General features: G+C 72.3%; 56 protein-coding genes (2 of these 56 running past the window's edge). 37 read left to right on the top strand and 19 right to left on the bottom strand.

What is annotated here, in order from left to right; genetic code table 11:
• The 5 genes from RY076_RS20940 to RY076_RS20920 all read right to left on the bottom strand — a co-directional run.
• Nucleotides 1–343, bottom strand: partial view of a sugar ABC transporter ATP-binding protein gene (locus tag RY076_RS20940; RefSeq protein WP_323101405.1) — the beginning only. It extends 1,244 nt beyond the left edge of the window; 343 of the gene's 1,587 nt are visible here — the first part of the coding sequence; it begins with the start codon at nt 341–343; the stop codon falls past the left edge of the window.
• 45 nt (nt 344–388) lie between these two features.
• Nucleotides 389–1,546, bottom strand: coding sequence for an NAD(P)/FAD-dependent oxidoreductase (locus RY076_RS20935; RefSeq protein WP_323101403.1), 1,158 nt, complete (start codon nt 1,544–1,546; stop codon nt 389–391).
• Nucleotides 1,543–1,737 (bottom strand): ferredoxin, encoded by a 195-nt coding sequence (locus RY076_RS20930; RefSeq protein WP_323101402.1) that lies wholly within the window; start codon nt 1,735–1,737, stop codon nt 1,543–1,545. Before RY076_RS20930 ends, RY076_RS20935 begins: the two co-directional genes overlap by 4 nt.
• Nucleotides 1,734–2,915, bottom strand: a complete 1,182-nt coding sequence (locus tag RY076_RS20925; protein ID WP_323101400.1) for a cytochrome P450 — start codon at nt 2,913–2,915, stop codon at nt 1,734–1,736. Before RY076_RS20925 ends, RY076_RS20930 begins: the two co-directional genes overlap by 4 nt.
• 199 nt (nt 2,916–3,114) lie before the next feature.
• A complete protein-coding gene (locus RY076_RS20920; protein ID WP_323101399.1) occupies nt 3,115–3,696 on the bottom strand; it encodes a TetR/AcrR family transcriptional regulator in 582 nt (193 codons plus the stop codon).
• Between the two features lie 119 nt (nt 3,697–3,815).
• On the opposite strand from RY076_RS20920, the gene RY076_RS20915 reads away from it, so the two are divergent.
• The 7 genes from RY076_RS20915 (at nt 3,816) to RY076_RS20885 (ending at nt 11,001) form a co-directional block, all read left to right on the top strand.
• Nucleotides 3,816–4,820 carry a phosphotriesterase family protein gene (locus RY076_RS20915; RefSeq protein WP_323101397.1) on the top strand — a complete coding sequence of 335 codons (1,005 nt, stop codon included), beginning with the start codon at nt 3,816–3,818 and terminating at the stop codon, nt 4,818–4,820.
• A gap of 1 nt (nt 4,821) precedes the next feature.
• Nucleotides 4,822–5,796 (top strand): phosphotriesterase family protein, encoded by a 975-nt coding sequence (locus RY076_RS20910; protein WP_323101395.1) that lies wholly within the window; start codon nt 4,822–4,824, stop codon nt 5,794–5,796.
• Between the two features lie 13 nt (nt 5,797–5,809).
• A complete protein-coding gene (locus tag RY076_RS20905) occupies nt 5,810–6,934 on the top strand; it encodes an FAD-dependent oxidoreductase (RefSeq protein WP_323101393.1) in 1,125 nt (374 codons plus the stop codon).
• A gap of 3 nt (nt 6,935–6,937) precedes the next feature.
• Nucleotides 6,938–7,846 carry an alpha/beta hydrolase gene (locus RY076_RS20900; protein ID WP_323101391.1) on the top strand — a complete coding sequence of 303 codons (909 nt, stop codon included), beginning with the start codon at nt 6,938–6,940 and terminating at the stop codon, nt 7,844–7,846.
• Nucleotides 7,843–8,787 (top strand): MBL fold metallo-hydrolase, encoded by a 945-nt coding sequence (locus tag RY076_RS20895; RefSeq protein ID WP_323101389.1) that lies wholly within the window; start codon nt 7,843–7,845, stop codon nt 8,785–8,787. The genes RY076_RS20900 and RY076_RS20895 overlap by 4 nt, the downstream gene beginning before the upstream one ends.
• A 20-nt stretch (nt 8,788–8,807) precedes the next feature.
• Nucleotides 8,808–10,532: a CocE/NonD family hydrolase gene (locus tag RY076_RS20890; RefSeq protein ID WP_323101388.1), complete on the top strand. Its 1,725-nt coding sequence runs from the start codon at nt 8,808–8,810 to the stop codon at nt 10,530–10,532.
• A 121-nt stretch (nt 10,533–10,653) separates the two neighbouring features.
• The gene (locus tag RY076_RS20885) at nt 10,654–11,001 is read left to right on the top strand and encodes a nuclear transport factor 2 family protein (protein ID WP_323101387.1); all 348 of its coding nucleotides are present in this window, start codon (nt 10,654–10,656) and stop codon (nt 10,999–11,001) included.
• A gap of 25 nt (nt 11,002–11,026) precedes the next feature.
• On the opposite strand, the gene RY076_RS20880 is transcribed toward RY076_RS20885, so the two are convergent.
• A complete protein-coding gene (locus RY076_RS20880) occupies nt 11,027–11,914 on the bottom strand; it encodes a LysR family transcriptional regulator (RefSeq protein ID WP_323101386.1) in 888 nt (295 codons plus the stop codon).
• A 71-nt stretch (nt 11,915–11,985) separates the two neighbouring features.
• Between RY076_RS20880 and RY076_RS20875 the strand changes: the two genes are divergently transcribed.
• From RY076_RS20875 to RY076_RS20770, 22 genes are all read left to right on the top strand, one after another.
• Complete coding sequence (locus RY076_RS20875; protein ID WP_323101384.1) at nt 11,986–13,170, top strand: thiolase family protein; 1,185 nt, start codon at nt 11,986–11,988, stop codon at nt 13,168–13,170.
• Complete coding sequence (locus RY076_RS20870) at nt 13,170–13,865, top strand: 3-oxoacid CoA-transferase subunit A (RefSeq protein WP_323101382.1); 696 nt, start codon at nt 13,170–13,172, stop codon at nt 13,863–13,865. Before RY076_RS20875 ends, RY076_RS20870 begins: the two co-directional genes overlap by 1 nt.
• Nucleotides 13,865–14,533, top strand: a complete 669-nt coding sequence (locus RY076_RS20865) for a 3-oxoacid CoA-transferase subunit B (RefSeq protein WP_323101381.1) — start codon at nt 13,865–13,867, stop codon at nt 14,531–14,533. Before RY076_RS20870 ends, RY076_RS20865 begins: the two co-directional genes overlap by 1 nt.
• A gap of 102 nt (nt 14,534–14,635) precedes the next feature.
• The gene (locus RY076_RS20860) at nt 14,636–15,310 is read left to right on the top strand and encodes an HD domain-containing protein (RefSeq protein WP_323101380.1); all 675 of its coding nucleotides are present in this window, start codon (nt 14,636–14,638) and stop codon (nt 15,308–15,310) included.
• 3 nt (nt 15,311–15,313) lie between these two features.
• Complete coding sequence (locus RY076_RS20855; protein WP_323101379.1) at nt 15,314–16,084, top strand: IclR family transcriptional regulator; 771 nt, start codon at nt 15,314–15,316, stop codon at nt 16,082–16,084.
• A gap of 65 nt (nt 16,085–16,149) precedes the next feature.
• Entirely contained in the window at nt 16,150–17,409 is a 1,260-nt protein-coding gene (locus RY076_RS20850) for a cytochrome P450 (protein ID WP_323101377.1), read from the top strand.
• Nucleotide 17,410: 1 nt separating this feature from the next.
• On the top strand, nt 17,411–18,538 hold the full coding sequence (locus RY076_RS20845; protein WP_323101375.1) for a PEP/pyruvate-binding domain-containing protein: 1,128 nt from the start codon (nt 17,411–17,413) through the stop codon (nt 18,536–18,538).
• Between the two features lie 69 nt (nt 18,539–18,607).
• Entirely contained in the window at nt 18,608–20,452 is a 1,845-nt protein-coding gene (locus RY076_RS20840; protein ID WP_323101374.1) for a PEP-utilizing enzyme, read from the top strand.
• Nucleotides 20,453–20,458: 6 nt separating this feature from the next.
• On the top strand, nt 20,459–21,277 hold the full coding sequence (locus RY076_RS20835) for an SDR family NAD(P)-dependent oxidoreductase (protein WP_323101372.1): 819 nt from the start codon (nt 20,459–20,461) through the stop codon (nt 21,275–21,277).
• 43 nt (nt 21,278–21,320) lie between these two features.
• A complete protein-coding gene (locus tag RY076_RS20830) occupies nt 21,321–21,641 on the top strand; it encodes a 2Fe-2S iron-sulfur cluster-binding protein (protein WP_323101370.1) in 321 nt (106 codons plus the stop codon).
• Nucleotide 21,642: 1 nt separating this feature from the next.
• The gene (locus RY076_RS20825; RefSeq protein ID WP_323101368.1) at nt 21,643–22,899 is read left to right on the top strand and encodes an NAD(P)/FAD-dependent oxidoreductase; all 1,257 of its coding nucleotides are present in this window, start codon (nt 21,643–21,645) and stop codon (nt 22,897–22,899) included.
• Nucleotides 22,896–23,564 (top strand): HD domain-containing protein, encoded by a 669-nt coding sequence (locus RY076_RS20820; RefSeq protein WP_323101367.1) that lies wholly within the window; start codon nt 22,896–22,898, stop codon nt 23,562–23,564. The genes RY076_RS20825 and RY076_RS20820 overlap by 4 nt, the downstream gene beginning before the upstream one ends.
• The gene (locus tag RY076_RS20815) at nt 23,561–25,048 is read left to right on the top strand and encodes an aldehyde dehydrogenase family protein (protein WP_323101365.1); all 1,488 of its coding nucleotides are present in this window, start codon (nt 23,561–23,563) and stop codon (nt 25,046–25,048) included. Before RY076_RS20820 ends, RY076_RS20815 begins: the two co-directional genes overlap by 4 nt.
• The gene (locus RY076_RS20810; RefSeq protein WP_323101363.1) at nt 25,045–26,256 is read left to right on the top strand and encodes a 4-hydroxybenzoate 3-monooxygenase; all 1,212 of its coding nucleotides are present in this window, start codon (nt 25,045–25,047) and stop codon (nt 26,254–26,256) included. The genes RY076_RS20815 and RY076_RS20810 overlap by 4 nt, the downstream gene beginning before the upstream one ends.
• Before the next feature lie 95 nt (nt 26,257–26,351).
• On the top strand, nt 26,352–27,614 hold the full coding sequence (locus RY076_RS20805; protein ID WP_323101360.1) for an amidohydrolase: 1,263 nt from the start codon (nt 26,352–26,354) through the stop codon (nt 27,612–27,614).
• Between the two features lie 8 nt (nt 27,615–27,622).
• Complete coding sequence (locus RY076_RS20800; protein WP_323101359.1) at nt 27,623–28,279, top strand: trimeric intracellular cation channel family protein; 657 nt, start codon at nt 27,623–27,625, stop codon at nt 28,277–28,279.
• Nucleotides 28,280–28,391: 112 nt separating this feature from the next.
• Complete coding sequence (pcaH, locus tag RY076_RS20795; protein WP_413785811.1) at nt 28,392–29,183, top strand: protocatechuate 3,4-dioxygenase subunit beta; 792 nt, start codon at nt 28,392–28,394, stop codon at nt 29,181–29,183.
• Complete coding sequence (gene pcaG, locus RY076_RS20790) at nt 29,176–29,778, top strand: protocatechuate 3,4-dioxygenase subunit alpha (protein WP_323101355.1); 603 nt, start codon at nt 29,176–29,178, stop codon at nt 29,776–29,778. Before pcaH ends, pcaG begins: the two co-directional genes overlap by 8 nt.
• Entirely contained in the window at nt 29,775–31,190 is a 1,416-nt protein-coding gene (locus tag RY076_RS20785; protein ID WP_323101353.1) for a lyase family protein, read from the top strand. Before pcaG ends, RY076_RS20785 begins: the two co-directional genes overlap by 4 nt.
• On the top strand, nt 31,187–31,987 hold the full coding sequence (locus tag RY076_RS20780; protein ID WP_323101351.1) for an alpha/beta fold hydrolase: 801 nt from the start codon (nt 31,187–31,189) through the stop codon (nt 31,985–31,987). Before RY076_RS20785 ends, RY076_RS20780 begins: the two co-directional genes overlap by 4 nt.
• Nucleotides 31,984–32,394, top strand: a complete 411-nt coding sequence (gene pcaC, locus RY076_RS20775) for a 4-carboxymuconolactone decarboxylase (protein ID WP_323101349.1) — start codon at nt 31,984–31,986, stop codon at nt 32,392–32,394. Before RY076_RS20780 ends, pcaC begins: the two co-directional genes overlap by 4 nt.
• Complete coding sequence (locus RY076_RS20770) at nt 32,387–33,211, top strand: IclR family transcriptional regulator domain-containing protein (protein WP_323101348.1); 825 nt, start codon at nt 32,387–32,389, stop codon at nt 33,209–33,211. Before pcaC ends, RY076_RS20770 begins: the two co-directional genes overlap by 8 nt.
• Here RY076_RS20770 and aroQ read toward each other — a convergent pair.
• On the bottom strand, nt 33,201–33,671 hold the full coding sequence (aroQ, locus tag RY076_RS20765) for a type II 3-dehydroquinate dehydratase (RefSeq protein ID WP_323101347.1): 471 nt from the start codon (nt 33,669–33,671) through the stop codon (nt 33,201–33,203). The genes RY076_RS20770 and aroQ overlap by 11 nt on opposite strands.
• Before the next feature lie 75 nt (nt 33,672–33,746).
• A complete protein-coding gene (locus RY076_RS20760) occupies nt 33,747–34,784 on the bottom strand; it encodes a LacI family DNA-binding transcriptional regulator (RefSeq protein ID WP_323101345.1) in 1,038 nt (345 codons plus the stop codon).
• A 165-nt stretch (nt 34,785–34,949) separates the two neighbouring features.
• Between RY076_RS20760 and RY076_RS20755 the strand changes: the two genes are divergently transcribed.
• From RY076_RS20755 to RY076_RS20745, 3 genes are read left to right on the top strand one after another with little or no spacing between them, the layout of a single operon-like run.
• Nucleotides 34,950–36,383, top strand: coding sequence for an MFS transporter (locus tag RY076_RS20755; protein WP_323101344.1), 1,434 nt, complete (start codon nt 34,950–34,952; stop codon nt 36,381–36,383).
• 54 nt (nt 36,384–36,437) lie between these two features.
• The gene (locus RY076_RS20750) at nt 36,438–37,358 is read left to right on the top strand and encodes a shikimate dehydrogenase (RefSeq protein WP_323101343.1); all 921 of its coding nucleotides are present in this window, start codon (nt 36,438–36,440) and stop codon (nt 37,356–37,358) included.
• 9 nt (nt 37,359–37,367) lie between these two features.
• Nucleotides 37,368–39,239 carry a sugar phosphate isomerase/epimerase and 4-hydroxyphenylpyruvate domain-containing protein gene (locus RY076_RS20745; RefSeq protein WP_323101342.1) on the top strand — a complete coding sequence of 624 codons (1,872 nt, stop codon included), beginning with the start codon at nt 37,368–37,370 and terminating at the stop codon, nt 39,237–39,239.
• Between the two features lie 49 nt (nt 39,240–39,288).
• On the opposite strand, the gene RY076_RS20740 is transcribed toward RY076_RS20745, so the two are convergent.
• Nucleotides 39,289–40,659: an FAD-dependent oxidoreductase gene (locus tag RY076_RS20740; protein ID WP_323101340.1), complete on the bottom strand. Its 1,371-nt coding sequence runs from the start codon at nt 40,657–40,659 to the stop codon at nt 39,289–39,291.
• 41 nt (nt 40,660–40,700) lie between these two features.
• Complete coding sequence (locus tag RY076_RS20735; RefSeq protein ID WP_323101338.1) at nt 40,701–41,270, bottom strand: NADPH-dependent FMN reductase; 570 nt, start codon at nt 41,268–41,270, stop codon at nt 40,701–40,703.
• Between the two features lie 323 nt (nt 41,271–41,593).
• On the opposite strand from RY076_RS20735, the gene RY076_RS20730 reads away from it, so the two are divergent.
• The 5 genes from RY076_RS20730 to RY076_RS20710 all read left to right on the top strand — a co-directional run bounded on the left by RY076_RS20730 (nt 41,594) and on the right by RY076_RS20710 (nt 46,032).
• Nucleotides 41,594–42,397: an alpha/beta hydrolase gene (locus tag RY076_RS20730; protein WP_323101336.1), complete on the top strand. Its 804-nt coding sequence runs from the start codon at nt 41,594–41,596 to the stop codon at nt 42,395–42,397.
• A gap of 196 nt (nt 42,398–42,593) precedes the next feature.
• Nucleotides 42,594–44,105 carry an alkaline phosphatase gene (locus tag RY076_RS20725; protein WP_323101334.1) on the top strand — a complete coding sequence of 504 codons (1,512 nt, stop codon included), beginning with the start codon at nt 42,594–42,596 and terminating at the stop codon, nt 44,103–44,105.
• A gap of 84 nt (nt 44,106–44,189) precedes the next feature.
• The gene (locus RY076_RS20720; RefSeq protein WP_323101333.1) at nt 44,190–44,786 is read left to right on the top strand and encodes a hypothetical protein; all 597 of its coding nucleotides are present in this window, start codon (nt 44,190–44,192) and stop codon (nt 44,784–44,786) included.
• 193 nt (nt 44,787–44,979) lie between these two features.
• Nucleotides 44,980–45,450, top strand: a complete 471-nt coding sequence (locus RY076_RS20715) for a hypothetical protein (protein ID WP_323101331.1) — start codon at nt 44,980–44,982, stop codon at nt 45,448–45,450.
• Between the two features lie 51 nt (nt 45,451–45,501).
• Nucleotides 45,502–46,032 carry a GNAT family N-acetyltransferase gene (locus RY076_RS20710; RefSeq protein WP_323101329.1) on the top strand — a complete coding sequence of 177 codons (531 nt, stop codon included), beginning with the start codon at nt 45,502–45,504 and terminating at the stop codon, nt 46,030–46,032.
• Nucleotides 46,033–46,036: 4 nt separating this feature from the next.
• Here the strand turns inward: RY076_RS20710 and RY076_RS20705 are convergent, their stop codons facing one another.
• The 9 genes from RY076_RS20705 to RY076_RS20665 form a co-directional block, all read right to left on the bottom strand.
• The gene (locus tag RY076_RS20705) at nt 46,037–46,240 is read right to left on the bottom strand and encodes a hypothetical protein (RefSeq protein ID WP_323101328.1); all 204 of its coding nucleotides are present in this window, start codon (nt 46,238–46,240) and stop codon (nt 46,037–46,039) included.
• Nucleotides 46,241–46,339: 99 nt separating this feature from the next.
• Complete coding sequence (locus RY076_RS20700) at nt 46,340–47,182, bottom strand: HpcH/HpaI aldolase/citrate lyase family protein (protein ID WP_323101326.1); 843 nt, start codon at nt 47,180–47,182, stop codon at nt 46,340–46,342.
• Nucleotides 47,179–48,438, bottom strand: a complete 1,260-nt coding sequence (locus RY076_RS20695) for a CaiB/BaiF CoA transferase family protein (RefSeq protein WP_323101324.1) — start codon at nt 48,436–48,438, stop codon at nt 47,179–47,181. The genes RY076_RS20700 and RY076_RS20695 overlap by 4 nt, the downstream gene beginning before the upstream one ends.
• Complete coding sequence (locus RY076_RS20690) at nt 48,435–50,432, bottom strand: SUMF1/EgtB/PvdO family nonheme iron enzyme (RefSeq protein ID WP_323101323.1); 1,998 nt, start codon at nt 50,430–50,432, stop codon at nt 48,435–48,437. Before RY076_RS20690 ends, RY076_RS20695 begins: the two co-directional genes overlap by 4 nt.
• A complete protein-coding gene (locus RY076_RS20685; protein ID WP_323101322.1) occupies nt 50,425–51,375 on the bottom strand; it encodes a ribokinase in 951 nt (316 codons plus the stop codon). Before RY076_RS20685 ends, RY076_RS20690 begins: the two co-directional genes overlap by 8 nt.
• Nucleotides 51,372–52,715 carry an ADP-ribosylglycohydrolase family protein gene (locus RY076_RS20680; protein ID WP_323101321.1) on the bottom strand — a complete coding sequence of 448 codons (1,344 nt, stop codon included), beginning with the start codon at nt 52,713–52,715 and terminating at the stop codon, nt 51,372–51,374. The genes RY076_RS20685 and RY076_RS20680 overlap by 4 nt, the downstream gene beginning before the upstream one ends.
• Nucleotides 52,712–53,863 carry an ADP-ribosylglycohydrolase family protein gene (locus RY076_RS20675; RefSeq protein WP_323101320.1) on the bottom strand — a complete coding sequence of 384 codons (1,152 nt, stop codon included), beginning with the start codon at nt 53,861–53,863 and terminating at the stop codon, nt 52,712–52,714. Before RY076_RS20675 ends, RY076_RS20680 begins: the two co-directional genes overlap by 4 nt.
• Before the next feature lie 98 nt (nt 53,864–53,961).
• Nucleotides 53,962–55,269: an ABC transporter substrate-binding protein gene (locus tag RY076_RS20670; protein ID WP_323101318.1), complete on the bottom strand. Its 1,308-nt coding sequence runs from the start codon at nt 55,267–55,269 to the stop codon at nt 53,962–53,964.
• Between the two features lie 92 nt (nt 55,270–55,361).
• Nucleotides 55,362–55,798: the 3' portion of a carbohydrate ABC transporter permease gene (locus RY076_RS20665; RefSeq protein ID WP_323101316.1), read on the bottom strand. The gene runs 400 nt beyond the window's last position; the window shows 437 of its 837 coding nt (coding positions 401–837); its start codon lies beyond the right edge, outside the window — the gene reads right to left on this strand; it ends in the stop codon at nt 55,362–55,364.

Here is a 55,798-nt window from a genome sequence, read left to right as displayed (position 1 = left end):
GGTCGGGCACGAGCCCGAGGTCCTGGTGCACGAACGCCAGACCCTGGCGGTGCAGCCGGCCGGCGTTGACCGGCGGCCCGAGGTGCACGCCGTCGACGAGGATCTCGCCGCCGGGGTCCGCGCGGTGGACGCCGCTGACGAGCTTGATGAGCGTCGACTTGCCGGAGCCGTTCTGCCCGACCAGGGCATGGATCTCGCCGGGGTGCAGCGTCAGGTGGGCGTCGTCGAGGACGGTCACGCCGGAGAAAGTCTTCGACAGCCCACGCACCTGCAGGCGTGGCGCCGCGGCGTGCTGGTCGGGGGCCTGCGGCTCCGGGCCAGTGGCAACGTCAGTGGTGCTCATGGCAGCGTCTCCGGGTCGTGGGTGTGTCGGGGAGTGGGGGTGGCCTCAGCCGGTGACGGCGGGCTCGCACAGGCGGCGCAGCCGAGGGATCGGGATGCGGTAGTTGAGGGCGACGGCAGCGCTCCCGATCGACGCGTCAGCGGCGTTCCAGCGCAGCAGCTTTCGGTCCTCGCCAGGCTCACCGTCGAGGAGCTCCGGGTCGCCGGGCAGCGGCAGGTGTCCGACCGCCTTGAGCGAGAGCCCGAACTGCTCGGTCCAGAAGTAGGGTCGGTGGTCGCCGGGCACCGGGTCGACGCCGAGCAGCGCCGCGGCAGCCGTGCGAGCCTGGTCGATGGCCGAGCTCCACAGCGGCACCCGACGAACGCCGCGCGGCGTGGGTACCGAGGCCACGTCGCCCGCGGCGACGACCTCCGGGCGGACGCGGCCACATGCGTCGGTGACGAGCACGCCGTTCTCGAGAAGCCCACTGCCGTCGAGCCATTCGACGTTGGGGCGGTCACCGACGGCCGTGATGACGAGCCCTGCCTCGACGACCGGGCCCTCGGCGAGGGCGACGCGCGTGCCGGACGCGTCGCGCAGCAGGCGCGCCCCGGCGCTCTCGACGACGCGCAGGCCGCGGTGGGTCGCCGCGGAGACGAACAGGTCGGACAGGTGGGGGCCGAGCTGGGCCAGCAGCGGCGGGCCCTGCGAGACCAGGGTGACCTCGCACCCGTTGTCGAGGCACGACGAGGCGATCTCCATGCCGAGCGGGCCTCCGCCCACGACGACGACGGACGGGCGGTCGGCCACCCGCGACCGCAGCCGCCAGGCGTCGTCGACAGTGCGCAGCGTCAGCTCAGAAGACGCGTCCTGCTCCCCACCACCGAGCCGGCGGGCCCGACAGCCGCTCGCGATGACGACGCCCTCGTAGGGCAGGCGGTCGCCGTCGTCGAGCAGCACGGTGCGCGTCTCGATGTCGAGTCCCACGGCGGCGACGCCGCGCAGCTCGGTGCCGCCGTGGGACGCGGGTGGCAGCTCGTGCGCCGTGAGGCCGTCGGGGTCACGCAGGAGCGCCTTCGACAGCGCCGGCCGGCTGTACGCGGCATGCGGCTCGTCGCCGACGATGGTGAGCTCACCGTCGAAGCCGTTCTGGCGCAGGGCATCCGCGGCCGTCACGCCGGCGATCCCCCCACCGACGACGACGATCCGCCGCATCGCGCTCATGCCAGTCTCAGGGCCGCCACGGGGCACACCCGCACCGCCGCGCTCGCCGCTGCGGCCTCGGGCGTGCCAGCGTCCACCTCGTCTCGGTCGAGCACGAGCTCGCCCTCGTCATCGAGGTGGAGCAGGCTCGGGGCCTCCTCCTCGCACAGTCCGTGACCCTCGCAGCGCGGCCGGTCGAGCTCGATCCTCATGCCGGCACCACCTCGAGGACGGGGAGTGCGTCGATGCTCCGGGTGATGTTGCTCGGGACGCGCCGAGCCTCGCCGACGACGAGCCGCTCGACGCGTGCGGCGAGCGAGCCGATGATCGCGTGCGCCTCGAGCCGGGCGAGTCCCTGGCCCGCGCAACCGTGCGGGCCGTAGCCGAAGGAGAGGTGGTCGACGGGGTTGCGCGTCACGTCGAAGGTGTCGGGCGCGTCGTAGTGGCGTGGGTCCCGGTTGCCGGCGCCGAAGAGGACGGCGACCTGGGCACCGGCCGGCACGAGGGCCCCGTCGATCTCGACGTCCTTCGTCACGCGACGGCCCCACGCGTGGACCGGCGCCCAGTAACGGAGCACCTCGTTGAAGGCCGACCCGACGAGGGCGCGGTCCTCACGGACGAGGGCGAGCTGGTCGGGGTGCTGCGCAAGGAGCGCGACGATGTTGCCGATCGCGGCGACCGTCGTGTCGACGCCGGCCCCGAGGTACTGGTGGATGATGTGGCCGGCCGTGTTCGGGGGGATCTCGCCCCGCGCCTCGGCCTCGAAGATGCCCCGCCCGACCGATCCGGGCGCGAGGTCGTCGGCCGTCACCTGCGAGCACCAGCCGTAGAGCTCGCCGGCCACCGGGAAGTTCTCGGCGGTGCGCTGGTTCAGCGGGCCGATGACCTCCATCGCCGCCTGGCCCCAGCGGAGCATCGTGGCGCGGATCTCGTCGGTGAAGCCGATGAGGTCCGCGACGACCTGGATGGGGAAGACCCGCCCGAGCGCGTCGATCGCCTCGAACGAGCCGCTCTCGACGAGCTCGGCGACGAGGGCGTCGGCCTTCTCCTCGATCTGGCCCTTGAGGTCGCGCAGGGAGCGAGGCGTCAGGTTGGCGCTGAGCGTCGCCCGCAGCTGGGTGTGGACCGGCGGGTCCGAGGCGAGCGAGGTGCCCTGGAGGGCCTCGTTGACCATCGGGTTGAAGCCGATCGAGGCCGAGGAGAAGGTCTCGGTGTCGGCGAGGGCGTCACGGATGACGTCGTAGCGCGTCAGGGCGTAGACGTCGTTGGCGGGCAGGTGCACCACCCCGGCGGTCTCGCGGAGCGTCGCATAGGTCGGGTACGGGTCGAGCAGGACCTCGTCGGAGAAGAGGTCCAGATCGCCCACGGCAGCGGGGGCTTTGGTTGACATGCTGCAAAGTGAATGTGCTGGACGTAAGTGTTGTCAACGGTTTGACCAGAAAATCTCGGCGGACGCCGCCCGAGGTCTGGGCAATTCCGGACAAGCGGCCAGGCCGACAGGGCGCCCAGGCGAAGACACCCGGGCGCGGCGACGACGTGAAGATGCGGGCAGCGTCAGAACGCTTGCCGCACAGTGACGCCCGCGCGAGTCAGTCGGTGAGCAGGTGCATCCAGGAGTCGGTGAGCTCTTCGAGGTACACCTCGCGCGGTGCGCGCCAGCCGGTGGCGAAGTAGCGCCGCGAGAGGTACTCGAGCTGGCCGAAGGCGAGCACGCAGCGCACCCGCCGGACGTCGGGGGTGAAGCGTCCGGCCCGCTCGAGACCCCGGATCATCTCGCCGACCGCGTGCTCGAACCAGCTCTCGGTGCGCTCGTTGACGGCCGGCTCGTGGGTCGCCTGGAACGAGGCCGTGAGGTAGGGCTTGATCTCGTCCCACTGCGAGAACTTGAGGTCGATCCAGGCATGGACGAGCTCACGCGAACCGGACTCCACGACCTCGGACAGTGACGGGTCGTCGGCCGAGGTGAGGATGTGGTCGACCTTCTCGAGCAGCGCCGCCATGACCTCGGCCTTGCCGGCGAAGTGCAGGTAGAACGTCGTCCGCGTGGAGCCGGCCGCCTGCGCGATGTGGTCGACCGTCGTCGCGGCGTAGCCCTTCTCGCCGAAGAGCTCGAGCGCCTTCTCGAGGAACAGGTCGTAGGTCATCTGCTTCTGGGCGGCGCGGAGCGACATGGCACGCAGCATAACCGCGTACACCCAAACATCGTAGCGATCACTCTATTGACGCTCTGTAAAGTCAACGGTTAACGTGACACGCCATGCGGCGCCGCTGCCGCAGCGAAAGGACTCCGATGACTGCGAGCAGCCCCTCCACCACCGACGCCCCGCGCCCCACCGTCAACACGGTCCTCGGCCCGGTCCCCGCCGACGACCTCGGCGTCGTGTCGGTGCAGGAGAGCCTCCTGTCGGTGCTTCCGGGCGCCCAGTACGCCTACGACGTCACGATCGACCGGGCCGAGGTCTTCGAGGGGCTCGAACGCCGGCTCTCCGACTTCCGCGACGCCGGCGGTGGCACCGTCGTCGACGCCACGGGCATGTTCCACGGCCGCGACCTGCGCCTCCTCGAGGCCCTGTCCCGCGCCACCGGGGTGCACGTCGTGGCCTCGACCGGGCAGGGACCCGAGGAGCTGCTCGGCGGCTACTTCCTCACGCCGCAGACGAACCCGCCGACCCCCTGGCCCGCCGAGCGCTTCGCCGACCTCTTCACCCGCGAGGTGACCGAGGGCATGGTCGTTCCGCGGGTCGAGCGACGGGCAGCCGCCGGACTCGTCGCCACCGCGGCCACCCGCACCGGCATGACGGCCACCGACGAGAGCCTGTTCCGCGGCGCCGCGCGCGCCGGCCTGGCCACGGGCGTCCCCGTGTCGATCCGCTTCGGGGCCGACGCCGTGGCCGACCTGCGGGTCCTGCTCGACGAGGGCCTCGCCGCCGACCGCGTCGTCGTCGGCGGCCTCGACCGCACCGACGCCGTGGACGCCGGAGCCCATCTCGCGGTGGCCGAGCGCGGCGCCTACGTCGCCATCGACCACGTCGGCTCCGAAGGCGGCGACCACGTCACCGACAAGGAGCGCGTCGCCCTCGTCACCGAGCTCGTCGATGCCGGCCACACCGATCGGATCCTGCTGTCCTGCAGCGCAACCGGCGCCGCCTTCGGGCACGACGGCATCGACACTCCCTACAGTCACGTGCTCACCTCGTTCGTCCCCGCCCTGAAGGCCGAGGGGGTGAGCGAGGACGACGTCCAGCGCATCCTCGTCGCCAACCCGCGGGCCCTGCTCACCGTCAAGGAGCACTGACATGTCCCGGGTCAACACCGTCCTCGGCCCCGTCCCTGCAGCGGAGCTCGGATTCGTCGCGGTCCACGAGCACATCGGCTACGGCATGCCCGGCTCCGAGCTCGACACCCAGTGGTGGAAGACGCCCGAGCAGCGCTACGAGGAGACCGTCCCCAAGCTGCGAGCCTTCCACGAGAACACCCAGCCGTGGGGCGGCGCGACCTTCGTCGACGCCACCGGCATCTGCAACGGACGCGACGTCAGCTACTACCAGTCGCTCTCGGAGAAGACCGGCGTGCACATCGTCGCCTCCACCGGGTTCGTCGGCGGCGACACCGCGCTCGCCTTCTTCGAGCGGGCCTCCGTCGGGTACCTCACCGAGCAGTTCGTCCACGAGATCACGGTCGGCATCGGCTCGACCGGTGCCTGCGCCGGCATCATCAAGGTCGGCGTCAGCCGCGGCTTCCGCATGAAGCCCCTCGACCTGCGCATCTACCGGGCCGCCGCCCGGGCCGCCCTCGCCACGGGCGTGCCGATCTTCACCCACCTGGCCGTCGACGTCGAGCCTGCGCTCGACGTCTTCTGCGAGGAGGGCCTGCCCCTGGACCGGGTGCTCTTCGGCCACGCCGACGACGGCGTCAGCCAGGGCAAGGTCCGCGACACGTGGATCGCCGACCAGGGCGGCCGCATCGGCTTCGACACCTTCGGCTACGACCTCGAGCTGCCCGACCCACCCTTCTGGGGCCGCCCCCGCCGCGAGCGCCTCGACCACTTCCTGCGCTACGTCAAGGGTGGCCGCGTCGACAGCGTGCTCGCCTCCGCCGACGCCAACTGCAGCCCGCTCGGCTGGCCCGGCGTCAAGGGCCACACCGTCAACTACCTCTTCGAGGTGCTCCTTCCCGCCCTGCGCGACGAGGGCGTCGACGAGGCCACCATCACCCGCATCTTCGTCGACCTGCCGGCCGACTTCCTGTCCCTCACGACCGACCAGAGCTGACCCGAGGACCACCATGAAGACTTCAGAGCTGAAGAACCTCCGCGTCGCCGTCGTCGGCGCGGGCTACGCAGGCGCGGCCGCCGCCCGGGCCCTCGCCAACGCCGGGGCGGACGTCACCGTCTACGAGCAGGCCTCGCAGATCCGCGAGGTCGGGGCGGGCATCGGCCTGCGCCCCTCCTCGATGGCCCAGTTCGAGCGGTGGGGCATCGGCGCCGCCATCAAGGCCGTGAGCTCCCCGAGCGACGGCTTCGAGATCCTCACCGCCGACGACCACCGCATCGCCCGCGAGGAGTGGCCCGAGAAGGCCGCCTACGGCGAGACCACCCACCTCATCCACCGCGGCGACTTCATCGACGCCCTCGTCGGCTCCCTCCCAGCAGGCATGGTCCGGCTCGGGCACAAGCTCGAGACCGTCACCGACCACGGCGGCTCGGCGACGCTCGGCTTCGCGAACGGCGAGACCGCCACCGCCGACCTCGTCATCGGCGCCGACGGCATCAGGTCGGTCGTCCGCGAGCGGCTCTTCACCGACGCACAGCCGGTCTTCGCCGGCGAGCACGCCTACCGCGCCGTCATCGACATCGACCAGGCGTTCGGGATGGCCGACGACGGCGACCTGCGCATGTTCATCGGTCGCGGCACCAAGGTCTACCTGCTGCCGCTGCTCCACCGCCGCCAGGTCTCCTTCGACGTCACGGCCCTCAACGCGGACGGCACGTGGGCACCCGCCGTCACCAAGGACGACATCGTCGGGACGGTCCAAGGCTTCGACGAGCGGATCGTCCGGATGACAGAGGGCCTCGACATGGACACCGTCAACGTCCGCGCGGTGTACGACATCGAGCCCGTCGAGCGCTGGCACTCTGACTCGGTCGTGCTCATCGGCGACGCCGCCCACGCCATGTGCCACCACCAGGGGCAGGGCGCCAACTCGGCGATCCTCGATGCCGGCGCGCTGGCCGACGTGCTCGTCGCCGCCGGCTCGGTGCCCGAGGCGCTCGCCACGTTCCAGGCCACCCGCAAGCCGGTCACCGACGAGCTGCAGCGCATCTCGCGCCACGGCTGGACCGAGGACGAGCTCGACGACGTCTTCCCCGGCCAGAAGCCCGGTCAGGTCGCCGCGACCGTCCGGAGCTGACCCATGGCCCTGCACCCCGAGATCGCGAAGGTCCTCGCCACGCTCCCTCCACCGCCCGACGGGCCCCTCGATCCCGCGGCGCTCCGCGCGGCCGAGGAGTCGCAGGCACCGCCACTCGCCGACCGCCTGCCGCTGCATGCCGTCGACGACACCACCGTGCCGACGCCGGCGGGTGACGTACCCGTGCGCGTCTACACGGCGAGCGCCCAGCCGCGCCCCGGCGTCGTCGTGTACCTCCACGGCGGTGCCTTCTTCCTCGGCAGCCTCGACACGCACGACCACCTCGCGCGCTCGCTGGCGGCCGAGACCGGGCGCCCCGTCGTCTCCGTCGGCTACCGGCGCGCGCCCGAGGCGCGCTTTCCTGCGGGCCTCGACGACGCGTACGCCGTCGTGCGCTGGGCGCACCGCCCGACCGAGCCGCTGGCGCTCGTCGGCGACAGCTCCGGTGGCACGTTCGTCGCCGCGGTCGCCGCGATGGCCCACGACGACGGCTTCGACGGCATCACCCACCAGGTGCTCTGGTACCCCTCGCTCGACCTCGACTTCGACGTCGACCGCTACCCGTCGCTGCGCGAGAACGCCGTCGGCTACGGGCTCGAGACGGCGGGCCTGGCGCCGTTCAACGCCTTCTACGTCGAGTCCGGTGCCGACCCCGCCGACCCGCTCGTGTCGCCGATCAAGCGCGAGGACCTCAGCGGGCTGCCGCCCGCGCTCGTCGTCACCGGCGAGCACGACCCCCTGCGTGACGAGGGCGAGCTCTACGGGCAGCGGCTGCGCGAGGCCGGCGTCGCCGCGACCGTGAGCCGGTACGCCGAAGCAGGTCACGGCTTCGTCCAGCACTTCTCATGGCTGCCGGAGTACCACCGCGTCTTCACCGAGACCGCGGCCTTCATCGACGGCGGTGAGCGATGACCGTCGCCGTCCACCCGCTCGCCTCCCCGTGGGGCCGCTTCCACCTCTACAGCTTCTTCATCGACGCTCCCGAGCCGGCGATCGTCGACACCGGCATCGCGTCCTCCCCCGCCGACGGCATGGCTCCGGCGCTCGAGGCCATCGGCCGCCGCATCGAGGACGTGCGGTGGATCCTGTTGACCCACGGGCACATCGACCACGTCGGGGGCGCCCACGCGCTGTGGGAGCTGACAGGGCGCCGGGCGAAGGTCGTCATCCACGAGGCCGACGCGCCGATGCTGCGCTCGCGCGCCGCGCACGTCGACGAGTACGCCGCCGGGCGGGGTCGGTACCTCCACGGCGCGAACGGAGCCGCCACGGTCGCCGCCGCGGGGCGTGCCGCGATCTCGGGTGAGATGGAGCCGGCCGTGCTCGTGCGCGGCGGCGAGACGCTGTCGCTCGGCGGCGACGTCACGGTGTCGGTCCACCACGTGCCCGGGCACACCCCCGGTTCGGTCGCCTACGTGCTCGACGGGCAGGACGACGTCTTCGTCGGGGACGCCGTGCAGGTGCACGGCGCCGCGAACGGCTTCCCCGGCTTCGTCGACCCCGACGCCTACCGTGCGAGCCTCGTCCGCCTGCGCGACGAGGTCCGTTCGAACCACCTCTACCTCGGGCACCCCTACCGGACGACGGACGGCACGCCCTACGGCGTCGAGCTCGACGCCGACCAGGCGCGAGCCGCGCTCGACGAGAGCCTCGCCGTCGAGGCCCGGGTCGCCAGGGCCGCACACGACTGCCTCTGCGCCGGCCTGCGCGAGTCCGACTCTCCCTACTCGCCCTTCGCCCCCGTGGCCGATGCGCTCGGCTACTCCGGCGACCCCACCCTCGAGCCGTCGCCGTTCTTCACCTCGATGCACGGCTACCGCACCCACCACACCCGCCTCGACCAGACGTCGTGAACGAACGGAGCCCCTCGACCATGGCTGACGTCCAGACCATCACCGCCGGCGTGCAGAAGATCGTGGTCCGCAAGGACCTCGCCGTCCCGATGCGCGACGGCGTCACCCTGGCCGCCGACGCCTACCACGGCGTCGACGACCGGCCCCGTCCGGCGCTCGTGGCCCTGAGCCCCTACGGCAAGGAGCTGCAGGCGCTCGCGCTGACGACGCCGCCGCAGCGTCGGCCCTCCCCCATGTGGGACGGCTGCATCGAGGCCGGTGACATCGCCCGCGTCGTCGCCGAGGACTACGTCCACGTCATCGGCGACCTGCGCGGCTCCGGCGCGTCCGAGGGCGAGCACGTCGGCAACTACAACGCCGGCGGGGTCTCGCTCGGGCAGGACGCGTACGACGTCATCGAGTGGGTCGCGGCGCAGCCCTGGTGCGACGGCAACGTCGGCATGATCGGCATCTCCTACTTCGGCTCGATGCAGGTCTTCGCCGCGGCCGAGCGGCCCCCGAGCCTCAAGGCGATCTTCGTCAGCGGCGGCCACTTCGACTTCTACGAGACGACCTACCACGGCGGCGTCATGTGGTTCATGCCGCGCGCCGCACGCGAGGGGCGCGGCGGTGACTCCGGCTGGGCGTTCACCGACCGGGTGAGGTCGCGGATGCTCGAGACGTACTCACCGGAGGAGATCGAGGCCCGGGTCGCCAAGCGGCTCGAGGACCCCGACATCGCGGCCTGGCCCAACCTCGTGCACCTGCTGCACTACCCGACGAACCACGAGGCGTGGTTCGACATCGTGATGAACGAGCTCGACGGCGACTGGTACGAGGAGCGCAACCCGGTCAACCTCGCGCGGAACATCGACATCCCCGTGTACCTGCAGATCGACCAGGGCCGCGGCTGGACCGTCGACGGGCACATCGAGCTGTTCGAGCAGCTGAAGGGCCCGAAGCGCCTCGACATCGGCTCCTACCCGCCCATGCAGTCGCGCCCGTGGGTCGAGGAGCACGACACGATGTTCCGCTGGTACGAGTACTGGCTCAAGGGCGTCGACAACGGGATCATGGACGAGCCCGCCGTCAGCGTCTTCGTCGAGGGCACGCGGGAGGTGCTCACTGGTGACCAGTGGCCGCCGAGGGACGTCTCCTACCGCCCGCTGTACCTGCGTCCGCGCCGCACGCTCTCCTTCTCCCCCGAGCTCATGGGCGTCGAGCACGCAGCACCCGACGGCTTCTACCAGGCGCCGCTCACGGTCACCGACACGGTCGAGATGCTCGACTGGAGCACGCCGCCGTTCGAGGAGCCCACCGAGATGGTCGGCGCCGGCGCGGCGCACCTCTTCGTCGAGATCGACCAGCCCGACACCAATCTCATCCTGAGGCTCTGGGACGAGTCACCCACCGGCAGAAGGCAGCTCGTCACCACCGGCTTCCTCAAGGCGTCGCACCGCGAGCTCGACGAGCGCACCACCGAGGGCAACCCGTACCACCCGCACACGCGCTCGGTGCCGGTCGAGCCCGGGGTCGTCGAGGAGTACGTCGTGCGGCTCTACCCGTTCGCGGCGACGTTTCTACCGGGGCACCGGCTCGTCGTGCAGCTCTCGAACGACGAGCCCCTCGCCGACGAGCACAACGCGCTGCTGCCGCCCGACGCGTTCCACCTGCCGGTGGGCCGCCCCGTCACCCACAAGGTCTACCGCGACGCCGCACACCCGTCCCGTCTCGTCCTCCCCTTCACCACCCGGGGCGGCCACTGAGGCAGCCGGTCCCGTGCCGGGCCGCGGAGCCCTGTCGGCGGGTCCGCGCGCACGCGTACCGTCGAGAGATGGCCGCATCCCGCGACCGGCACTGCACCATCGACCGAACCGGAGGCGTCGCATGAGGGATGACCAGGTGGCCCGCAACCTCAAGGGCATGGACGATCTCGACTTCACGGGTTGGAACACCGCGGACTGGCACGGCGTGTTCGCCCATCACCACACCGACGACGTCCTCGTCGACTGGAAGGGAACGCCGCCGACCCACGGCATCGAGGAGCACATCGACGCCATGAAGGCCTACGTGGAGTCCGCCGGCGGCACGCCGCCGCAGATCACGGCGCACCCCATCGGTTTCGGGTCCGGCGAGTGGACCTGTGTCATCGGGGAGTTCGAGGGCGGCGGCCGGATGGTGACCGTCGCGAAGTGGAAGGACGGCGCCATCGCCGAGGAGTACATCTGGGCCTGAGCACCGGAGGGCGCTCGCCCACCACCTAGCCCACCACCTCGCGCACGACGTCGAGCGTGCGGGTCAGGTGCGGCTCGTGCCGGTCCGCCCGGTGGGCGACGACGAGCTCTACGCTCGTGGCGGGGCGCCCGAGCGGGCGGTAGACGATCCCCTCGAGGGCGAGCGCCTGCACCGGCTCGGGCACGACGGCCACCCCCAGGCCGCCGGCCACCAGGGTGACCAGCGTCGAGGTCTCGCCCACCTCGTGGCGGACCGTCGGCTCGAACCCGGCGTCCCGACAGAGGCGGAGCACGACGTCGTACATGGCCGAGCGGCGGTCGGCCGAGTGGACGATGAGGTCCTGCCCGCGCAGGTGGGCCACGTCGACGCGGGCGCGTCGGGCCAGCGGGTGCGCGGCCGGCAGGGCGAGGACCAGCCGGTCGCTGCGCAACTGGGTGACCGCGAGCGCCGGGTCGGCCACCGGTGGCCGGAGGAAGCCGAGGTCGATGGTGCCCTCACGCAGTGCCTGGACCTGCTCGGAGGCGAGCATCTCGCCGCGGAACGAGAAGTCGACGCCGGGCAGCTCCTCCGCCAGCCGGGCGGACAGCTCGGGCAGCAGGCTGTAGGTCACGGAGCCGACGCAGCCGACGACGAGCCGGCCGAGGCTCCCGGCCGCGACGCGTCGGGCCTCGGCGGCGGCCTCTTCGACGGCGCCGAGGATGGCCCGGGCGCGGACGAGGTAGGCCGCCCCGGCCGGCGTCAGGTCGACGCGTCGGGTGGTCCGGACGAACAGCTGCGCGCCGACCTCGGCCTCGAGCCGGCGGATCTGCTGCGAGAGGGGCGGTTGGGCCATGTGCAGCCGCTCGGCGGCCCGGCCGAAGTGCCGCTCCTCGGCGACGGCGACGAAGTAGTCGAGGTGGCGGAGAAGATCCATACATCAAAGATACTCAGTCATGTCTGATCTTGATACTTCACCATATCGAAGCAGCCTCGTAGGCTCGCACCGTGACCTCGTTCGTCTATGCAGCCCTCCGCACTCCCTTCGGCAAGTTCAACGGCAGCCTCGCCGCGACGCGCCCCGACGACCTTGCCGCCCATGCGATCTCGTCGCTCCTCGCCCGCACGCCCGGGCTCGACCCGGCCCGGGTCGACGACGTCGTGTGGGGCAACGCCAACGGCGCCGGGGAGGAGAACCGCAACGTCGGTCGCATGGCGGCGCTGCTGGCCGGGATGCCGGTCGGCGTGCCGGGCACGACCGTCAACCGGCTGTGCGGGTCGAGCCTCGACGCCGTCCACATCGGCTCCCGGGCCATCGAGACGGGTGACGCCGACATCGTGCTCACCGGCGGCGTCGAGTCGATGACGCGCGCCCCGTGGGTCATGCCCAAGCCGTCGCGGCCCTTCCCCGCCGGCGACATGACCGCGGTCTCGACCGCCCTCGGCTGGCGCCTCGTCAACCCCCGGATGAACCCGGCGTGGACCGTCTCCCTCGGGGAGGCCAACGAGCAGCTCCAGGAGAAGTTCGGCATCTCGCGCGAGCGGCAGGACGAGTTCGCCGCCCGCTCGCACACCCTCGCGTACCAGGCGTGGGAGGACGGTTTCTACGACGACCTCGTCGTGCCCCTCGAGGGGTCCGAGCTGACCCGCGACGAGAGCATCCGCCCCGGCAGCACGGTGGACACGCTCGCGACCCTCAAGCCCTCCTTCCGCACGGACGGCACCATCACCGCCGGCAACGCCTCCCCGCTGAGCGACGGAGCGTCCGCCGTCCTGCTCGGCTCCGAGGCCGCGGCGGACGCCATCGGCACGAGCCCGCTGGCCCGCATCGCCGGCCGCGCCGGCTACGCCCTGACGCCGCAGGAGTTCGGCTACGCGCCGGTCGAGGCCGCGAACCGTGCGCTCGAGCGAGCCGGCATCGGCTGGGACGCCGTCGGGGCGGTCGAGCTCAACGAGGCCTTCGCGGTGCAGTCGCTGGCCTGCCTCGACGCGTGGAAGGTCGACCCCGACATCGTCAACACCCGCGGTGGCGCCATCGCCATCGGCCACCCGCTCGGCGCGTCCGGGGGCCGCATCGTCGGAACCCTCGCCAAGGTCCTCCGCGAGCGGGGCGAGCGCTGGGGCGTCGCGGCGATCTGCATCGGCGTCGGCCAGGGCCTGGCCGTCGTGCTCGAGAATGTCGAGGCGAGCTGATGGGCCGGACCAGCATCGTCGAGTCCGCCGACGCCGCGGTCGAGGGCATCGAGGACGGCTCGACGGTGCTCGTCGGCGGTTTCGGGCTCGCCGGCATGCCCTTCGACCTCATCGACGCCCTCATCCGCCAGGGCGCGACCGACCTGACCGTCGTGGCCAACAACGCGGGCAACGGCGAGGTGGGCCTCGCGGCCCTGCTCAAGGCCGGCCGCGTGCGCAAGGTCGTGTGCTCCTTCCCGCGCCAGGTCGACTCCTACGTCTTCGACGACCTCTACCGCACCGGGCGCGTCGAGCTCGAGGTCGTCCCCCAGGGCAACCTCGCCGAGCGGATGCGGGCGGCGGGCGCGGGCATCGGCGGCTTCTACTCCCCCACGGCGGTGGGCACCCCGCTCGCCGAGGGCAAGGAGTCACGGGTCATCGACGGACGCGAGTACCTGCTCGAGCTGCCCATCCGCGGCGACTACGCCCTCGTCTCGGCACATCGGGCCGACCGGATGGGAAACCTCGTCTACCGCAAGACCGCCCGCAACTTCGGGCCCGTCATGGCCACCGCCGCCGACACGACGATCGTCCAGGTCTCCGAGATCGTCGAGACCGGCGCGCTCGACCCGGAGGCCGTCGTCACGCCGTCGATCTTCGTCGACCGCGTCGTCCGGGTCGAGGCCCGCCACTACACCGTCCAGGGAGCCCGCTGATGCCGACCACCACAGAGCACCTCGACCGCGGACCGCTGTCGATGGACGAGCTGGCCGCGGTCATGGCCGCCGACATCCCGGACGGGTCGTTCGTCAACCTCGGCATCGGGCAGCCGACGAAGATCGCCGACCACCTCACCGCCGAGCAGGGCGTCGTCCTGCACACCGAGAACGGGATGCTCAACATGGGTCCGGCGGCGTCGGGCGACGACGTCGACGCCGACCTCACCAACGCCGGCAAGGTGCCGGTGACCGAGCTGCCCGGCGCCTCCTACTTCCACCACGCCGACTCCTTCGCGATGATGCGCGGCGGCCACCTCGACGTGTGCGTGCTCGGCGCGTTCCAGGTGTCCTTCGACGGCGACCTCGCCAACTGGGACACCGGCGAACCGGGGTCGATCCCCGCCGTCGGCGGCGCGATGGACCTGGCGATCGGCGCGAAGCAGGTCTTCGTCATGATGCGGCTCTTCGGCAAGGACGGCACCCCCAAGCTCGTCCCGCGCTGCACCTACCCGCTCACCGGCGTCGGCTGCGTCAGCCGGGTCTACACCGACCACGGCGTCTTCCGCGTCGGCCCCGACGGCGTCGACCTCGTCGCCACGTACGGCACGAGCGCCGACGAGCTGCGCGAACGGCTCGGGCTCCCGTCCGCCGTCGGCACCGCCTGACCACCGCGAGCGGCCCGGGCGACCCCGACCGACACCGGCCCACTTCCACTGGGTGGAACCGGCCCCTTGTCCGCGCGGCCCGGGCCGCGGTGCAATGGCGGCGTGCTGCCCAAGCTCGAGCCCCGTGCCAACCACTACGGCCAGGACGTCGCCCGGTCCGTCCCCGACCCCACCGGCGCCGCCCTCGACCCCCACCATGCCGACATCTGGCACCGCGCAGCCCCGTACCTCGCGGTGCGCGACAACGACGTGCACACCCTCTACGCGCACGGGCTCGCGCGTGCCCTCCTCGGGCACCACCCGGAGGCGGACCCGGAAGTCGTCCTGCCCGCGATCCTGCTGCACGACACCGGGTGGTCGCAGGTGCCGGAGCCGGAGGTCCTCGCCGCGATCGCCCCCGGGGCAGGCAACCCCGAGACGGTCCTGCGCCACGAGAAGGAGGGCGCCCGCATCGCCATGGCCATCCTCGCCGACGTGGGCCACGACGCCTCCCGCGCGGCCCGGGTCGTCGAGATCGTCGACGGCCACGACAGCCGCCGGGAGGCCCTCTCGGTCGAGGACGCCATCGTCAAGGACGCCGACAAGCTCTGGCGCCTGACGCCGCACGGCGTCGACACCGTCATGGACTGGTTCGGCCTGACCCGTGCGCAGGCCCACCGCCTCATCGACGCGCGGGTCCACGACCACCTGTTCACCGACGCCGCACGCACCATGGCGCGCGCCCTGTCGGCCGTCGCGGGCGCCGACACGCTCCCCCAGCGCATCGCCCTCGGCTGAAGAATGGCCGGTCGGGGCGAGGACTCCTCCGCGCCGGGGCGCACCGTCACGAGCAAGGCGCTGGCCCTCCTGGCCGCCTTCGAGAGCGCGCCCGGTCCGCTGTCGCTGACGCAGCTGGCCGAGCGGGCCGAGCTGCCGCTCCCGACGGCCCACCGGCTCGTCGCCGAGCTCGTCGACTGGGGCGCCCTCGAGCGCGACGAGCACGGCAGGTACGCCGTGGGGCTGCGCCTGTGGGAGATCGCCCAGAACGCCCAGCGCGAGCTGCGCGACGCGGCGCGACCCTACCTGCAGGACCTCTTCTCACTGACGCAGGAGACGGCCCACCTCGCGGTGCGCGAGGGCCACGAGGCCCTCTACATCGACCGGATCTACAGCTCCAAGCGCGTCCCCCGCGCCTCGCGCGTTGGGGGGAGGCTGCCCCTGCACGCGACGGCGGTCGGGAAGGTGCTCCTCGCGTTCGAGGAGCCGTGGGTCCGTGACGCCTACGTCGCCCGCGACCTGGAGGCCCCCACCCGGCGCACCCACATCAACCCCACGCGCCTGCTGGCCGAGCTCGACGCCATCCGCGACCAGGGCTATGCCACGACGTACGAGGAGGTGCGTCCGGGGTCGTGCTCGATCGCCGTCCCGGTCCAGGCCGGCGACGGGCGCGTCGCGGCCTCGATCGGCCTCGTCATGCTGTCGACCCAGGCCGACCGCATGGTGCGATACCTGCCCACCCTGCGGGGCGTGGCGGCACGCATCGAGCCGGCCGTCTCCCGCTGGAGAGCGTGAAGTCACTTCCGTCCAGTGGAAGTCGGCCGTTGTATGGAACCTCGTGGCACGGTCACGATGAGGGCATGTCGAAGACGACGCAGACCTCCACGGCGCAGGCCGGCTGTCCGGTCCACCACGGCTACGAGCCCTTCAAGCTCGACGACCCGTTCCCGGCGTACGCCGAGCTCCGTCAGGAGGAGCCGGTCATGTACGACGAGCGGATCGGCTACTGGGTGGTGACCCGCTACGACGACGTCAAGGCCGTCTTCGACGACTGGGAGACCTTCAGCAGCGAGAACGCGCAGGCACCCGTCCGCGAGCGCGGTCCCGAGGCCGCGCAGATCATGAAGGACGGCGGGTTCACGGCGTACTCCGGCCTGTCGGCCCGGGTGCCCCCGGAGCACACCCGCATCCGCAAGGTGGTCGCGAAGGCGTTCACGCCGCGTCGCTACAAGGCCCTCGAGCCGACGATCCGCGCCAACGTCGACGCCCAGGTGGAGGCCTTCCTCGCCCGCCCGGGGCGTCGGGCCGACCTCGTCCGCGACCTCGCGTACACCGTGCCGACGGTCACCATCCTCACCCTCATCGGCGCGGACGTGTCGCAGGTCGACACCTACAAGCGGTGGTCCGACTCGCGCGCCGCGATGACGTGGGGCGACCTGTCCGACGACGAGCAAGTGCCGCACGCGCACAACCTCGTCGAGTACTGGCAGGAGTGCCTGCGGCTCGTCGCCGAGGCGCACGCGACGCAGCCCGACAGCCTCGTCGGCGACCTCGTGCGGGCGCAGCGGGACGGCGACCCGATCAGCGACCACGAGATCGCCTCGATCTGCTACAGCCTGCTCTTCGCCGGGCACGAGACGACGACGACGCTCATCGCCAACACCCTGCGCGTGCTGCTCGCCCACGCCGACCAGTGGCAGCAGGTGGTGGCCGACCCGACCCGCATCGCCGCGGCCGTCGACGAGGTGCTGCGCTACAGCCCCTCGATCGTCGCGTGGCGCCGGCGCGCCACGCGGGCGGCCACGATCGGCGGCGTCGACGTCCCCGAGGGCGCGAACGTCCTGCTCGTCATGGGGTCGGCCAACCGCGACGGGTCCCGGTTCGACGACGCCGAGTCGTTCGACATCTCCCGCCCGAACGCGCGCGAGCACCTCGCGTTCGGGTTCGGCATCCACTACTGCCTGGGCAACATGCTCGCCAAGCTCCAGGCCAAGATCGCCGTCGAGGAGGTCGCGCGCCTGGCGCCCGGCCTGCGCCCGGTGCAGGACGAGCCGGTGCACTTCGGCGACAACCTGTCCTTCCGCGTCCCCCTCGCCGTCCCCGTCACCTGGGAGGCCTGACATGACCACCACCACGCCCGACGCGTACGTCCAGTTCTTCGACGGCGGCGCCGAGCCCCGCCACGAGCTGCTCGGCGGGAAGTGCGCCTCGCTCGTCACCATGACGGCCGCCGGCATGCCCGTGCCACCCGGGTTCGCCGTGACGACGCTCGCCTACGACCGGTTCGTCGAGGTGGCCGGCATCGCCGCCGAGATCCACTCCAAGCTCGCGACGCTCTCGCCCGACGACGTCTCCGCGGTCGACTCCGTGTCGGCCTCGATCCGCGACGCGATCTGCTCGCGGCCGGTCCCGCCCGAGGTCAACACCCAGGTCGTCGCAGCCTACGAGCAGCTGCAGTCCCGGTTCGAGTCCGAGGTGCCGGTCGCCGTGCGCTCGTCCGCGACGGCCGAGGACCTGCCGGGAGCGAGCTTCGCCGGCCAGCAGGACACCTACCTGTGGCTCACCGGCATCGACACGGTGCTGCAGCACATCCGCGCCTGCTGGGCCTCGCTCTACACGAGCCGGGCCATCCTCTACCGCCTCAAGAACGACATCACCGACGAGGGCCTGTCGATGGCGGTGGCCGTGCAGAAGATGGTCAACTCCGCGGTGTCCGGCGTCGCCATGACGATGAACCCGACCAACGGCGACCGGTCGAAGGTGACCATCGACTCGTCCTACGGCGTCGGCGAGATGGTCGTCTCCGGTCAGGTGACCCCCGACAACATCGTCGTCGACAAGGTCGTCCTCTCCACGGTGAGCCAGACCGTCGGTGACAAGCACGCAGAGCTCGTCCCCGACTTCGCGCTGGGCCGGCTCGTGGAGCGCGACGTCGAGGCCGAACGTCGGGCCCGGCTCAGCCTCACCCCGGAGCAGGTGACGGCCGTCGCCACCATGGCGAAGGCCGCCGAGAAGCACTACGGCTGCCCTCAGGACGTCGAGTGGGCCTTCGACCGCGACCTGCCAGAGGGCTCCGACCTCCTTCTCCTGCAGGCCCGCCCGGAGACGGTGCACTCCGCGCCGCGCACCTCCACGGCAGGTTCCGACGCGCAGCAGGCCAGTACTCCTGCCGCCCCGACTGCCCCGACGACAGGGTTCAGCCTCTCCGGCCTCACCTCCCGGCTCACCGGCGGCCAGTCCGGCCACTGACGCCCACCGGGCCGACGCCGTACGTCCGCCCAAGCCCTGCTTCTCCCACTCGCGACAAGGAAGTCCGACATGACCACCGACCTCACGGCCGCCCCCGCCCCCACGATGAAGTCCTTCCCGAAGCCCTCCGAGCTGGCCGTGCCTCCCGGCGCCGAGGGCTGGGAGGACCTCTACCCGTACTTCCTGTCGTTCCGGAACCTCAGCGGCGACGAGGACGAGAAGTTCTGGTTCTGCGACAGCCAGCACTGGCCGACGGTGTTCAAGCCGTTCGAGACGATCGGTGGTGAGTTCGCGGTCAAGTGCCTCGGGCAGTACAACACCCGGCACCTGCTCATCCCGCCGGCCAACGGCATCGAGTTCAAGATCCACCTCGGTTACCTCTACATGAGCCCCGTGCCCGTGCCCGAGGCAGAGGTTGCTGCCCGTGTGCCCGAGTTCGAGCGACGTGCGGGCCACTACTTCCAGAACTGGGACAGCATGCTCGACGGCTGGCACACCAAGGTGCGCGCCACCATCGCCGAGATGGAGGCTCTCTCGTTCGAGTCGCTGCCCGACGCCGTCCCCTTCGACGACATCGTCGGCGGCGTGGCCAAGGACGGGTCGGAGAAGCTCATGGAGAGCTACGACCGCCTCATCCAGCTGTGCTACCAGAACTGGCAGTACCACTTCGAGTTCCTCAACCTGGGCTACCTCGCGTACCTCGACTTCTTCGGCTTCTGCAAGCAGCTCTTCCCCGGCATCCCCGACCAGTCGATCGCCAAGATGGTGCAGGGCGTCGACATGGAGCTGTTCCGCCCCGACGACGAGCTCAAGAAGCTCGCGCTGCTCGCCGTCGAGAAGGGCCTGCAGCCGGCGTTCTCCGACACCGACGACGTCCAGGGCACCCTCGGCCGGATCGCGGCGATCGACGGCGGCGCCGAGTGGCTCACCGCGTGGACCGACGCGCAGGACCCGTGGTTCAACTTCACCGTCGGCAACGGCTTCTACGGCCACGACAAGTACTGGATCGAGCACCTCGAGATCCCCCTCGGCTACGTCAAGGACTACATCCGTCGGGTCGAGGAGGGACACCAGATCCTGCGCCCGGTCGACGAGCTCGTCGCCGAGCGCGACCGCGTGGTGAGGGAGTACCGAGACCTCGTGCCGGCCGAGCTGGTCGCCGACTTCGACGCGAAGGTGGGCCTGGCCGCGACCGCCTACCCGTACGTCGAGAACCACAACTTCTACATCGAGCACTGGACGATGGGCGTCTTCTGGCGCAAGGTCCGCCAGCTCGGGCGCGTCTTCGCCGACGCCGGCTTCTGGGCCGACCAGAGCGACCTGCTGTACCTGACCCGCGGCGAGGTGCGCGACGCGATCTTCGACCTCGTCACCGGCTGGGCCGTCGGCGCCGAGCCGACCGGACCGCACTACTGGCCCCAGGAGATCGAGCGCCGACGCGGCATCATCGACGCCCTGTCGACCCAGCGTCCGCAGCCGGCCCTCAACACGCCGCCCGCCGAGATCACCGAGCCGTTCACGATGATGCTCTACGGCATCACGACCGAGCAGGTGCAGCAGTGGCTCGGCGACGACGACTCCGCCGAGTCGGGCACGATCACCGGCATGGCCGCCTCCCCGGGCGTCGCCGAGGGCCCGGCGCGCGTGATCACCCACGCCGACCAGCTCGGCGAGGTGCAGGAGGGCGAGATCCTCGTCGCCACGATCACCGCGCCCTCGTGGGGTCCGATCTTCGGCAAGATCAAGGCGACCGTCACCGACATCGGCGGCATGATGAGCCACGCAGCCATCGTCTGCCGGGAGTACGCCCTCCCCGCCGTCACCGGCACCGGCAACGGGTCGACGACGATCCGCACCGGCCAGCGCATCCGGGTCGACGGCAACACCGGCCGCGTCGAGCTGCTCGAGGACTGAGCCGTCGTGACCGACCCCACCCCCACCACCTCCGGCGCCAGCTCAGGCACCAGCTCAGGCACCAGCTCAGGGCGCACCGACGCCTCCGACCGCACCGTGCTCGTCACGGGCGCGGCCGGAGGGCTCGGCCGCAGCTTCGCCCTCGGGTTCGCCGAGCGCGGCTACCGCGTCGCCGTCGCCGACATCAACGCCGACGGCGTGGCCGAGACCGCGCGCCTCATCGAGGAGGCGGGCGGAAAGGCCTGGCACGGAACGGTCGACGTGACGTCGGCGGCCTCGACCGAGGAGCTGGCGCGGGAGGTCGCGGCGTTCGGCAGCGGCCGCATCGACGTCGTCGTCAACAACGCCGCCGTCTACGCGACCCTCAACCGGTCGCTCCTCGAGGACATCGACCCCGACGAGTGGGACACCGTCATGGCGGTCAACCTCAAGGGCCCCTGGCTCGTCGTGCGGGCCTGCAGCCCCTACCTGGCCGAGGGCGGCAGCGTCGTCAACCTCGCGTCGGCCACCGTCTACAGCGGGTCGGAACAGTGGCTGCACTACGTCGCCTCCAAGGGCGGGGTCATCGCCATGACCCGCGTCATGGCCAAGGAGCTGGGCCGGCGCGGCATCACCGTCAACGCCATCGCGCCGGGCTTCACCCTCACCGAGGCGAGCCTCGGGCTCATGGCCAACGCCGAGCAGTACGGCGTCGACCGCGGTGCCCTGCGACGCTCGAGCCAGCCCGGGGACATCGTCGGCGCCGCGCTCTTCCTCGCCGGCCCGGACAGCGCGTACATGAGCGGCCAGACCCTCGTCGTCGACGGCGGCCGCCAGTTCATCTGAGCAGCCACACCGACACCAGCGACCCGACCACAGGAGCAGACCCATGGCACAGATCACCTACACCGACACCACCGGCGACGCGCGCACGGTCACGGCCACCGTCGGGGACTCCGTCATGGAGACCGCGGTGCGCAACGGCGTGCCCGGCATCGTGGCGGAGTGCGGCGGGTCGCTGTCCTGCGCCACCTGCCACGTCTTCGTCGAGGACTCCGACTTCGCCGGCCTGCCTCCGATGGAGGACATGGAGGACGAGATGCTCTACGGCGCTGCGGTCGACCGCGGCCCGACCTCGCGGCTCTCGTGCCAGATCAAGGTCGTCGACGACATGGACCTGCACGTCACGACCCCCGAGACGCAGGTCTGACATGTCCGGCCTGCTCATCATCGGCTCGTCCCAGGCAGGGGTGCAGCTCGCGGTGTCGCTGCGGGCCCTCGGCCACGAGGGCCCGATCACCCTGCTCGGCGAGGAGAACCACCGTCCCTACCAGCGACCTGCCCTGTCCAAGGAGTTCCTCCAGGACGTCATCACCAAGGAGTCGCTGATCTTCCGCACCCAGGAGTACTGGGACGAGCACCGCATCACGGTGGTCAAGAACGAGCGGGTCGTGCGCATCGACAAGGCGGCCGACGGCTCCGGGGTGGCGCACGCGATCTCCGGGGCGCAGTTCCCGTTCGACCGGCTCGCGCTCACCGTCGGCGCCCGCGCCCGACGCCTGTCGCTGCCCGGGGCGGACCTGCCGGGGGTGCTCTACCTCCGCAACGCCGACGACGCCCTCGAGCTGAAGGCTCGCGTCCCAGCGGTCCAGGACGTCGTCGTCATCGGCGGCGGCTTCATCGGCATCGAGGCCGCCGCGAGCCTGCGCAAGCTCGGCAAGACCGTCACGCTCGTCGAGGCCGGGCCCCGCCTCGTCGGCCGCGCCGTCGGCGACGAGACGGCAGAGTTCCTCCGGGCCCACCATGCGGCGGCCGGCATCGACGTCATCCTCGACGCCACGGTGGACCGCATCACGCCGCGGGCTGAGCGAGGCGACCGCGTCGGCGGCGTCGAGGTCGACGGCCGGAGCATTCCCGCCGACCTCGTGCTCGTCGGCGTCGGGGTCGTGCCGAACACCGAGCTCGCCGAGAGCATCGGCCTGACGTGCGACAACGGCATCGTCGTCGACAGGTACGCCGTCGCGTCCGACGGCGTGACCCTCGCGCTCGGCGACGTCGCCAACCAGCCGAACCCCGTCGCCGGAGCGCCGGAGGGCGACCGGGTGCGGTTCGAGAGCGTCAACAACGCCGTCGAGCAGGCCAAGGTCGCGGCCTACTCGATCACCGGGCGCCAGGAGGAGTACGCCGGCATCCCGTGGTTCTGGTCGAACCAGGGCGACCTCAAGCTGCAGATCGCCGGTCTCAGCTCGGGACACGACCGCACCGTCGTGCGCCGCGACGACGCCCGGGGAAAGTTCTCCGTCCTCTACTACCGCGGCGGGCGCATCATCGCCGCCGACTGCGTCAACACCCCACTGGACTTCATGGCGGTGAAATCCGCTCTCGCACAAGGCGCCTCGATCCCGCCCGATGAGGCCGCCGACCCTGACACCCCGCTCAAGTCGATCACGAGGAACGACCCGCGATGACTCACCCCCTGCCCCAGACACCCGTGGCCGCCGCCGGCCCCGTGGACACCTCACCCATCACCCTGACGCCCGCCGGCGGCGTCGACCTCGACCCGGTGTGGAGGAGCGTCGTCCCCGAGACCCGCACCCGCGGCAACGACATCCACCTGCCGATCTCGCTCGCGTACGCCGAACGCCTGTGCCGCGCCTACCCGCAGGCCGACGCGCGCCTCGTGCGCGTCGCGATCCTGCTGCACGACACCGGCTGGGGACGGGTCGACGAGAGCCGGATCATCTCCGAGGGCTTCGGCGGCGACTGGCGCAAGGCCGCGATCCGCTTCGAGCACGAGAAGCAGGGCTGCGTCATCGCCCGCGAGGTGCTGCCGCCGTTGGGCTATGACGAGCAGTTCGTCGACGACGTCTGCGCCATCATCGACGGCCACGACACCCGGCACGAGGCGTACAGCCTGGAGGACGCGATGATGCGCGACGCTGACCGGCTGTGGCGCTTCGACCCGGCCGGGATCGCTCTGGCATCAGGCTGGTTCGGCATGGACCCGGCGACGTACACCGACCGGCTGCGCGCCGAGATCATTCCCGAGCTGCTCACCGAGGCCGGCATCGACATGGCGACTGCGGCCCTCGACCGGGCCACGGCCCTGCTCAAGACGGACGTGCTGCGATGACCCTGCGCCGAGCCGACCTCGACCTGCCCTGGACCCACGTCGACGACCACTACGTCGACGGTCGGTGGACGCCGTCGACCGGTGACGCCCGCACCCAGGTCGTCGACCCGGCCACCGAGGAGGTCTGGGGCTCGGTCCCCGACGCGACGCCGGACGACGTCGAGGCCGCGATGACGGCCGCCGACCGCGCCTTCGACAGCGGCCCGTGGCCGAGGCTCACCGCCACGGAACGCGCCGAGCACCTGCGGCGCATCGCCGACGAGATCGAGAAGCGCGCCGAGCCCCTCGCGCTGACGATCTCACGGGAGAACGGGACGCCGCTGTCCGAGAGCCGTGGCGCGGCGGGCAACGCGGCCGGCATCTTCCGCTGGTTCGCCGGCATCGCCGACCACCTCGACGCCGAGGACGTCCGACCGTTCCCGGCCCTTGCAGGCTCCGAGTCGGTCGTGCGCCGCGACCCCGTCGGGGTGTGCGTGCTCATCGCCCCGTGGAACTTCCCGATCAACCTCGTCGCCATCAAGCTCGCGCCCGCGTTGCTGGCGGGCTGCACCGTCGTCGTCAAGCCGGCCTCGCCCACGCCGCTGTCGATCCGCTTCGTCGTCGAGGCGGTCGAGGCGGCCGGGGTGCCGGCCGGGGTGGTCAACCTCCTCACCGGGTCGGGTGCCGTCGGCGACGCCCTCGTGCGCCACCCCCGGACGGCCAAGGTCGCCTTCACCGGGTCGACGCCGGTCGGTCGCAGGATCGCGGCCGCTTGCGGCGAGCTGCTGCGGCCGGTGACGCTCGAGCTCGGGGGCAAGTCGTCGGCGGTCGTCCTGCCCGACGCCGACCTCGAGGCCATGTCGGCCGTGCTCATCCGCTCGTGCATGCGCAACACCGGCCAGACCTGCTACATCAGCACCCGCATCCTCGCCCCCTCCGAGCGCTACGACGAGGTCGTCGACATGGTGACGCGCACGATCAGCGAGGGCCTGCAGGGCGACCCCCTCGACGACGACACGGTCTTCGGCCCGGTGGCCACCAAGGCCCAGTACGACAGCGTGCTCGGCCACCTCGAGTCGGCGCGCCAGGAGGGCGCTCGCGCCACGACCGGCGGACGGGCCCGCGACGGGCACGGCTACTTCGTCGAGCCGACGGTCCTCGCCGACGTCACCCCTGACATGCGGGTCGCCCGCGAGGAGATCTTCGGCCCGGTCATCACGGTGCTGCGCTACGAGACGGTCGAGGAGGCCGTGGCCCTCGCCAACGACACCGGCTTCGGGCTCGGCGGGCTCGTCTTCTCCAGCGACCCGGTTGCTGCCCAGGCGGTGGCGGAGATGATGGACACCGGCTCGGTCGGCATCAACTTCTTCGCCTCGAACCACAGCGCACCGTTCGGTGGTCGCCACGACTCCGGGCTCGGCGTCGAGTACGGCCTCGAGGGGCTCGCCGCTTACGTCACGTTCAAGTCGATCCACCGCCGCACGCCGACCGAGGAGAACCGATGAGCGCGTCGACGACGAGGACCACCGTCGGCATCGTGGGCGCGGGCCCGGCCGGGCTCATGCTCTCGCACCTGCTGCACCGGGCCGGCATCGAGTCGGTCGCCGTCGACAACCGCACCAGGGAGGAGATCGAGCAGACGGTGCGCGCCGGCATCCTCGAGGCCGACAGCGTGCGCCTGCTCGTCGACACCGGCGTCTCGGACCGCGTGCTGCGAGAGGGCCACGCGCACGACGGCATCGAGCTGCGCTTCGGCGGCGTCGGACACCGCTTCGACTTCAAGGGCCTCGTCGGCGAGTCCGCCTGGCTCTACCCCCAGACCGACGTGTTCATCGACCTCGCGACGTCCCGGGAGCGCGACGGGGCCGACGTCCGGTTCGGCGTCACCGACACCCGCGTCGAGGACGTCCTCGGAAGCCGGCCACGGATCCACTTCACCGACTCCTCCGGCGTGGAGCAGGTCGTGGAGTGCGACTACCTCGTCGGGGCCGACGGGTCGCGCAGCATGTGCCGCCACGAGATCCCGGAGGCCCAGCGCCGGCAGTTCTCGAAGGAGTACCCTTTCGCGTGGTTCGGCATCCTCTGCGAGGCCCCGCACAGCGCACCAGAGCTCGTCTACGCCCACTCCGACCGCGGCTTCGCCCTCATCAGCCAGCGCTCGGAGACGTTGCAGCGCATGTACTTCCAGTGCGACCCCGACGAGGACGTCGACGCCTGGAGCGACGACCGCATCTGGGAGGAGCTGCAGGCCCGGGTGAGCGGTCCCGACGGCTTCACCCTCAAGGAGGGCCCGATCACCGACCGGACGGTGCTGCGCTTCCGCAGCTTCGTGTGCGAGCCGATGCGCCACGGCAACATGCTGCTCGCCGGCGACGCCGCGCACACGGTCCCGCCCACCGGCGCCAAGGGCCTCAACCTCGCCCTCGCCGACGTCGCGGTGCTCGCCGAGGTGCTCGAGCAGGCGGTGAAGACCGGCGACAAGGACGTGCTCGACTCCTACAGCCCGCGGGCTCAGGCGAGGGTCTGGAAGGCCCAGCACTTCTCCTACTGGATGACGAGCATGCTGCACACCGTCCCGGGGGCCAGCGACTTCGACCGACGCCGACAGCTCGGCGAGCTGTCCATGGTGACCGGGTCGGAGGCCGGGTCCCGCTACCTCGCCGAGGCGTATACCGGCTGGCCCACCGCTCCGCGCCCCCTGGGCTCGGTCTAGCACCGTCGTTCGGCCGGATGCCTCACCCTGCCGGCGCCCAGACCGAAGGCCTACGGTGGGCGGAGGCGTCGCGAGAGCAGCAGGAGAGGAAAACGATGTCCGAGTCCGCCGTTGCCGCAGTGCTGTCCGACCTCGAGACCTGCCGGCCCTGGCAGGAGGACTTCTACCGTCACCTGCACCAGCACCCGGAGCTGTCCCACCAGGAGCGGCAGACCGCGGCGGCCGTCGCCGAGCGACTGCGCGGCAGCGGCTACGAGGTGACCGAGGGCGTCGGTGGCACCGGCGTCGTCGGTCTGCTGCGCAACGGCGACGGCCCGTCGGTGCTGCTGCGCGCCGACATGGACGCGCTCCCGGTCGAGGAAGCGACCGGGCTGCCGTACGCCAGCACGGCCACGGCGTCGGCCACCGACGCCGCCGAGCCGGTCCCGGTGATGCACGCGTGCGGGCACGACGTCCACGTCACCTGCCTCCTCGGCGCGGCGGACCTGCTCTCCCGGCACCGCGAGGTTTGGAGCGGCACCCTGGTGGCGCTGTTCCAGCCGGCGGAAGAGCTGGGCGACGGCGCACGCCGGATGGTCGACGACGGCCTCGCTGGTGTCATGGGATCCGTCGACGTTGCCCTGGCCCAACACGTCCTGCCTGGGGTGGCCGGCACCGTGGGCACCCGGGCGGGGGCAGTCCTGTCCGCGGCCGACAGCATGCGCGTCACGGTCCACGGGCGCGGCGCGCACGGCTCGATGCCGCAGGCGGCGGTCGACCCCGTCGTGCTGGCGGCGATGATCGTCATCCGGCTACAGACCGTCGTCTCCCGCGAAGTCGCCCCGACGACGCCGGCCGTCCTCACCGTCGGCAGCATCCGGTCCGGGACCAAGAGCAACGTCATCGGCGACCACGCCGTCCTCGAGCTCAACGTCCGCACCTACGACGAGCAGACCCGCGCCTCCGTCCTCGAGGCCATCCGACGCATCGTCGTGGCCGAGTGCCAGGCGTCCGACTCGCCCGCCGAGCCCGAGTTCGAGCTCTTCGACCGGTTCCCGCCGACGGTCAACGACGACGCGACGACCGAACGCGTCCGCGCCGCGTTCGCCCGCCAGTTCGGCGACCTCGCGACCGAGCTGCCGCTGCAGAGCGCGAGCGAGGACTTCAGCGACCTGCCCACAGCCCTCGGCGTCCCGTACACCTACTGGGGCATCGGGGGCACCGACCCCGACGCCTACGGCGCGGCCGTCGAGGCCGGCACCGTGGCCAAGGACGTCCCCGTCAACCACTCCCCGTTCTTCGCGCCCGTCGTGCAACCGACGCTCGACACCGGCACCTCGGCCCTCGTCGTCGCCGCGCTGGCCTGGCTCGGACGCTGACCGCGTCGATGAGCGGCTCGGCGACCGCGTCGATGAGCACGTCGAGCGTCCTCCTGCTCGTGCTCGACCTCGCCGGCACCTTCGTGTTCGCGCTCAACGGAGCCCTCACCGCCATCCGGGCAGCCCGCCTGGACATCGTCGGCGTCGTGGCCCTCGGCATGTTCACCGCGATGGGCGGTGGCATCATCCGCGACGTGCTCATCGGGTCGTTGCCCCCGGCCACCTTCAGCGACTGGCGGTACCTCGTCGTCGCCGCCGTGGGCGCCCTCCTCGCCTTCTTCCTGGGCCCGCGATTCGACCGGATCGCCTTGTCCATCAACATCTTCGACGCGATGGGCCTGAGCCTGTTCGCCGTCACGGGTTCGCTCAAGGCGCTCGACTCGGGAATGGCTCCGCTGCCGGCGGTCCTGCTGGGGGCGATCACCGGCGTCGGCGGTGGCACGCTCCGCGACGTCCTCCTCGGGCACGTGCCCACGGTTCTGACCAGCGGCCTCTACGCGATCCCGGCCCTCGTCGGCGCGACCGCCCTGGTCACCGCGCACGAGCTGGGCGTCCAGGGACTCGTGGGGGCTCTCGTCGCCGCGGGGCTGTGCTTCGGCATCCGGGTCGTCGGCATCCGCTACGACCTCAACGCCCCGGCGCCCCGGGGCAGGCCCCCCGGATGAGCCGGCGCCCCGACGGCCGGGCACCCGAGTGTTCGCATAGCGAACTGTTGTGCATTATGCGAACACGTTGCTACGGTTCGGGTACGGAGACGAGGAGGTCACCATGAGCGAGATGCTCACCGAGCGGTCGGAGAGGCCCGAGGCGCCCGACCGCGACAGCCAGGCGGCAGTCAGCGCCGAGATCGCGGCGGCGCACGCCGACGACGAGGCGCAGGGCGTCGTGCGCCTGCAGCCGCGCCTCGACTTCCCGGCCTACCGCAGCGCCGAGCTGCGGCACCCGACCAAGGACCTGCGGCACGCCGACCCCGAGGGCATCGAGCTCGTCGCGCCGGTCTTCGGCCAGCGCGACGTCGACCCGCTCGAGTCCGACCTGACCATCCAGGCGGGTGGCGAGCCGATCGGCGAGCGCATCCGCATCGCCGGCCGGGTGCTCGACGGCGACGGCCGCCCGGTCCGGGGCCAGCTCGTGGAGGTCTGGCAGGCCAACGCGGCCGGACGCTACATCCACAAGCGCGACCAGCACCCGGCGCCCGTCGACCCGAACTTCACCGGGGTGGGCCGCACCATCACCGGCGACGACGGCTCGTACTCCTTCGTGACGATCAAGCCCGGCCCCTACCCCTGGCGCAACCACCGCAACGCGTGGCGGCCGGCCCACGTCCACTTCTCGCTCTTCGGCACCGAGTTCACCCAGCGCCTCGTCACACAGATGTACTTCCCGGGCGACCCGCTCTTCGCGCTCGACCCCATCTACCAGGCGATCACTAACCAGCCGGCCCGCGACGGGCTCGTCGCGGCCTACGACCACGACACCTCCGAGCACGAGTGGCTGCTCGGCTACCGGTGGGACATCGTCCTGACCGGCACCCACGCGACTCCGATGGAGGAGGGCGAGCATGCCTGAGGCACAAGCCAACCCGCCACGCAGCGCTGAGCCGGTCCTCGCGCCGACGCCCGGCCAGACGGTCGGACCCTTCTACCACTACGCCCTGCCCTTCGAGGACGGCGAGCACCTCGTCCCCGCCGGCACGCCGGGCTCGGTGCGGCTCCACGGCACCGTCACCGACGGCAACGGCGCACCGGTGCCGGACGCGCTCCTCGAGATCTGGCAGCCGGACGCCGACGGCCGCGTCGTGCGCGAAGCCGGCTCGCTGCGCCGCGACCCCGGGGTCTTCACGGGCTTCGGCCGCACCCAGACCTGGCGCGACGGCGGCTACTCGTTCACCACCGTGGAACCCGGGCCCATGGCCGAGGGGGCGGCGCCCTTCATCGCGATGACGGTCTTCGCGCGCGGGCTGCTCAACCGCCTCTTCACCCGGGTCTATCTGCCCGAGCCGGCGTCGGCGCTCGGGTCCGACCCACTGCTCTCCTCCCTCGAGCCGGCCGAGCGGGCGACGCTGGTGGCGTCTCGCGAAGCCGACGGGTCGCTGCGTTTCGACGTCCGTCTCCAGGGTGACGGCGAGACCGTCTTCCTGCGGTTCCCGAGGCACGAGGTGTGAGCGGCCTCCTCGAGCCCGGCGCTCCCCGCGCTGCCGGCCTCACCGACGACCGAGCGGTGCTCCAGGCGATGCTCGACGTCGAGGCGGCCTGGGTCCGCGTCCAGCGGCGCCTCGGGCTCGTCACCGACGAGGTCGTGGCTGCCGTCGCGCAGGCCTGCGTCGCCGAGGACCTCGACGCCGCGGCGATCGCCGCGGAGGCCGAGGGCGGTGGCAACCCCGTCATCCCGACGCTCGCAGCGCTGCGTGAGCGGGCCCGGGGCCTCTCGGGCCGTCCGCACGACCACGCCGACGCCGTCGTCGCCGCGACCGACGCCGCCGCCACCGACGCCGTGGCCGCGATCCATCGCGGCCTGACGAGCCAGGACGTCGTCGACACCGCCGTCATGCTCCTCGTCGCCCGGGCGGGCGAGGCGCTGGAGCAGCATCTGCGCAGCGCCGCCGACGCAGCGGCCCACCTGGCCGTCGAGCACCGCGACACCGTGCAGGTCGCCCGCACCCTCGCGCAACCCGCCCTGCCGACCACTTTCGGACTCAAGGCAGCCGGCTGGCTCGGCGCGCTCGACGACGCTATTGACGAGCTCGCCGCGGTCCGGCGCGGCCTGCCGGTCCAGTGCGGTGGTGCGGCCGGCACGCTCGCCGCCGTGGAGGCGCTCTCGCCCGGCCGCTCGGGGGACGCTGCGGCGATGCTGGCCGAGGAGCTCGGCCTCGCCGACCCGGGCCGGCCCTGGCACACCGACCGCGGCCCGATGACGCGCGTCGGCGACTGCCTCGTGCGTGTGGCCGACGCGACGGGCAAGGTGGCCGCCGACGTGATCACGCTGTCGCGCGCCGAGATCGCGGAGGTGCACGAGCCGTCCGGCGACGGGCGGGGCGGCTCCTCGACCCTGCCCCAGAAGCGCAACCCCGTCCTGTCCGTCCTCGTGCGCGCGGTGGCGATCGAGGCTCCCCACCTCGGCGCGACGCTCCACAGCGCCGCCGGTCTGGCTGTCGACGAACGGCCCGACGGTTCCTGGCACGCCGAGTGGGGTGCCCTGCTGCGCCTGCTCCGCCGGGTCGTCGTCGCGGCCGCCCAGACCCGCGAGGTCCTCGACGGCCTCGTCGTCGACGCCACCACGATGCGACGCAACGTCGACGCCGTGGGTCCGGCGCTCGTGGCCGAGCGCCTGCTCCGCGAGGTGGCCCGGCTGCCCGGCGGGGCGTCGGCCGTCAGCGCGCTGCGCCCGGCCCTCGTGGGCGGCGCGCGGGCCCGGCACCTCACGCCGGTGCTGCGCGCCTACCTGCCCGACGACGTCCTGCCCGACGACGCCATCGCCGACCTTCTCGAGCCGGCCCACTACCTCGGCGCCGCCGGCGAGCTCGTCGACCGCGCCGTCGCCCGCCACCGGGCCATTGCACCGGGGAGCCCCGCATGACGATCCCGATCACCCTGACGCGGCTGACGGCGTCCGAGCGGCCCGCCGGCCTGCTCGTCGTCGGCCCCTCGCTGGGCACCGCGGTGACACCGCTCTGGTCCGCCTGCGCCGCCCTGCTGCCCGACCTCGCGGTCGTGGGCTGGGACCTGCCGGGCCATGGGGCCGGCGCGCCCTACGACCACCCCTTCACCGTCCAGGACCTCGCCCGAGCGGTCGTCGCCGCGACGGACGCGCTCCGGGCCGAGGCCCGAGGTCCCGTCGTGTACGCCGGCGTCTCCCTCGGCGGGGCCGTCGCGCTGGCGCTCGCGATCGACCACCCCGACGCCTTCCACGGCGTCGCCAGCATCGCGTCGGGCGCGAAGATCGGCGAGGCTGCCGGCTGGTACGAACGGGCCGACCTCGTCCGCCGCGCCGGCACGCCGGTCATGGTCGAGGGGTCGGCCAAGCGGTGGTTCGCGCCGGGCTCGGTCGAGCGCGACCCCGCGAGCGCCGCGGCCCTGCTCGACTCGTTGCAGCACGCCGACGCGGCCAGCTACGCGCGGTCCTGCGAGGCCCTCGCCGAGTTCGACGTGCGGGCCGACCTCGGTCGGGTGCGCATCCCCGTCCTCGCCCTCGCGGGCGAGCACGACCAGGCCGCGCCGCCCGAGCTGTCCGAGCTCGTCGCCGCGGAGACCGGCGGCACGTTTCGGCTCGTCGCCGACGCCGCCCACCTGCCGCCCGCCGAACAACCCGCCACGACTGCCCGCGAGCTCACCGCCTTCCTGGCCGGACGCGTCGCCGAACGGAGGATCCCATGACCGACGACAGCCGCGCGCGCACCGCGGAGGAGGCGTACGCCGACGGCACGGCCGTGCGCCGCGAGGTCCTGTCCGACGCGCACGTCGACCGCGCGCAGGAGCGCACCACCGCCTTCACCGAGCCGTTCCAGGACCTCATCACCCGCTACGCCTGGGGTGAGATCTGGACGCGCCCGGGCCTCGACCGCCGCACCCGGAGTGCCATCACGCTCACGGCCCTCGTCGCCCGCGACCACTGGGACGAGTTCGCCATGCACGTGCGGGCCGCCCGGCGCAACGGCATGACCGCGGCGGAGATCCAGGAGGTGCTGCTGCAGGCGGCGATCTACCTCGGAGTGCCGTCCGCCAACCACGCCTTCGCGATCGCCGAGCAGGAGCTCACGCGGTACGAGGCAGACCATGGCTGACGCACCCGGCGGTGGAGAGATCGTCCGGTCCGTCGCGAAGACGCTCGACGTCATCCGCGCGTTCGACGCCGAGCACCGTGACCTGACCCTCAGCGACGTCGCGCGGCGCACCGGGCAGACCCGGGCCAGCGCCCGGCGCTTCCTGCTCTCGCTCGAGGCACTCGGCTTCGTGCGCAGCCAGGGGCAGCTCTTCTCGCTCACCCCGCGGGTGCTCTCGCTCGGCCACGCGTTCCTGTCGTCGCTGCGTCTGCCCGACGTGGCCGAACCGCACCTCAAGGCGCTCACCGCCGAGGTGGGCGAGTCGACGTCGGCGTCCGTCTTCGACGGCGACGACATCGTCTACGTCGCCCGGGTGCACGCCCGCCGGATCATGGCCGTCGAGATCAGGGTCGGCACCCGGTTCCCCGCCTATGCCACGTCGATGGGCCGCATCATGCTCGCCTTCGCGCCGGAGGAGGCGCTCGAGGCCTACCTCGGCCGGGTCGTGCTCGAGCCGCTGACGCCACACACCGTCGCCGACCCGCCCGCCCTGCGCGAGGAGCTCGGGCGCGTCCGTGAGCGCGGCTGGGCGCTCGTGGACCAGGAGCTCGAGGTCGGCCTGCGCTCCCTGGCGGCACCCGTCTTCAACCCCCGCGGCGAGGCCATCGCAGCCATCAACGTGTCGACGACCGCCGCGTCCTCGGGGCGGTTCGCCGACGAGGAGCTCGCCTCGCGCCTCGTCGCGACCGCGCGGGCGATCGGCGACGACCTGAGGCTGGCCCGCCCGGAGATGGCCGACGAGCCCCAGCGCTGGGGCGCGCCCCGCGTCAGTCGCTGATCGTCGCCCCGGCGGTGGTCGCGGCGAGCTGCGCGATCCGGGCGATGGCGAGCACGTAGCCCTGGGTGCCACAACCGACGATGACACCGTCGGCCACGTCGGAGAGGTACGAGTGCCCCCGGAAGGCCTCGCGGCGGTGGACGTTGCTGATGTGGACCTCGATGACGGGCGCCGTCACGACCGCGAGCGCGTCGCGGATCGCCACCGACGTGTGGGTGAGGGCGGCGGCGTTGACGACGAGACCGACGGTGGAGTGTCGCAGCTCCTGGATCGCGTCGACGAGGACGCCCTCGTGGTTGGACTGCCGGAAGTCGAGGTCGAAGCCTGCGGCGTCGGCGGCCCGCACGCAGAGCTGCCTGACGTCGTCGAGGGTCTCGTGGCCGTAGACCTCGGGTTGGCGCTCCCCCAGGAGGTTGAGGTTCGGGCCGTTGAGCACGGCGACACGGGGTCGTTCGGTCATGGTGGTTGTGATCCTTCGGTCGGCCGGGTGGCGGTCGGGCTGAGCGGTCGGGCGGGGCACGTATCGGTGTCGAGGTCAGGTTGCGGTCGCGCGCGCCGGCTGGGGTGCCGGTCCGGTCGAGCCGCGGACGACGAGCTGCGTCGGGGCGACGATGTCGGCCGGGGACTCGCGCTCGAGCCGGGCCTGCTCGCGCACCAGGGCCACGAGCAGGTCGACCGCCGAGCGGCCGGCCTGCTCGGTGCGGTCGCTCAGCGTGGTGAGGGGCGGGTCGCAGAAGTCGGCGCCGAAGATGTCGTCGAAGCCGACGATGCTGACCTCCTCCGGCACCGAGATACCGCGAGCCTTCAAGCGTTTGAGGGCCCCGATGGCCATGAGGTCGTTGTGGGCGATGACCGCGGTGGCGCCGTCGGCCAGGGCCGCCTCGCCGGCGAGCAGACCGCCCTCGATCGACGGGTGGTACGGCCCGAGCCGGCGCACCGTGAGTCCGTGCTTCTTTGCCGCAGAGGAGATCCCGGCCCAGCGCTGTCGGCCGAGCCACGACTCCGGCGGCCCGGCGAGGAAGATGGCCCGGCGGTGCCCGAGGGCGACGAGGTGCTCGACGATCTGGCGCGTCCCGCTCTGCTGGTCGGGGCTCACGCTGGACACGCCGGGGACGCGGCGGTTGACGAGGACCACCGGCATCGCCGCGTTGAACTGCAGGATCCTCGCGTCCGCGAGCCGGCTCGAGCCGAGCAGGAAGCCGTCGACGCCCGGGGTGAGCCGTTCGACCATTCGCGCCTCCGCGCGGGCGTTCTCCTCGCTGTCGCCGATGACGAGGATGTGGCCGGTCGCCTCGGCCTGGCGCTCCGCGCCGCGGATCAGGCCGGCGAAGTAGGGGTTGGTGATGTCGGGCAGGACGAGGGCGAGCGTGGCGGTGCGGCCCGTGCCGAGCGCGCGGGCTGCCGGGCTCGGGCGGTATCCGAGACGGGCCGCAACCTGCTGCACGTGCTCCCGCGTGACGACGTTGACCCGGTCCGGGTTCGTCAGGGCTCGTGACACGGTCGAGGCCGCGACCCCCGCCTCGCGGGCCACGTCGGTGATGGTCACGGCGTGCGGACGCCTCGGTGACGGCATGTGGCAAATTTTGGCAAACGTTTGCCACCCTTCGCAAGGCGTCTCTACCGTCGAGACAGCCAAAGGCCCTCCGGGGCCACCACCAGAACACCGCCGTTCTCGTCCCTCGGCAGAGGCAGGCCCTCGCGGGCCCGGACGAGGTGGCCAGGCACAGGAGGATCGACAATGACGCCAGTCCCCAGTCCGGCAGCACCCGAGCCGCGGCCCGACGCGGCCACCTCGCAGTCCGGCACGGCCACGGCGCACGACGCCCGAACCCCCAAGAAGGCGGCCGTCGCCGCCTGGGTCGGCAGCGCGCTCGAGTACTACGACTTCGTCATCTACGGCACGGCCGCGTCGCTGATCTTCCCCAAGATCTTCTTCCCCGAGGGCAACCCGGCCGCCGCCACCGTCGCCTCGCTCGCCACCTTCGGCGTCGGCTACGTCGCACGGCCCGTCGGCTCCTTCCTGCTCGGTCACGTCGGTGACAAGCTGGGCCGCAAGAAGGTCCTCATCTTCACCCTGCTGCTCATGGGCATCTCGACGTTCCTCGTCGGCTGCCTGCCCACCTACCAGAGCATCGGCATGCTCGCCCCGATCCTGCTCGTGGTGCTGCGCCTGCTCCAGGGGTTGTCGGCGGCCGGCGAGCAGGCCGGGGCCAACTCGATGTCGTTCGAGCACGCGCCTGACCACCGCCGCGGCTTCTTCACGAGCTGGACCCTCAGCGGCACCCAGGGCGGCCAGGTGATCGCCCCGGCGATCTTCCTGCCGCTGGCGGCCCTGCTGTCCGAGGACCAGCTGCTGTCGTGGGGCTGGCGCGTCCCGTTCTTCCTCAGCGCCGTCGTGGTCGCCGTCGGGTTCGTCATCCGCCGCCGGCTCGACGAGACCCCCGCCTTCGAGTCCGAGGTGCAGTCCGGGGGCGTCCCGCGCACCCCGCTGTCCATCCTTCTCCGCGACCACTGGCGTGCGGTGCTCCGGGTGATGTTCGCGGCCTTCGTGGCCATGGTGAACACCCTCTACACGGTCTTCGCCCTCGCCTTCGCGACGAAGGACACCTACGGCGTCGGCTTCAGCTCGACCTTCATGCTGTGGGTGGCGATCATCTCCAACCTCGTGGCCATCGCCGTGATCCCCTTCTGGGGCAGCGTCTCCGACCGCGTGGGCCGCAAGCCGGTCTTCCTCGGCGGCCTGGCCGGCTCCGCCGTGCTGTCGGCCGCCTACGTGGCCGTCATCGCGAGTGGCAACCGCGCGATGACCGCCGTCGTCGGCATCCTGCTCGCCGGGATCGTGTACAGCGCCACGAACGCCGTGTGGCCCTCCACGTACGCCGAGTACTTCCCGACCAGCGTCCGGCTCTCGGGCATGGCGGTCGGTACGCAGTTCGGTTTCGCCCTCGCGGGGTTCACCCCGACGATCGCCGCGGCCCTGCTCGGCGGCACCGGCGCGGGGTGGCCCAAGGTCGCCGGCTTCGCCGTCGTCGCCTGCGCCATCTCGGCGATCGCGGTGGCCACCGGCCCCCGGGGTACCCACCGGGTGCCCACGAGCGAGCTGGGGCGACGCACCGTCCGGGCCTCGGCGCCCGTGAGGACGGCAGCCGTCACCCGTGAGGCGACCAGGTAGCAGCACCGGTTCCAGCACCGGGTCAGAGCACGGACAACGGAGAGAGTGCAGATCATGACGTCACAGCAGCACCGTAGGTCGTTCGCCATCGGCCTCCTCGGAGAGCACATCGGCAGCTCGCTCGCCGCTCCCCTGCAGGAGACCGAGGCGGCCGCGGCGGGCCACGCGTTCGCCTACCGCCTCGTCGACGCGGCCGAGCTCGGCCTCGGTCCGGGCGACGCCGCCGACGTGCTGCGCTGGGCGGTCCGCCTCGGCTTCGACGGCCTCAACGTCACGCACCCGTTCAAGAACGTCGTGCTCGACCTCGTCGACGACGTGTCGCCCGAGGCAGCCGCGCTCGGGGCGGTCAACACCATCGTCATCCGCGACGGGCGCACCGTCGGTCACAACACCGACTGGGTCGGCTTCGCGTCCGCCCTGTCGGCGACGCTGCCCGACGCGGTCGGCCAGGACGCCCTCCTGCTCGGGGCCGGCGGGGCCGGCGTCGCCGTCGGCTACGGCGCGCTCCGGGCCGGGGTGCGCCACCTGCGGGTGGCCGACACCTCGCCGGAGCGGGCCCAGGCCGTCGTCGACCGCCTCGAGGCGGCGGTCGGCCCCGGACGGGCCACCGTGCACCTCGACGTCGCGTCCGCACTGGACGGCGTCGGCGGGCTCATCCAGGCCACTCCAGTCGGGATGACGGGCACCCCGGGCATGCCGCTCGACCCCGCCCTGCTGCAGCCGGGCCAGTGGCTGGCCGAGATCATCTACTTCCCGCTCGAGACCGAGCTCGTCCAGGCGGCCCGGGCCAGGGGGTGCAGCACCATGACCGGCGGCGCCATGGCCATCCACCAGCACGCGGCGGCCTACGAGCTGTTCACGGGCGAACCGGCCGACGTGGTCCGGATGACCCAGCACTTCACCCGGCTCACGGGCCTGCGGGTGCTTGGTTCATCCGACGCCTCTGCGCCGGCCGCCTCTTCGATCGCTGGATGAGGAGCCTTGATGCGCAAGGGAATCGCCACCGTCTCCATCAGCGGCAGCCTCGAGGCGAAGCTCGAGGCGATCGCCGCGGCGCGCTTCGACTCCGTCGAGCTGTTCGACGCCGACATCGTCGCGTCACCGCTGCGACCGGAGGAGATCGCCCGCCGGTGCGCCGACCTCGGCCTCGACATCGACCTGTTCCAGCCGCTGCGTGACCTCGTCGGGCTCTCCCCCGAGGTGTTCCCCGACCGACTGCGGTTCGCGCGGGCCAAGTTCGAGCTGATGGAGCGCCTCGGCGCCACGCGGGCCCTCGTCTGCTCCGCCGTGCACCCGGCCTCCGTCGGCGACGCCGAGCTGACCGCCGAGCAGCTCGGAACGGTGGGCGCCGCGGCGGCCGAGCACGGGTTCACGCTGGCCTACGAGGCGTTGGCCTGGGGCACTCACGTCAACCGCTTCGGGCAGGCGCGGCGCGTCGTCGAACAGGTCGCCCTCCCCAACGTCGGCGTCGCCGTCGACACCTTCCACATGCTCGCGCGTGGCGACGGCCCGCAGGCCCTGGCCGGCCTCCCGGGCGACCGCATCGCCTTCGTGCAGATCGCCGACGCGCACGGCCTGAGCATGGACGTGCTCGAGTGGAGCCGGCACCACCGGTGCTTCCCGGGCCAGGGCGTGCTCGACGTCGAGGGACTCGTCGGGGCCGTGGTCGAGGCGGGCTACCGGGGGCCGCTGTCGCTGGAGGTGTTCAGCGACATCGTGCGCGAGGCCAACCCGAGGGACACCGCACGAGACGCGATGCGGTCCCTGCTGCACCTCGAGGAGCAGCTGCGCCGCCGGTGGGTCCATGCCGACACCGCCCCCGAGGGGACGCCCGAGGCGCAGGTGGGTGGGCGTCCGCGCCGCCCGCCGGTGGAGCTGTTCGACCCGCCTCCCGCCCCCGAGGCGCCGCGCGTCGAGGTGGTCGAGATCTCGGTCGCGCCGGGAGACGCGGCGATCCACCGATTCTTCACGCGGCTCGGCTTCACCGCCGAGGAGTGCGCGCCGGGCACCCCCACCGACGCGCACGGGCGCACCGTCCTGCGGAACGGGGCGGCTGTCGTCGTCCTGGACGCCCGGTCCGACCTCGAGCTGCGGCGCTCCGCCGCCGTCCAGCGTCCGCACGTCGCGGCCATCGGCGTCACGGGCGACGCCCAGTCCGACCTTCCCGCGCGCGCACAGTCGCTGCACTGGCCGGTCGTCGAGGCGACGAACGGGACCCGTCTCACGCGGGCGACGCGCAGCCCGGCCGGCGTCGAGGTCCACCTCGAAGCCGCTGCCGCCGCCACGGATGCCGCCGACGGCTGGGGAGCGCTCGACCACCTCGGCATCGCGGTCGACGCCGACCGGTCGGACGCCGAGGTGTCGTTCCACCGCACCCTGCTCGGGTTGCGGCCCGGCCCGGTGAGCGAGTTCATCGACCCGGCAGGACGCCTGCGCAGCCGCGTCATGCGGCCCGAGTCCGGCTCGCTGCGCGTGGTGCTGAACATCGCGGTGCGACGGTCCGGCTCACCGACGTGGACGGGCGTCAACCAGCTGGCCTACGCCTGCACCGACCTGCTCGACCGGGCGGAACAGCTGCAGGCGGCTGGTGCGGCCCTGATGCCCGTGCCCGAGAGCTACTACGACGACCTCGCCGCCCGACTCGACCCGGACCCGGACCTCCTCGCACGGCTGCGCCGCCTCGGCGTGCTCTACGACAGGGACGACCAGGGCGGGGAGCTCTTCCACCTCTACACGCCGCTCGTGGCCGGCCACTTCTACGTCGAGCTCCTCGAGCGCCGCGGCGGCTACGAGGGATTCGGGGCCGCCAACACCCCGGTCCGGCTCGCTTCCCAGGCCGGCGCTCCCTGGCAGTGACCGACCGCGCCCGGAGGGTCCGGGTCCGGGTCCGCGATGCTGTCGGCGTTCAGGCCTCGTACGGCGCGAGCTCGGCGAGCACCTCGTTGAGGGCCTCGGTGGTGGAGGGGTGGGTCCAGATGCCGTCGAGCAGCTCGTCGGCCGTGGCGCCGGTCCGGATGGCAAGGGCGACGAGGTTGACCAGCTCCTGCGAGTCGATGCAGAAGAGCGTCGCCCCGAGCACGGTGCGGTCCGCGGCGTCGACGGTGACGGTGATGACACCCTCGGCGTCACCGACGATCTTCGGCCGCGGCATCGTCGCGATCCGCGCGACCTCCTTGGCGGCATGCAGGACCTCGTGCCCGGCGGCGCGTGCCTCCAACGGCGTCAGCCCGACCTGCGACAGCGGCGGCGTGATGAAGGTGGTGCGCGGCACCGCGACCCGGTCGGTCGTGGACCGCCGGCCGGAGCCGGTCAGCTGGTCCCAGACGACCCGGTTGTCGTCGAGGGAGATGTAGGTGAACTGGGGCCCGCCGTTGACGTCGCCCACGGCGAACACGCCGTCGACCGAGGTTCGCAGGTGCTCGTCGACGACGATGAATCCCCTGTCGTCCGTGGCGATCCCGGCCACCTCGAGGCCCAGCCCGCCGGTCACCGGTGCGCGCCCGGTGGCGAGCAGAACCGCGTCGGCCTCGATGCTGCCGTCGGCCAGCACCACCCGCAGGCCTTCCCCCGCCCGCTCGATCGCCCGCGCCCGGGCGTCGTGGCGCACCTTCACTCCACGCCGCGCGAGGACGTCGGCCACGGCGCGCGCGACGACGGGCTCGGCGTCACGCAGGAGAGCCGGTCCGGCGTTCAGCAGCGTGACGTCGGAGCCGAAGAGGCGGAACATGCTCGCGATCTCGAGCCCGACGAAGCCGGCGCCGACCACGGCGAGCCGTCCAGGAAACGGGTCGGCGTGCTGGATGGTCGTCGAGTCGTACACCTGGGGCAGGTCGGCCCCCGGGATGTCCGGACGGGCGGGCACCGTTCCGGTGCCGATGACGACGTGCTCCGCCGTGACGAGGACCTCGCCGTCTGCCGTGCGGACCGTGACCTCCTTCGGCCCGGTGAAGCGTGCGGTGCCGTCGAGCAGCGTCGCCACCCCGTCGAGCATGGCGTGGTTGGCCGCGTTGAGCGTCGCGACGAGGGCGTCCCGGTCAGCGACGGACCGGGTGAACCAGGCCTGGGGGTCATCGCTCGGACGACGGGCCTCCGCCGACACGACGAGGTCCTTGGTCGGCACACAGGCGACGTTGATGCACGTGCCGCCGTACATCGCCGGGTCCCTCTCGACGAGCACGACCGACCGCCCGGTGGACGCGTACCGCCGGGCCAGCGTCTTGCCCGCCTTGCCCCAGCCGACGACGAGCAGGTCGACGTCGAGTCGTTCGGTCGTCACGGTGTGTCCTCCGGCCGGGTCGGTACGAGGTGGGGACGGCGTCAGGGCCGTGGGAGGACGGTGAGGACCCGCTCGATGTGGTCGCGGAACTCCTGCATGAACCCGGACAGGAAGTCCGCCGTGGACTCGTCGGTCACCTCGCCGTCGTCGGTGAACAGGCCCGGCCGGAAGGTGACGTACGCCTCGGGTGCCGTCATCTGCCGGGCGTTGCAGAAGCTGAGCACGCCGCGCAGGCTCTGCTGGGCGAGCGCCGTACCGATCTGGCCGGGCGAGGCCCCGATCACCGCTGCGGGGATGTGGTCGAACGAGTTCTGGCCCCACGGGCGTGAGGCCCAGTCGATGGCGTTCTTCAGGGCCCCGGGGATCGACCGGTTGTACTCCGGCGTCACGAAGAGCACGGCCTGCGAGCGGGCGATCGCGTCCTTGAGCGCCTGGGGCTCCGCGGGGTAGTCGGCGTCGAAGTCCGGGCTGTAGAGCGGGAGGTTGCCGATCGGGATCTCGGTGAAGGTCAGGTCCTTGGGCGCGAGGCGGATCAGGGCGCGGCTCAGGACCCGGTTGACCGAGGTCGAGGACAGGCTGCCGACGAAGTAGCCGACGTCGTAGGTGGGCATGGCGCCTCCAGGTGCTGGACTGAGGTCGGTGGCAGTCGAGCCGGACTGTGCACAGGGTCGGACCCGGCTCCCTCGAGGCTCCCAGAGTTGGGAGCCCCTGCCCACCCCAGCCGGTGTCCGAGATGTCCGCCCCGTTCCGCCTTGTGCGGCCTCGTTCACCCGCCTGTGAGGCCCTCACAGGCTTCTGCGTCAGACTCACGACCTTGCCGCCTGACCGACGACAAGGAACCTGAGTGGATCGACGCCCCCGCCGTCACCGACGGCACGCTTCCTCGACCCGACCCTCCCGGTGGTCACTCCGCGACCGGCTCACCCTCGCCGGCGTGACGCTCGCGACCCTGCTCGTCGGGGCGGCACCCGCGGTGGGCCAGTCGATCAGCGACGGGGCACCGGTCGCGGTCACCGGTCCGGCAGCAACGGTGCTCAGCGCCGACGCAGCTCACGGCCGGCTCGTCGAGGCGTTCGGCGACGTGCGCCGGGCGCGCCACATCGCCGTCATCGTCCCCGGCGTCGGCTGGACGGGCCCGCTCCTGCGCGACGAACGGGACGCCGGGCGCCGGCACCCCGCCGTGCAGGCCCGCACCCTCCTGGCCGAGATGGAGCGGTCGGACCCCGGCACGCCGGCGGCCGTGGTGGTCTGGCTCGGCTACGACCCGCCCTCGGGGATCGACGCCGACGCCGCCCGCTCCGACCGGGCCGTCGACGGTGCTCCCCGGCTCGTCTCCTTCGTCGGCCACCTCTCGCGGTCGGCCACCGTCAGCCTCGTGTGCCACAGCTACGGCTCGGTGGTCTGCGCCTACGCCGCGCCCCACCTGCGGGTCGCCAACCTCGTCGTCGTCGGCTCGCCGGGGATGGACGTGTGGACGCGCTCGGCCCTGCACACCCGGGCCACCGTGTGGGCCGGCGTCGCCGCCGACGACCCGATCGGGCTCGTCCCGCACACCCGCGTCGAGGGCTTCGGCCACGCCGCCGACCCGACGTCCCCGTCGTTCGGGGCCCGGCCGCTCCCGGTCGCCGGGGCGCACGGGCACAACGGCTACCTGGCCGCGGGTACCGACTCGGTGCGCGCGATCGCGCAGATCGCGACCGGTCGGGGCTCGAGCGTGTCCGTGGTGCAGGGGCAGTAGGTCCGCCACGACGCGGGTGCGGCGCGGACGACGTCGTGGGACGTCGGTGCGGCGTCGGTGAGGCGTCGGTGAGGCGTCGGAGCAGGCGAACGTTCACCCAGCGGCCATCGCGTGCTGGCCCGGGGAGCCCCTGGCGCTCCTAGCGTGCTCGGTGCGCCCGGAGCGGGCGCAACCGAACTGCACAGTGAGGTCTCACATGCGCAAGCGCACCACTGCGGCCACGGCCGCGCTCGCGGTCCTCGCCGCGACGGCGGGCGTCGCCACCGCCACCGCCCTCCCGGCCACGGCCGGCCCCTCCGCGCCCGCCGCGGTCGCCGGCAACGACGGACGCGTGAAGAACGTCATCTACCTGCTCGGCGACGGCATGGGCCGCACCCACGTCGACGCCGCGCGACTGCGCTACTACGGCGCCGCGGGCAAGCTGAACATGGAGCAGATGCCGGTCGTCGGCCAGAACCAGACGTACTCCGTCGAGAAGAACTCGGGCCAGCCCGGCGAGGCCGACTTCAAGCCGAACTTCGTCACCGACTCCGCCTCGGCCGCCACGGCCTGGGCCTCCGGCGTCAAGACGTACAACGCGGCCCTCGGCGTCGACGCCAAGGGCACGTCGGTCCCGACCGTCATGGAGATGGCCAAGCAGGCCGGCTACGCGACGGGCAACGTGTCCACCGCCGAGATCACCGACGCCACCCCGGCCGGCCAGATGAGCCACACGCTCGCCCGCGGCTGCCAAGGCCCGAGCTACAGCGCGGCGGCGTGCCAGGACACGACGATCACCGGCCAGCCCCTGCCGACGAGCGACGTGCGCGTCACTCCGATCGCCAAGCAGATCGCGCGCAACGGCACGGCCGACGTCATCCTCGGCGGCGGCCTGTCCCGCTTCGACGCCGCGGACGAGCAGGCGCTGGGCGCGCAGGGCTACCAGGTGCTCGGCTCCGCCGCGTCGCAGACGGTCGCGACGCGCACCGACCTCGAGAAGGCTTCCGGCGCAAAGGTCTTCGGCCTCTTCAACCGCGGCAACCTCACCATCGAGAAGTTCAAGCGCGAGAACCCGAGCGCGCCGCAGGCCGCCGAGCCGTCGCTGCCCGAGATGACCTCCAAGGCCATCTCGCTGCTCGACGGGCGCAAGAACGCCGGCAACGGCTTCTACCTCCAGGTCGAGGGTGCGCTCATCGACAAGCGCTCCCACGCCAACGACGCCGCCCAGACGCTCGAGGAGACCAAGGCTTTCGACGACGCCGTCAAGGTCGCCCTCGACTTCGCCAAACGTGACGGCCACACCCTCGTCGTCGTCACGGCCGACCACGAGTGCGCCGGCTTCAACATCATCGAGAAGGGCACGTTCACCAACGCCGAGGCCGCCGCTCCCCCGACCAACGTCGACAGCGGCAACACGGCCAACAACTCGGCGACCGTCCGCGCGTCGGGCAACACCAAGGACGCGACCCGTTCCGCCGGCCCGATCAACGGCTCCGGCGCCGGCAACGTCAAGAACTTCGCCCCGGCGACGTTCCGCACCGCCGACGACCCGGCCGGCGTCCAGGACGGCTCGACCGACGCCAGCCTCTGGCTGACCTACCTGTCCGGCAACCACACCGGCGCCGACGTGCCGGTGTACGGCTACGGCCCCGGCTCGCAGAAGCTCGCCGGCACGATCGACAACACCGACCTGTTCGACATCGTCGGGTCGGCCCTGCGGCTGGGCTGACCCACGCCGCAACCTCGCCCGTGCCCGAGGCGGTCACCATCCGCCTCGGGCCCGGGCCCCCACGACTCTCCCGACAGGAGCGCCATGACCACGATCGACGCCTCGGGACCGCTTCCACGCCGCGCGCTCAGGGCCCTCGCCGCACTCGGTGCCCTCGCCGTCGTGTTCGGCATCTCCCTGGCTGCGGTACGCCTCACCAACCACGCGCCGGGCGACGCGTCGTCACCGGTGGCCGCGCCGATCTCCCGGGCCGTCGCGACACCGGTCACCGTGCTGACCGGCCTGGCCGCGCCGACGGGTGACCCCGAGCTGCCGTCGCTGTCCGGCCTCCACCCCCGCCGCGGAGACGCGGTGCGGGCTGCCGGTCCCTTCGACGACCGGCTCACGCTGACCGGCCTGCGCTTCGACGGCAAGGCCCTCCACGCGTCGGCCCGGGTCACCTCGGACGTCAGCGACGTGCTCGAGTTCGCCTCTCGGGCAGGCTTCTACGACGCTTCGGGTCGCCTGGTCGCCACGGCCACCTACACCTACCACCTCGACGAGGACCACCCCGACGCACACGCCCACGGCGCCGACGGCACCCCGGACGAGGTCAGGACCTTCAGCATCACGGTCCCCGCGGAGGCGAGGGGAACCGCTGTGTCGGCCGCCGTCGGCGTCACCGTCCTCGTCAACGAGTAGCGACACGACCCGGCGACCCGGCGACCCGGCGACCCGGCGACCCGGCGACCCCGCGACCCCGCGACCCGGCGACACGGCGGTGGACGCGCGCAGCCGACCGTCACGTGCCGGCCGCGTGCTCGACGCCGACCGTGCCGTGGATCTACTTTGGGACGTTGCTCCAGCGTTCCCTGACCCCAGGCAGGTGAGATCCATGACGCAGCCCATGAGCCTCGACGCCGCGGGCAAGCTCCGCGTGCGCGACGCGCTCATCGCGCACGCCGAGTCGGCCCTCGCGGCCCTCACGAGCCAGAGCACCGCGGAGCGTGACGCCGCCCGCCAGGACCCGGACGCCGTGCCGGAGTCCGGCGACTCGTCCCAGTCGAGCGAGGCGGGCGACCTCGAGGGTCTCTTCGAGAGGTCTGCGGCGCACTCGCGTGAGTCCCTGGACGCCATCCGCGCGCTCGACTTCGCCCCGACGACCGAGGTGCGCCCGGGCGCGGTCGTGGCCTTCGGCGGTGGCCACTACGTCGTCGGAGCGATCAGCGACGGGTTCGACTGCGACGGAGTCAGCTACGAGGGCATAGGCGCCGGCTCCCCCGTCTACGCCGCCATCGCGGGCAAGCACGTGGGCGACTCCTTCACCTTCCGCGGCGAGGACCACCGCCTCGACCAGGTCACCTGACGCGCCGGGCGTCGGCGTCGTGTTTGCGCGGCTGTGGCTAGATTCGGTCGGGTGCGCACGATCACGAGCGACCGACTCCTGCTTCGCCCCTGGCGCGCTGACGATGCCGACTTCCTCCTCGATCTCGAGTCGCGCTGGGAGGTGGTGCGCTTCCTCGGTGCGCATCCCACGACCATGAGCACCCGCACGGACGCACTCGCCTCCATCGCACGCCGGCGCGCTGTCGACGACCCGATCCACGGGATCTGGGCCATCACCGTGGCGGCTGACGACCGCCTCGTGGGCAACCTCCTGCTCAAGCCGATCCCTCTGTCGAGCGGTGAACGCTCCGACCGCCCGGTCGATGTCGAGATCGGCTGGCACCTGCATCCGGACGCCTGGGGCCACGGCTATGCCACCGAAGCGGCGGGGGCCGTCCTCGACGACGCCTTCGGCCGGGGTCTCGGGAAGGTCCTCGCGGTCACGAGTCCGGACAACCATGCGTCCCAGGCCGTCTGCCGGCGGCTCGGCATGACCCACCTGGGCTCCACGGCGAGGTACTACGACACTCCGAACGAGCTCTTCGAGAAGGTGCCCGGCTGACGGTTCAGATGCCGTCGAGGCCTCGGCTGGCGTAGTAGGCGCGCCGCGACGCCTCCTCGAGGTCGCGCCGACGCGTCGCCTCCCGGAGCAGCCGGGCCGCGGGACGCTGGCCACGCTCGCGGCCCACCGGAGAGAAGAGCTTCTGGAGCAGCTCGTCGTAGGCCTCACGGGCGGCCTGCCACTCGCAGAGCAGCACCTCGTCATCCATGCCATGAACATTCCCCGGCGAGGCCCCCCGCAGACAGGTCGAGCCCCACCGGTGTCTCGGACGCCCCGCGGGTCTCCGCGGTCGGGGCGCCAGCGCGGCCTACGACTCGGTACCGGCGCGTGCGATCACCCGTCTGGCCTGGCGCACGACGGCCTCGTCGACGAACCTGCCGTCGGCGAGGGCGATCGCGCCCCGTCCCGCGGCCGCCCCGGCCTCTGCAGCCGACACCAGCTCACGCGCGAGGTCCAGCTCCACCGCGGACGGGCTGAACACCTCCCTGATGACCGACAGCTGCGCCGGGTGGATCGCTGTCCGACCGACGAACCCCAGCGACTTGCCGACGAGGCTCGACTCGCGCAGAGCGTCGAGGTCGCGCACGTTGGTGTACACCGACATCGCGGGCGCCGCGAGCCCCGCTGCTGCCGCGGCGACGACGACGCGCGATCGGGCCCAGAGGAGTCCCGCGTCGTCGGTGACGCCCAGGTCGGCACGGAGGTCCGCCTCGCCGAGGCCGATCGATGCCACGGCTGGGTGCGCCGAGGCCAGCGCGTACGCAGCCTCCACCCCACGAGCCGACTCGATCAGCAGGTGCAGCGCCCGGTCGCCGACGGCCTCGGCGATGCGCACGACATCTCGCGGTTCCTCGCACTTGGGGATGCGGAGCCCGACGTGCGCCGGCAGCCGCCTGACCATCTCCAGGTCGCGTGTGGACCATGGCGTACCGACCGCGTTGACCCGCACCTGGCACCCCGGGGCACCGCCCGCGGAAGAGGCCCGGGACGAGAGAGCACGCTCGGCGCCCTGACGGGACACTGCCTTTCGGTCAACCGTTACGGCATCCTCGAGGTCGACGATGACGACGTCCGCCCCCGCCGCGAACGCCCTGCCGATCCGGTCCTCGCGGTCGCCCGGCACGTAGAGCAACGTGAGTGGCGCCGTCATGTCGGGTTCTCTCCTCGGGCGCGCTCGGACGGGTCCCCGGCGGCAGCCGCACCCGCTGCGACGAGAGCGTCGATCTCGGCGGCGGTGTAGCCGAGCTCGCCCAGGACCGACACGGTGTCGGCGCCGGGCGCCCGGCCGGTCCACCTCGTCGGGGCGTCGCCCTCCGACATCCGGAAGAGAGGCCCCTGCATCGCGAGCTCCCCGAGGTCCGGGTCGGGCACGCGCCGGACCGTGCCGAGCGCCTGGAGGTGCTGGTCCCTCGTGATGTCCTCGGCGGTGTAGATCGGTGCGACCGCAGCCTCGGCCTGCTCGAACGCGGCCAGCACGTCGTCGCGGGTGTGACGACCGATCCACCCGCCGACCGCGTCGTCGAGCTCATCGGCGTGCTCCGCACGGGCACGACCGGTGGCGAACCAGGGTTCGTCGACGAGGTCCGGTCGACCGACGAGTCGCACCACGCGTTCGGCGATGTTCTGCGAGCTGGTGGAGACCGCGACCCAGTGACCGTCGGCCGTGCGGTAGAGGTTCCGGGGGGCGTTGTTGCTCGACCGGTTGCCCAGTCGGGGCTGCATCGTGCCGAGCTGGTCCCATCGGGAGATCTGCGGGCCGAGCATGGCCATGATGGGCTCGACGATGGCGACGTCGATCACCTGCCCCCGACCGGTGGCCGCGCGCTGGTGCAGGGCACTCATGATCGCGAAGGCCGTTGCCAGCGAAGCGATCCCATCGGCGAGGCCGAACGGCGGGAGCAAGGGCGGGCCGTCGGGCTCACCGCTCGACGCCGCGAACCCGCTCATCGCCTCGGCAAGGGTGCCGAAGCCCGGGCGACGGCGGTACGGGCCGATCTGCCCGAAACCGGTGACCCGGGCGAGGACGAGCCCGGGGTTGTCGGCGGAGAGCACGTCGTAGCCCAGTCCCCAGCGTTCCAGGGTGTCGGGACGGAAGTTCTCGATGACGACGTCCGACGTCGCGGCGAGCCGCCGGAACGCGTCGGCCCCGCCTCCGGAGCCGAGATCCAGCTGCACCATCTGCTTGTTGCGGCCGAGCGTCTTGAACCACAGGTTGTGCCCGTCGCGTTCCGGCCCGTGGCCGCGGGCCGGATCGGGGCGCTTGGGATGTTCGACCTTGACGACCTGTGCGCCGAGGTCGCCGAGGTGCATGGCGGTCATCGGGCCCGCAAAGAGCGTCGATGCGTCGACCACCCGAAGATCCGAGAGCGAGCCCTGTGGGGCCCGCGTGGTGTCGTCCTCGGTCATGGCGTCTCCTCTGCCAGGTCCCACGCGACGCGGAAACCGATGCTCGTCGAGCGCCCCAGGCCCAGCCCGGGCACGAGGTACTTCGCCGAGAACTCCGGCCCGCGCACACCCCCGTCGAAGTACCAGTCTGATCCCTGGGAACGGTGCCGCGAGCCTCCCTTGAGGATCGCGTACCGGGTGCGGCCGTCGGTGCGCTCGCTCTCAGTCAGGTTCCACACCTCGGGCTGGAGGCGGGCCAGACCCCCTGCCTCCCCCGCGAGCTGCCACTCGTCCTCGGTCGGCAGCCGTCCGCCGGCCCAGGCGGCGTACGCGCGCGCGTCACCGAGGTCGACCTCGGTCACCGGCCGGTCATCGTCGCTCTCGGCCGCCGAGCGGCCGACCCAGGCCGGGCCATCCCCGGCCGTGACGACCGGCTCATGTCCGGTCTCCGACACGAAGACGGCGAAGTCGCGCTCGGACACCTCGGTGGTCGCCACGCCGACGTCATCAAGCAGGCTGACGACCCTGTCGAGGGTGCGCTGGTCGTGCAGCCTCGGGTGCAGCGGCTTCCACTCGTCGACGAACGGCGCGTCGTCGTAGAGGCCGGTCTCGCGGCAGCGGTAGCGGACGGTGACGACGTGCTCGCCGGCGGGGACTCGGACGGACGGCGCGCCGGCCCCCGCGCGTCCGTCGGCCCACGACGGGCCGCGCCGCGCGACGAGTCGCGACCGCCGGTGCTCGAAGCGCGCCGTCGGTACCTCCAACGAGAGCGGCGACAACCAGCTCACGTCGGCGTCCGCCGCGGTCTGCCAGACGCCGCCGATGCCATGGGCCGGGACGATGACCTCGACCTCGCCCTCACCGAGCCGACTGCCTGACCAGAGGTCGTGGGCGGTGAGTCCGTCGCGGCCCGCGACGACGAGCTTGGCGTCGGCTCCCGAGCGGTTGACCATCGGCGTGAAGACGCCGGTTGCATGCTCGTATCGCGCGGCGTACACCCCTGACGCGGCGGCCTCCTCGCCGAGATCGGGCAACGGGGTCCACGTCCCGTCGGTGAGGACGTCGACGAGGGCACGCTGTGCGGCGGCCATGCGGCGCAGGGTCCCGGCGTCGCGCTGGTTCCAGCCCACCCAGACCCCGAAGACGACCTCCCAGACCATGACGCCGATCCCGTTCAGCCACGCTGACTGCAGCTCGTCGCTGTGGTCGCGGTTCCACCGGCGCACGTGGTGCATCTGGTGGCGCTGCTCGAACCAGCGTGACCGCACGACGCCCGGCACGCGGGAGTCGGCGAACCACTGCGCCCAGGAGAGCGGGTGGTCGACGAGCCGCTCCAGGGCGAGCGTCGACTCGCCCTCCACGGCGACGCCCGGGCGTGCGGCGTCGAGCTGCTCGAGGAGCTCGGCGCCACCCTGCTTGAGCGTGTCGAGGAACACGCCATCGATGTCGAGGTCCGCGACGAGCGAGGCGAGCTCCTCCGCATCGGGGCCGGAACGCCGCGTGCCGACGTCCCAGGGGTTGTAGTCGACGAAGACCCGGACACCGGCGGCGTGCAGGTCGTCGACGAGGCGGCCCAGTCCAGGCACGGACCGGTAGTAGTCCCACTGGTTGCGGTCGTCGATGCCGATGACGGGGTAGGCATGCCACAGCACGACCCCGTCGAAACCGCCGAACCGTTCCCGCGCGTCGGCCAGCAGGCGCTCCGGGGTGAACTGGTGCGTCTCGAAGTCGTACAGCAGCTCGTCCCAGAGCCAGACCTGGGAGACGACGAAACAGCCTCTCGTCCAGCGGAGGTCATCGCGTTCGTAGAGCGTGCCGTCGTGGTTCTGCTGGTCGCGGGCCTCGTCCCGCCACCGAGCGAGCTGCTCACGCCACCGCGGCCAGTCTGCGGGATCGTCCGGCGCGGCGAGGATCTTCCCGGTGTCGAGCGAGGTGAGGTCGGCGTCGTGGTCCAGCGGGACGGGACGCGGGCGGTCGAGCGGACGGGGCACGAGCGGGTCGAGGGCGTCATCCACGGACGTTCACTCCTTCTGGACCCGGAGCCGGCACGTCGCGGCCGAACGCGGACTCGGCCCGTGCGACGGCCTCCTGACGGGCTGGCACCGAATCCTGTGCGCCGTGCTTCTCGACGGCCAACGATGCTGCGGCGGAGGCGAACTGCAGCGCGGCCCGGTCGCCGAGGCCGCGTGCGAAGGCAGCGCCCAGGGCGCCGCAGAAGGTGTCACCGGCGCCGGTGGTGTCCGCTGCACGGACGGCCACGGCCGGCACGGACACGGGCGGCCGGCCCTGTCGCACAAGCAGCGCGCCCGCCGCGCCCAGTGTCACGAGTACCGCAGGGACGCGGTCGAGCAGCGTGGCCACCGCCTCCTCCACCGTCGGGGCGCCGCTGAGGTCTCGCGCCTCGTGCTCGTTGACGACGAGCAGGTCGACCTCGTCGAGCAGCTCCGGGTCGATGGCGGCGGACGGGGCGGCGTTGAGCACCAGCAGCGCTCCCGCGCGCCGCTCCCGCGCGGCCCGTGCCACCGCGGGTTGCGGGATCTCGAGCTGTGCCAGGATCACGTCCGCCTCGCGGACCAGCCGCAGGGCAGCCTCCCCGAGGGTGACCGCGCCGTTGGCGCCCGCCGCGACGACGATGGTGTTCTCGCCGGAATCGTCGACCGTGATCAGCGCGGTCCCGGTCGGCTCGGTGTCGCTCACGTCCAGCCCCGAGCAGTCGATGGCGTCGGCCTCGAGGGCCGCACGCAGGGCGGCACCGTCGGCGTCGGCGCCGACACACCCGACCATGGCGGTCGGCACGCCTCCGGCACGCGCGGCGGCGACGGCCTGGTTGGCCCCTTTGCCCCCACCCCCGCGCCGGAGGGAGTGGGCCAGCAGCGTCTCTCCGGGCCCGGGCAGGCTCCCGACCCGGACGGAGAGGTCGAGGTTGACGCTGCCGACCACGACGACCCGGCCCGTCATCGCAGGACCCCGGCGAGCGCGACGGTCTCCCGAGCGAGCTCGTCGATGGACAGCTCCGCGGGCCCGGGCAGGCTGGTCGCCAGACGGTTGTCGAGCGGTCGGATCCACCGTTCGGGCAGGCCGTCCACCCCGAGCAGCGCTCCCACGACTCCCCCGACCGTGGCACCGACCGAGTCGGTGTCCCAGCCGGCGGTCACCGCGAGCCCGATGCTGCGTCCGAAGTCGCCGCGTCCGCGGGCGAGCGCGAAGGCGATCGTCGCGGCGTTGTTGAGCACGTGCACCCAGTGCAGCGACCCGAAGTCGGCGTGGAGGGCGTCGAGCGCCTCGCTGTCGGAGAGCGATCCACGGCCCAGCTCCACGCCTCGGAGCACTGCGCGCTCGAGGCTGCCTCCGGGCTCGAGCACGTGTGCGGCGCGAGCCAGCGCGTCGTCCACGTCGTCGCTGACGACTGCCGCGGAGGCGAGCGCGGCGGCCCACAGGGCGCCCTCGACCCCGGCGCCGGTGTGGCTGAGCCGCGCGTCGACGAAGGCTGACGCGACGGCCGAGCGCAGGTCGCCCGGGTTTGTCCAGCCGTGGACGTCGGCCCTGATGAGCGCCCCGATCCACTCGCGGAACGGGTTGCGCACCAAGGCGGCCCGTTCGGGCTCCGCACCCTCGAGGAGGTTGCGGTAGGCGACCCGCTCGGCAGTGAAGACCCGGCCACCCGGGAGGTTGTCGAGCCAGCCCTGCGCGACGTCGTCGGTGGACAAACCGTCCGCGTGCTGGCGCAGCATCCTCAGGGCGAGCACGGCGAAGTTGAGGTCGTCGTCCTCGGGCATGCCGTCGATGTTCTCGGCGAGGCTGGTGGGGGCGCTGCGCCGGTTCCACGGCCAGCGGGCCGCCACCTCGGGCGGCAAGCCCGAGGCGGTGAACCAGTCGTCGAGCGGCCACCGGCCGGTGCCGCGCAGGATCTCCTCGATGCCCAAGCGCGGGATCTTCTCGACCGGCTTGCCCAGCAGACAGCCGGCACAACGGCCGAGCCACGCCCCGTGGACGCGCCGGGTCAGCTCGTGGACGGCAGGCACCGTGGGATCCTGCAGCCCCGAGAGCCGCTCCAGGACCGGCTCGAGCTCGGCGGGTCGCGCCGGGGCCAGGTCGTCGACGTCGTCGAGCAACCGAGCCGCGAGCGCGCGCTGCTCGGGCGTGGCCGGCACCTCGGCCGCCCCGCTGACGGGCACGTCGCGCGAGCCACCCGCGTGGACCCACTCCCGCTCGAGCGCCGACACGTCGGCACCCTCCGCACGGGCCTGGACGAACGCGTGGAGCAGGAGGTCCTCGGGCTGGACCCAGGTCAGCCTCATGCCGTGCCCAGCAGGGTGTCGATCTGGGCCGCACGCGCGAGGTGGCGGGCCCGGTCTCCCTCCAGCACGCGGTACGCGATGCCGGCGAGCTGGTCCGCGGACGCGGTGACGTCCATCCTGCTGTTGGTCTCGATCGTCGTCAGCCACTCGGACGGCACCACGTCGGCGCCACCCAGGCCACCGCACACGGCGCCGGCCATGGTGGCGATGGAGTCGGAGTCGCGGCCGTAGTTCACGGCACCGAGCACTGCGCCGGTGAAGTCGCCGTCGTGCGCCACGACGAAGCCGAGCGCGACCGGGAGCTCCTCGATCGCCTTGGTGCGCGAGGGGCGTCGGGCGTCGAGCGCGGGTTGACGGTAGTCCGGCCCGACCGTGTCGTAGGGCTCGACGGCGGCACGCAGGGCCGCGCCGAGCTCGGTCCGGGGCGCACCGGCCGACGAGGTGGCCGCCTTGACGACCGCCTCGATCGCGGCGCGCGTGCCGTCGTGGGCGACGTCCAGGCAGGCGTCGACGACGCCGGTCACGTCGGCTCCCGGCGCGAGGGAGGCCGCCACCGCGGCGGCGAAGACGCCGGCCGCCTCACGGCCGTAGCTGGACTGGTGGGGTGCGGCGAGGTCGATGGCCTCGGCGTACGCCGCAGCCGGGTCGGCCGCGTTGACGACGCCGACGGGAGCCATGTACATGGCCGCACCACAATTGACGATGTTGCCGGTGCCGGCCTCGCGCGGGTCGACGTGCCCGTAGTGCAGCCGCGCCACGAGCCACTTCTCGGCCAGGAAGATGCGCTGCAGCAGGATCGCCTCGCGCTCGAGCTCGGGGATCCACGTGGGAGAGCCCATGAGGCGCGGAACGAACTCCTCCGCGATGGCGTACGCATCGAGGTGCGTGGGGCGCGCGGCATAGGTCTCGATGAGCGCGCGGGTCATGAGGGTGTCGTCGGTGATGTGCCCGTCACCCTTGTGGTAGGGGGCGATCGGCCGGGCGGTGGCCCACTCGTCGGCGGCCCACGGTGGCACGATGCCGCTGACCCATCCCCCGTGCCTCGCCTGGATCTGCTCGGGCGTGTAGCCCTCCGTCGCGCCGCCGAGGGCGTCCCCGACAGCCGCGCCGGTGATGACGCCCTGGATGCGCCGCCTCAAGTTGTTCACGTCAGGTCCTTCATGTCGTTTCGTCCGAATCGCGGTGTCGTACGGACCGGGACGGGTGGGGCAGCCTGCTGCTGCAGCGCAGCCCCACCCGTCGCGGGTCAGCGGTTGACCTGGGCGAAGCCGTCGGACAGGGCCTTCTGGAGGCCGGCGTCGTCGAGCTGGTTCGCGAGGTACTTCTGGTAGTTCGGCGTCGCGACGGTGTCCTTCCACTGCGTGTACGCGTCGACCGTGAGGAACGGCGCGCCCGTGAGGCCCTGCGCCGACTTCATCGTCATGTCCCAGCCGTCCTTGCCACCGGTCTGCTGCAGGATCAGGTCCTGGGCCTTCTTCGACGCCGGGATCAGGGCGTCGGCCTGGTTCAGCTTGGCCATGTTCTCGGCGTCGGCGAAGTAGGTGACGAACTCGGCGGCCTTGTCGGCGTTCGGCGAGTCGGCGTTGACCGAGAGGGTCTGCGGGTTGGCCGCCTGGGCCGTGCCCGCCGCGCCGGCGAGCGGCGGCAGCTCGACCCAGTCGAACCCGGCCGGGGCGTCCTTCTTGATGTTGGCGGCCTGGAACGAGCCCTGCACCGTCATCGCGGCCTTGCCCGCGTAGAACGACGAGAGCGCCTGCGAACCGGACTGGGTCAGCGAGACCGGGTCGATGCTCTTGTCGGTGTAGGCCATGTCCTTGACGAGCTTCGGGACCGTCATCTCACCTGCGGCGACGTTGATCTTGGCCTCCTTGCCGGTGCCGGTGAAGTAGGTGCCGTTCGAGCCGAGGCCGAGGCTCATGAACGTGGCCGTGGGGCTCTTCAGTCCCCACGCGACACCGAAGTTGCCACCCTTCGTCGTGGCCTTGGCGATCTGGCGGAACTGGTCGAGCGTCATCGAGTCACCGGTGGGGACGGCCACGCCTGCGGCGTCGAGAAGCTTCTTGTTGGCGAACACGACGTAGGTCTGCAGCTCGGTCGGCATGCCGACGATCTTGTTGTCGACGGTGACCGACTTCCACACGCCGTCGGACACGTCGCTCTTGAGGTCGGCCGGCACCTTCGAGGTGAGGTCGGCGAGGTAGCCGTCACGGGCGAAGGTGACGATGCTCGCGGCCTCGTAGTGGATGATGTCGGGCGCGGCGTTGCCGTTGAACTGGGTCACGAGCTTGTCGTAGACGCCGTCCCAGCCGGCCTGGATGATCTCGACCTTGGCCTCGGGGTGCTTCGTGTTCCAGGAGTCGACGATGCCCTTGACGGCGTCGACAGCCTGCGGCTGGTCCTGGAGCGACTGGAACTTGAGGGTGACCGCCCCCCCGGCTCCGGTGCCGCCGGAGTCGGCGCCCGTGTTGGTGGCCGACCCCTGCGAGCAGGCGGTGAGGAGGGCGGTGGCGGTGGCGATCGCGATGCCGGCGAAGGCCAGACGTCGGGTTCCCATGGTTGCTCCTTTGCGAGATGGGAGTGGTGCCGGATGTTTCCGGTTGTCCGGGTGTTTCGGGTGGTGGATGGTGGTGCGTGGGTGGCAGGTGATCAGCCCTTGACCGAGCCCGCGAGCAGGCCCCCGGTCAGGCGGCGCTGGAGGATCGAGAAGACGATCAGGCTGGGGATCGTGGCGAGGACGGCGCCGGCGGCCAACGGCCCGAGGGCCACCTTCCCCTCGCCGCCGACGAACATCTTGAGAGCCACCGGGAGGGTGTAGTTCTCCGGCGACTGGATGAGCACCAGGGCGAAGAAGAACTCGTTCCAGGCTGCGACGAAGGCGAACATCGCGGTGGCGACGATGCCGGGCATGAGCAGCGGGAACACGATCCGACGCAGCGTCTGGAACCGTGAGGCTCCGTCGATGGCCGCTGCCTCCTCGAGCTCGGCGGGAACCGCGGCCACGAAGCCCTGGAGCATCCAGAGCGCGAACGGCATGGTGAACGTCGTGTAGACGAACACGAGTCCGACCAGGGTGTCGACGAGGT

The organism is Intrasporangium zincisolvens (genome assembly GCF_034724055.1).
GTDB classification, from domain to species: Bacteria; Actinomycetota; Actinomycetes; order Actinomycetales; family Dermatophilaceae; genus Monashia; species Monashia zincisolvens.
Note: the sequence above shows the minus strand (reverse complement) of the source record. Positions and strands in the feature narration are given on the sequence as shown.

What these genes read in the sequence shown, in the direction of transcription:
- RY076_RS20850 (WP_323101377.1), top strand. Translation starts at nt 16,150, where the DNA reads ATGTCGAAGACGACGCAGACCTCCACGGCGCAGGCCGGCTGTCCGGTC.
- aroQ (WP_323101347.1), bottom strand. Translation starts at nt 33,671, where the DNA reads ATGACCGAACGACCCCGTGTCGCCGTGCTCAACGGCCCGAACCTCAAC.
- pcaH (WP_413785811.1), top strand. Translation starts at nt 28,392, where the DNA reads ATGCTCACCGAGCGGTCGGAGAGGCCCGAGGCGCCCGACCGCGACAGC.
- RY076_RS20825 (WP_323101368.1), top strand. Translation starts at nt 21,643, where the DNA reads ATGTCCGGCCTGCTCATCATCGGCTCGTCCCAGGCAGGGGTGCAGCTC.
- RY076_RS20800 (WP_323101359.1), top strand. Translation starts at nt 27,623, where the DNA reads ATGAGCGGCTCGGCGACCGCGTCGATGAGCACGTCGAGCGTCCTCCTG.
- RY076_RS20885 (WP_323101387.1), top strand. Translation starts at nt 10,654, where the DNA reads ATGAGGGATGACCAGGTGGCCCGCAACCTCAAGGGCATGGACGATCTC.
- RY076_RS20805 (WP_323101360.1), top strand. Translation starts at nt 26,352, where the DNA reads ATGTCCGAGTCCGCCGTTGCCGCAGTGCTGTCCGACCTCGAGACCTGC.
- RY076_RS20810 (WP_323101363.1), top strand. Translation starts at nt 25,045, where the DNA reads ATGAGCGCGTCGACGACGAGGACCACCGTCGGCATCGTGGGCGCGGGC.
- RY076_RS20905 (WP_323101393.1), top strand. Translation starts at nt 5,810, where the DNA reads ATGAAGACTTCAGAGCTGAAGAACCTCCGCGTCGCCGTCGTCGGCGCG.
- RY076_RS20935 (WP_323101403.1), bottom strand. Translation starts at nt 1,546, where the DNA reads ATGAGCGCGATGCGGCGGATCGTCGTCGTCGGTGGGGGGATCGCCGGC.
- RY076_RS20700 (WP_323101326.1), bottom strand. Translation starts at nt 47,182, where the DNA reads ATGACGGCGCCACTCACGTTGCTCTACGTGCCGGGCGACCGCGAGGAC.
- RY076_RS20870 (WP_323101382.1), top strand. Translation starts at nt 13,170, where the DNA reads ATGGGCCGGACCAGCATCGTCGAGTCCGCCGACGCCGCGGTCGAGGGC.
- RY076_RS20750 (WP_323101343.1), top strand. Translation starts at nt 36,438, where the DNA reads ATGACGTCACAGCAGCACCGTAGGTCGTTCGCCATCGGCCTCCTCGGA.
- RY076_RS20820 (WP_323101367.1), top strand. Translation starts at nt 22,896, where the DNA reads ATGACTCACCCCCTGCCCCAGACACCCGTGGCCGCCGCCGGCCCCGTG.
- RY076_RS20705 (WP_323101328.1), bottom strand. Translation starts at nt 46,240, where the DNA reads ATGGATGACGAGGTGCTGCTCTGCGAGTGGCAGGCCGCCCGTGAGGCC.
- RY076_RS20755 (WP_323101344.1), top strand. Translation starts at nt 34,950, where the DNA reads ATGACGCCAGTCCCCAGTCCGGCAGCACCCGAGCCGCGGCCCGACGCG.
- RY076_RS20900 (WP_323101391.1), top strand. Translation starts at nt 6,938, where the DNA reads ATGGCCCTGCACCCCGAGATCGCGAAGGTCCTCGCCACGCTCCCTCCA.
- RY076_RS20830 (WP_323101370.1), top strand. Translation starts at nt 21,321, where the DNA reads ATGGCACAGATCACCTACACCGACACCACCGGCGACGCGCGCACGGTC.
- RY076_RS20780 (WP_323101351.1), top strand. Translation starts at nt 31,187, where the DNA reads ATGACGATCCCGATCACCCTGACGCGGCTGACGGCGTCCGAGCGGCCC.
- RY076_RS20685 (WP_323101322.1), bottom strand. Translation starts at nt 51,375, where the DNA reads ATGACGGGCCGGGTCGTCGTGGTCGGCAGCGTCAACCTCGACCTCTCC.
- pcaC (WP_323101349.1), top strand. Translation starts at nt 31,984, where the DNA reads ATGACCGACGACAGCCGCGCGCGCACCGCGGAGGAGGCGTACGCCGAC.
- RY076_RS20735 (WP_323101338.1), bottom strand. Translation starts at nt 41,270, where the DNA reads ATGCCCACCTACGACGTCGGCTACTTCGTCGGCAGCCTGTCCTCGACC.
- RY076_RS20770 (WP_323101348.1), top strand. Translation starts at nt 32,387, where the DNA reads ATGGCTGACGCACCCGGCGGTGGAGAGATCGTCCGGTCCGTCGCGAAG.
- RY076_RS20915 (WP_323101397.1), top strand. Translation starts at nt 3,816, where the DNA reads ATGACTGCGAGCAGCCCCTCCACCACCGACGCCCCGCGCCCCACCGTC.
- RY076_RS20670 (WP_323101318.1), bottom strand. Translation starts at nt 55,269, where the DNA reads ATGGGAACCCGACGTCTGGCCTTCGCCGGCATCGCGATCGCCACCGCC.
- RY076_RS20720 (WP_323101333.1), top strand. Translation starts at nt 44,190, where the DNA reads ATGACCACGATCGACGCCTCGGGACCGCTTCCACGCCGCGCGCTCAGG.
- RY076_RS20930 (WP_323101402.1), bottom strand. Translation starts at nt 1,737, where the DNA reads ATGAGGATCGAGCTCGACCGGCCGCGCTGCGAGGGTCACGGACTGTGC.
- RY076_RS20920 (WP_323101399.1), bottom strand. Translation starts at nt 3,696, where the DNA reads ATGTCGCTCCGCGCCGCCCAGAAGCAGATGACCTACGACCTGTTCCTC.
- RY076_RS20815 (WP_323101365.1), top strand. Translation starts at nt 23,561, where the DNA reads ATGACCCTGCGCCGAGCCGACCTCGACCTGCCCTGGACCCACGTCGAC.
- pcaG (WP_323101355.1), top strand. Translation starts at nt 29,176, where the DNA reads ATGCCTGAGGCACAAGCCAACCCGCCACGCAGCGCTGAGCCGGTCCTC.
- RY076_RS20895 (WP_323101389.1), top strand. Translation starts at nt 7,843, where the DNA reads ATGACCGTCGCCGTCCACCCGCTCGCCTCCCCGTGGGGCCGCTTCCAC.
- RY076_RS20840 (WP_323101374.1), top strand. Translation starts at nt 18,608, where the DNA reads ATGACCACCGACCTCACGGCCGCCCCCGCCCCCACGATGAAGTCCTTC.
- RY076_RS20695 (WP_323101324.1), bottom strand. Translation starts at nt 48,438, where the DNA reads ATGACCGAGGACGACACCACGCGGGCCCCACAGGGCTCGCTCTCGGAT.
- RY076_RS20865 (WP_323101381.1), top strand. Translation starts at nt 13,865, where the DNA reads ATGCCGACCACCACAGAGCACCTCGACCGCGGACCGCTGTCGATGGAC.
- RY076_RS20925 (WP_323101400.1), bottom strand. Translation starts at nt 2,915, where the DNA reads ATGTCAACCAAAGCCCCCGCTGCCGTGGGCGATCTGGACCTCTTCTCC.
- RY076_RS20725 (WP_323101334.1), top strand. Translation starts at nt 42,594, where the DNA reads ATGCGCAAGCGCACCACTGCGGCCACGGCCGCGCTCGCGGTCCTCGCC.
- RY076_RS20760 (WP_323101345.1), bottom strand. Translation starts at nt 34,784, where the DNA reads ATGCCGTCACCGAGGCGTCCGCACGCCGTGACCATCACCGACGTGGCC.
- RY076_RS20845 (WP_323101375.1), top strand. Translation starts at nt 17,411, where the DNA reads ATGACCACCACCACGCCCGACGCGTACGTCCAGTTCTTCGACGGCGGC.
- RY076_RS20745 (WP_323101342.1), top strand. Translation starts at nt 37,368, where the DNA reads ATGCGCAAGGGAATCGCCACCGTCTCCATCAGCGGCAGCCTCGAGGCG.
- RY076_RS20890 (WP_323101388.1), top strand. Translation starts at nt 8,808, where the DNA reads ATGGCTGACGTCCAGACCATCACCGCCGGCGTGCAGAAGATCGTGGTC.
- RY076_RS20680 (WP_323101321.1), bottom strand. Translation starts at nt 52,715, where the DNA reads ATGAGGCTGACCTGGGTCCAGCCCGAGGACCTCCTGCTCCACGCGTTC.
- RY076_RS20910 (WP_323101395.1), top strand. Translation starts at nt 4,822, where the DNA reads ATGTCCCGGGTCAACACCGTCCTCGGCCCCGTCCCTGCAGCGGAGCTC.
- RY076_RS20715 (WP_323101331.1), top strand. Translation starts at nt 44,980, where the DNA reads ATGACGCAGCCCATGAGCCTCGACGCCGCGGGCAAGCTCCGCGTGCGC.
- RY076_RS20880 (WP_323101386.1), bottom strand. Translation starts at nt 11,914, where the DNA reads ATGGATCTTCTCCGCCACCTCGACTACTTCGTCGCCGTCGCCGAGGAG.
- RY076_RS20855 (WP_323101379.1), top strand. Translation starts at nt 15,314, where the DNA reads ATGGCCGGTCGGGGCGAGGACTCCTCCGCGCCGGGGCGCACCGTCACG.